Source organism: Mangrovibacterium marinum (assembly GCF_003046625.1).
GTDB classification, from domain to species: Bacteria; Bacteroidota; Bacteroidia; order Bacteroidales; family Prolixibacteraceae; genus Mangrovibacterium; species Mangrovibacterium marinum.
In genome coordinates this window covers 115,344-173,014 of sequence record NZ_QAAD01000009.1, presented here as the reverse complement: position 1 = coordinate 173,014, position 57,671 = coordinate 115,344, and the positions used below count along the sequence as shown (strand labels likewise).

The window sequence follows — 57,671 nt, the reverse complement described above, 5'->3', positions numbered from 1 at the left end:
TCGGCCACCGCCACCGCCAGGTAATCGACCTGCTGAAACTCCAGGGCGCGGGCAATCTCCACGGTTCCGCTACCATACGAAAAGGCCTTCACCATGATGGTAATTTTCGTTTCCGGATTTAACTGTGCCCTATAGCGGTTCAGGTTTTCCACCAGATTATTCAGGTCAACCTCCAGTTGTGTTTGATGGTATTTCTTTTGAAGCAAGGCTGCAATACGCTCGAAACGAAAGTCGCGCGCCCCTTTCAGCAGGATATGTTCATTCTTAAAATCGGCTGGTTGAAAGGCCGCCAGAAACGCCTCGGTGGTCTGATAAAAGTGAGCATTCGGCCCGAAAAGATGCCGACATTTGTAAAAACCGCTGCCAATAGCAATTAGCCGACCAACACCGTAGGCCACTATCAAACGATTAACCGCCTCGGCCAGCTGCTCGTCCGAAAATCCCGATTGCTCGATGTCGGAAAGGATCAGCACCCGGGGGCGGCGTTCGTTTAGTGCCTGACTTCTCAAAAACTGCAAAGCAATGGTGAGCGAGTTAATATCGGAATTGTAATAGTCGTTAATGAGCAAACAGTTGTTAATTCCCTGCTTCAGCTCGAGCCGCATAGCCACCGCCTGCAAGCGCGCAAATGCTCGTCTTACCGCATCGCAGTCATAGTCCGACGCCAGGATAAAGGCCAGGCAATGGCCGATATTTTCCAGCGAGGCCGAATCGGTAAAAGGTACCTGCACCGCAAACGCTTGCTCTTTCCATCGGTATTCAATCCGGGTCGATGCGGCGCCAACCGTCATCTGTAGCTCAAAATCCGCGGGGAGTTCCGACGCCGACCAGGCCAGCAATTTCTTGTCTGAATTTCCGTAAAGTGCATGCATCAGCCGATCAACTTCAAGCTGATCCTTTCGGTAGATGATCGTGTTGCAGTGCTCGAAAAGCTTCAGTTTTTCTTCCAGCTTTTGGGCCAGAGTCGAAAAATTTTCCTGATGTGCTTCGCCAATATTGGTAAAAATCCCGATGGTGGGTTGAATAACGGCCGCCAGCTTTTCCATCTCTCCCGGCAGCGAGATGCCCGCCTCGAAGATGGCCAAATCGAACTGATCGCTCATATTCCACACCGAAAGGGGAACACCAACCTGCGAGTTATAACTTTTGGGACTCCGGACAATCTTCACCGACTGATGCAGCAAATCGTACAGCCATTCCTTAACTATAGTTTTCCCATTGCTGCCGGTAATAGCCAACACCGGATAATGGTACTGCGCGCGAACCGCTGCCGACAATTGTTGCAATGCGTGCAACGAATCATCCACCTGAATAAAAACGGCATCCTGAAAAATCGCCGTATCCACCGGTTCACAGACCACAAAACTGCGCACTCCCCGCAGGTAAAGCTCCTCGACATAGGCGTGCCCGTCGTGGCGTACACCACGCAAGGCAAAAAATAAACACGAATGCACGTCGGCAATCGTACGACTGTCGATGGCTATTGTTTGAATTGTTGGATTGAGCAAAGAAGTCGCTCCCGATCGGATGGTTCCGCCAACAATTCCGGCAATTTCCTGTAAGCCAAAACCGGACATATATTCTATTTTTTAGTGTAGCATGACCGACAAAGTGGTTCATACTCGTTTTTTTCGCCCAACATGACTTGTTTGTCGTTGGCCGACAAACGATGCGAAAACTGGGCAATATTGCCACAGCGCACGCAAATCGCGTGTACCTTAGTGACATATTCGGCAACCGCCATCAGCTGGGGCATGGGACCAAAGGGTTTTCCCTGAAAATCCATATCCAGCCCTGCCACAATAACCCGCACACCCTGCTCGGCCAGTTTGATGCACACCTCCACCAAACCTTTGTCGAAAAACTGAGCCTCGTCGATGCCCACCACTTCGTAACCGCCCGAGAGCAGCAAGATGGCTGCCGAATTATCGACCGGTGTGCTGGGAATGGAGTTATCGTCGTGCGAAACCACTTCCAACTCCGAGTAGCGAACATCAATCTTCGGTTTAAAAATTTCGACTTTCTGACGGGCAAACTGCGCCCGACGCATTCGTCGAATCAACTCTTCAGTCTTGCCCGAAAACATGGAACCGGCAATCACCTCGATCGTTCCGCCCGGTTTACGATGACTCAAATCTCTTTCCAAAAACATAACACGCGTTTCAATGGAGTTTTTCGTACTTTTACACAAATGTAATATTTTAGATCTTAGACTTTAGACAGCACACAACAGATAATAAATTTTCGATTTTAAGTTCGGGCCTATGGTCTAATTTCCAACATCTTTTTGAAACTATGGATCAACACAAATTACTTCGGATCATCCAGAAAAACCTGGCTGAACTGAGCGATATTAACTCAGAAATGAGCAGCGGCGCCGCACTTTCGAGGCACGAGGTTGACTTGGCACTGAGCAAAGCCAAACTTATTTTGCAGGAATACGAAATCCTGCACGAGATCAACGAGCAGCAAGGACAACTTATCGAAGAAGCCGTGCAGCAGGAACCGACTGCTACAAAAGCTCCCGAGCTTGAAGCAAGCGAAACCACAACGCCACTATCCGAAGTCGCGAACACCGGAGACATTAAAAAATCGCCGCCGGAAAAGCCGGTCATTTCGCATGAAGACACGCTGTCGGAGGTTTATGAAGAAGAGGAAGACGAGCCCGTGACTGTCTCAATTCCTCATCCGGAACCGGTAAATGAAGATGAAGCACACAACACAGCCCCGGAGCCGGAACGAACAAAAGCTGCCGGAAAAACGCTGACCGATCAGTTTCAGTCCCGGTCGCTGAACGATTTATTGACGGCCACCAAAAAGCTCGATCAGCATTTTGCGAGTAGTCCCATTTCGAAACTGGAAAATGCAATCGGCATAAACGACCGCTTTCAGTATATTCGCGAGCTTTTTAGCAACGATGCCGAACTTTTTCGCGACACCATCGGAAAACTCGACCGGATGCACAGCCTCGACGAAGCAGCACAGCATTTAGACACCCATTTTAAATGGGAGAAAGACGATACCAGCCTGCAGTTTTTGCACTTGGTGAAACGCCGTTTTTCCAACTAATACCGATTAACCGTTAAATTGAGGCTTACGCTGAAAAACATTGGTATAATTGTTCAATTTTTCGACACTGTATATTCTATTTTATGGCCAAACTTTATTTAGTTCCTACGCCCATCGGCAACCTGGACGACATGACCTTCCGTGCAATTAAAGTATTAAAAGAAGTAGACTTAATTCTGGCGGAAGACACCCGGACGTCCTCGAAACTGTTGCATCATTTCGAAATTCAGAATAAGCTGAGTTCGCATCATAAATTTAACGAACACAAAACTGCCGAGGGAATAGCCAAACGCATTGAAGCCGGCGAGAGCATTGCGCTGATCTCCGACGCCGGCACACCGGGCATCAGCGACCCCGGATTTTTGCTGGTTCGCCAGTGCGTAGAACTGGGCGTTGAAGTGGAATGCCTCCCCGGAGCAACGGCCCTGATTCCGGCACTGGTAAACTCGGGCTTACCCTCCGACCGCTTTTGCTTCGAAGGCTTCCTGCCGCAGAAAAAAGGACGCCAAAAGAAAATGCAGTCGTTGGTTGACGAAGAACGCACCATGATTTTCTACGAGTCGCCCTACCGCCTGGTAAAAGCGCTGGAACAGTTCGCAGAGCACTTTGGCGAAGAACGCCGGGTTTGTGTATCGCGCGAACTCTCGAAACTGTACGAAGAAAATTTCCGGGGAAGCCTGCAAGAAGCCGTGGAGCACTTTAAAGCCAAAACCGTAAAAGGCGAAATCGTCATCGTTCTGGAAGGGAAGACCAACGCGTAAGCACCCTGGCGTAAACCGAGATACTGCGACAGCGTACTGAACCTACCCGTGCCACACGATGCTCTCAATCCGACAAAACACGATAACGAAGCCCAAGAACGCATTGCACTTAAAACAACACGTATGTACTACAAGCAAAAATACACCCATCTGTTCTTCGACTTGGACAACACGCTGTGGGATTTCGACCGCAACGCCAAACTCGCCATGCGCGATACCGTCGACCAACTTAAACTGAACGGACAGGTGCCGGACTTCAACTTATTCTACGACTTTTACGAGGCTGTCAACAAGCAACTGTGGGATGCCTACCGTAAACAAGAAGTGCACAAAAAAGAACTAATTACCCGTCGTTTTGCAGAGACGCTGAATCATTTCGAAATAAAAAATGTTGACCCGGTGGCCATGAACGAGCTTTATCTCGACTTCATGGCTCAACAAACAAGCCTGGTGGAAGGCGCAATGGATGTACTAAACGATCTGAAAAGCAACAACTACAAACTTCAGATCATCACCAACGGGTTTCGCCAGGTACAACTCCGCAAGTTAGAGAACAGCGGCATTGCCCATTTTTTCGATCATGTTTTCATCTCGGAAGACCTGAAATACCCCAAACCCGACATACGTGTTTTCCAACATGCCATCCGCAGCTGCAATGCCAAAAAAGCAAAATCGGTGATGATTGGCGACAATTGGGAGACCGATATTCTGGGTGCACGCAACTTCGGAATCGACCAGATCTTTTTCTCAAAAGACAGCAAAATGCCCGATAACCACCCAAACAACACGCCTACGCCCCCAAAAAACGACACTTTTCCAGCCTACACCCCCCATCCGAACACATACCGCATCGAAAACTTAACAAATATTTTACGCCTTTTATAGCGCCTTCCGTAATTCTGACACACTCGATAATCATTTAAATATTAATACAATATAAACTACAAAACCCCAAGCTCTTCGCTTTCAGAACCTATTTCATGACATTTATCATGTTAGTAGTTGATAAAAACAGCCCAAGCATTAAGCAACGTATCAGTAAAATTATATTTTTGTATTTGTTGGTTTGTTTTAACACTTTTTAAGTTTGTGCTGAAAATACAAACCAAAATGCAACTTTAACTATTTGGGGGAATAGATGGAGTATCGCTTTCAAAAACGGGGAAAAACAATTCTATATATACTGATCTTTTTAGAAGAATTGATGCTGTTTAATTATTAAAATTATTTCTATGAAAAAAATCGCACTATTGCTTGCAATTTTTGCAATTGGTTTGCAGTCGTTATGGGCTCAAACCCGCGAAATTACAGGTACAGTTACTTCCGCGGATGATGGAAGTACGATACCTGGTGTTTCAGTATCCGTAAAGGGGACTACCCTTGGAACGATTACCGATTTAGACGGTAAATATGTTATTAAAGTATCTCAAGATGCCAAAACACTGGTTTTCTCGTTTGTTGGTATGCAAACAACCGAGAAAGCAATCTCAGGCAATGTGATCGACGCACAACTAGAGTCTGATGTTGTCGGCATCAACGAAGTGGTGGTTACCGCCATGGGGATTAAACGCTCTGAAAAAACCCTGGGATATGCCGCGACATCAGTTGGAGGTGAGGAGTTAGCAGAGAAACGTACGGCTGATATTATGAGTAGTCTCGCAGGTAAAGTCGCAGGGGTTCAAATCGCATCGACTTCTTCTGACCCAGGCTCTTCTAAATCTGTAATCATCCGTGGTATTAGTTCATTAGGCGGCAGTAACCAACCATTGTATGTAATCGATGGGGTGCCAATGAATAACAGTTCTGTTTCTTCCAGTGATGGTTTAAATAGTGGTTATGACTTCGGTAACGGAGCAAGTGCTGTAAACCCTGATGATGTTGAAAATATGACAATATTAAAAGGAGCTGCTGCAACTGCATTATATGGTAGCCGTGCTGCCAATGGTGTTGTAATGATCACCACGAAGCAAGGAAAGAAAGGCAAAGGCATTGGAATTGAATACAATGGTGGCTTGCAATGGAGTTCTGTATTACGATTACCTCAAATGCAGAACGAATTCGGAATGGGTTGGTATGGCGAACATACTCAACTTGAAAACGGTTCTTGGGGACCTAAGTTTGATGGATCAACAGAACTCTGGGGTAACGTATACAACAACTCACAGAAACTCAAGCCTTATGTAGCTTTAGAGGACAATATTAAGGACTTTTTTGATGTTGGCTTCCGCCAGAACCATAGTCTCTCTTTCAATGGAGCATCAGATAACAGTACTTATTTTGTGAGTGGCTCCTATATCGACGATAACGGAATTATCCCAACGGACGCTGACTCATACAAAAAATATACGTTCTCTGTGAACGGCAGCCATACTTCAGGTGCCTTAACCTTCACAACTGCATTAAACTATGCATACCAGGAAAACAGTTTCGCGACGACAGGCCAGGGATTGTCTGTTTATAATAGTATCATGCAAACTCCTCGTGATATTAGTATAATTGGGCTGGCTAATTTAGATGATCCGTTTAACATGCCAGGTTACTATTATACTCCTTATGGCGTTACCAACCCATATTACATCTTGGAAAACTATGAGAATGTTTACAACTCAGAACGTTTATATGGTAAGTTCCAGTTAGACTATGACTTCCTGAAATATTTCAAATTCACCTACCGTTTTGGTCTTGACACCTCTACCGGACAACGTAATACCGGAGAGCCAAACCTCTATGCACTGTACTACGAAGGAACGGCAAATGGTTCGCCACTTGGAACCAATAGCCCTTTTACCGGTGAAACAGGAAGTGTTTCGGAGCAAACTATTCGTCGTCGTGAGATCAACCAAGACATCATGGTAACTTTCAACAAGCAGCTTGAAGACTTCAGTCTGAATGCGATCGTTGGTTTTAACGGTAACGAACGTAAATATAGCTCGTTGTACAGCGCCATTACAGACTTGACTATCCCTACATGGTACAATTTGAGCAATACTTCGAAAAGTCCGACAACATCAACTGACGAATCGCTTCGCCGCTTGATGGGTGCTTACGGTCAATTTGAAGGCGGATGGAAAGATCTTTTATTCGTGACCTTGACTGCCCGTAACGACTGGTCATCAACCTTACCCGAAGGCAACAGATCATTCTTCTATTATGGAGCAACTGGTAGCTTCATCTTTTCCGAGCTATTAGGCGACAACTCTAAAAACACTATTGATTTCGGAAAAATTCGATTAGCATGGGGTAAAACAGGTAACGACGCAGATCCTTACATGGTTAATCCAGTATACGCGCAATCTGGCGCTTATGGCTATTGGGGTACAGGAACTTTTTCGTTCCCATTCAACAGTGCCGGATACAATGCTTATACTGTCGGAAACGTTTTAGGAAGTAGTAGCCTTAGCCCGGAAATGACAACCGAATTTGAGGTTGGCTTGAATCTGGCTTTCTTAAAAAATCGCATCAATATCGATGCTGCTTTTTACAACCGTCTTACCGATAAACAAATCTATTCTCTGGATATGGACTATGCTTCCGGGTTCACCGCGCAAAACACAAACTTGGGTGAAGTTCGCAACAGAGGTATTGAGTTAAACGTTAATGTAACTCCAGTGAAAACAAGAGATTTTAGCTGGGATTTAAGTTGGAGATATAGCAAAAACTGGAACAAAGTACTTAGCTTACCTGAAGGACTAGGCGGCGAAGCGTTGATTTACGGTTTCACCGGAGGTACCGGAATGTATGCTATCGTTGGAGAACCAATCGGTGTATACAAAGCAGAAGTTCCTCAATACACCGCCGATGGTCAGGTTGTTGTGAATGCTGCTACTGGATTACCCGTTGCCGAGTCTGACATGCAGATTGTTGGTAGTATGAACTACAAGTATCAAACAGGATTTACAACCACATTCCGCTACAAAGGCGTTAGCCTGTCAGCAGACCTGGACATTCGTCAAGGCGGCTTAATGTATTCCAGAACGAAGTCCATCTCCTATTTTACAGGAAATGCAATTCAAACAGCCTATAACGATCGGAACCCTTTCATTGTCCCCAATTCGGTTAATGCTGTAACTGATGCTTCTGGAAGCGTTTCCTATGTGGAGAATACCACTCCCCTGGATGCAACCAACATCTATAATTACTTTGACGGAGGCCCAGAACTCGGAAGCAGTTTCCTGATCGATAAATCCTACGTGAAACTACGTTCGGTTGTATTATCATGGAGCCTTCCTAAAAAATGGCTTGCCAAAACTCCAGTCCAAGGAATCGACTTGTCAGCCTACGGAAACAACCTGTTCCTATGGACTCCAGCGAGTAACACATTCGTTGATCCGGAAACATCTTCGTTCGGTAACGATTTACAAGGAAACTTTGGAGAATATTCAGCAAACCCAAGTTCTCGCAATTTTGGTTTCAATGCTAAGTTTAAATTTTAATTGAAAAAGACATGAAGAGAAGTTTAATATATATATGGCTTGTTGGCTTAATGTTTGCGTCATGTGACCTGAACATTAACGATGATCCCAACTACCCCGGTAACAGTTCTATTACGACAGACCTGGAGTTTCCGGCAGTTCAAAATTACATTGCCGCAACATCCTGTGATATCATGTTCAACTATGCGGGCTTCTTTGCTCAATACTTTGAGCAAATGCCTGAAGCAAACCAGTTCAACGTGCTGGCCGAACTCTCGATTTCTGAGTCTAACCAAACCATCGACCGCGCATATCGCAACTTATATGCCGGTGCGTTGCAGGATATTGAGGATATCAAGAGCAAAACTGATAATACAGCTGATTTATTTGCGGCAACAGTAATGCGCGCATTCTGTTTCCAACTCTTGGTTGATAACATGAGTGACGCCCCATATACCGATGCGTTAAACGGAAATGCACAACCGACCTGGGACGATGGAGAAACCATTTACAAAGGCGTTCTGGCAGAGTTAGATGCCGCAGAGGAAGCTCTTGCGAACAGTTCTGATCAGATGACGATGACTGATATGATTTTCAGCCAAGACATCGAACAATGGAAAGGTTATGCCAATGCACTGCGCCTTCGCATGTACTTGAGAATGTATGACGCGGACAACTCCGTTCAATCCAAGATTACAGAACTGGTAGCTGACAATAACTTTTTTACCGGTGATGTCAAACTTGATATCTATGCCGATGAATCAGGAAACAGAAGTCCTTTCTATGCAAGCTACTACGAGCTCGGAACCGGAAACCATGTTGCAGCACACCCCTTAGTATCATATATGAACGAAACAGCTGACCCGCGTATTGAGTATGCGATTAGCAAAGCAGCTGCAACCAATTCGTATGTCGGCCAATTCTGTGGCGCTAAAGTTGATCTGGCAAGTTGGAGAAAAAGTGCAGGCAGCGACTGGAAAAATGTTGACGTAAGTGCAATTAATTACAGCCTGTTCGACGACAGTGGCGTTTCAAGACCCGGATTCTTATTTACTCAAGCTGAACTTCAATTTTTCATTGCAGAGGTTGAGTCTCGATTTAATAATGATAATGTAGCCGCGAAAGCAGCTTACGAAGCAGCAATCGCCGCAGACTTCTCGGCTAGAGGAATTAGCGGTGCCGACGATTTCCTTGCGCAAGACATTGTCAATTGGGATAAAAACACCGACAAGCAAAAGCTTATCGGAATGCAAAAATGGGTTGCTTTATTTTATATGGACAATATGGAAGCTTGGTCTGAAATCAGAAGAACCGGATACCCTGAATTAAGCAGCTATACGGCCAAACAAATCTACGATGACCCAACCCTCTACACTCCTGGTGATTTAGTTTTAAATTACAGAAGTAGTCTTGACAACCAGAACAGCTTGATGAAGCGTATGTATTATCCGCTGAAAGCACGTCAACTAAATCAGAACACCCCCGATGCTTCAGGTTACTATGGTGGTACTCCTGTATGGTGGGATGTTAATTAAGTTTTACTTTTAAGAAGGATACAATTATGAAAAAGATAATTTATAGTTTAATTGTGTGTCTTAGCGTGATTGGACTCTACTCTTGCGAGGATGAGACTTCACAAGACACCTCTAGCATCACCTATTATGCGACATTGGAACTGAATGGTGAGAGCACTGTATTTTGGGATTTAGGTGAAACCTACGAAGAAGCTGGGTATGCTGCTGAAATGAATGGCGAAGACGTTACCGACCAAGTCGTAATTGAAGGTAGTGTTGATGTCAACACACCTGGTATTTATACCTTGAATTACATCATTACAAATGTAGATGGCTATTCTGTAACAAAATCCCGCACGGTATATGTTGCAGATGGAACGGAGTCAGCGATTGCTTCAGGCGAATGGGTGGCTACATCAGCAACTTACCGCGATTACGACGGAACAATCACCCGGTTTTCGGGCTTTCCTATCGCAATACTTCAAACAGCACCAGGCGAGTTCTACATCTCCGACTTCTTTGCCGGCTTCTACGACCAGCGTGCCGGTTACGGTGAAGACTATGCCATGGTTGGTAGCTTTAGCTTAGCTGCTGATAATACAATCGACGCAACAAGTGCATCGCTCGAAGGCTGGGGTGACTCCATCGATGAGTTCACAAGTGGCAGCTACAATCCGGCAACCGGAGAAATCTACTACGAAGTATCGTATGCTGGAATAATGACATTTTATATCACATTAACCAAAAATTAAGATGATTATGAAAAAATATATTTTAATCTTATTCTCGGCACTCCTGATGTCGGCAACATTTGTTGCTTGTGATGTTGAAACCGACGAGGAACCGGGTGCCACTAATGTTGTGAAAATGGCAGGCCAGTGGACTGTTACTTTCGAACAAAGCATCGATGAGTACTATTATCTGTTTGGCTATAGCGATACAGACCCAGATCTATCATCCATGACTGTTGACCAACTGGAGGCTTTGGAGTGGGAAGATCTTTTTGAGAATGGCAAATTATCGGTATTCACATACAATACGGCTGCCAATACTGCTGATGAAATGTGGTTTAGCGACTATGCAGCAAGTGCGGATGATTATACATTCTGGCAGTATAAATTAAAGGTGGATGTGGATTACGAAGCAGGCACTTTTAGCTGTGAAACTACACCCAATACCTCTTACGAAGGATGCGACATTACGATCCTTGGTGGTAAAATTATGGAAGGTGCAGCAACAACTCCTCGCGGAGCCGCAGCTGACAGCATTGTAGCCTATGTAAAATTCAGTGATTACTCTTATGGCTTTACCTACATGAAAATGGCAGGTTACCGCTATACAGGCTTTGATGCTGACAAATAATTGACGCGAATAAAACAGCAATACAAAAGGTTGTCCCAAGCGGGCAACCTTTTTTTATTGCCTTGACGAAAGCGATACGTATCCCCTTCCCCCACGCCCTATCCCCCTCTACCTGCAAGTCACCCGCCCAACTCCCCCGACCGTTTTCTCAAACGATACGTATGGTTTACCCAAAAGGCCCGTATCTTTTGGGAAAAAGATACGGGCCTTTTAAAATTTCGTCTATAGTCTTTTTTAAAAAGCTCAGTGTCTTTTTAAAATTGCTCTATAGTCTTTTCGAGCTCAAGCATCGGTTCATGGTTTTACCAACCGAAAAGAGTCTGTGACGCGAGAAAACCATCACATCGGGCTAAGGCAATTTCTCGTATTTCAGGTTATTCAACATTTCTCTCAGATCGATACCGGGACGGAAAGTGACTTTAGCGCTCTTAATGAGTGAGCTGTGGAATTTTTGCTCGCTCTCGGCTCCTTCACTCTTGACGCTTACCTGAAACGATCCAAAATCGCCAAAACGAACAATCTCGCCGTTCTCTAAATGTCGCCTCAATATTTTGGTCAAATCATTTAAAACAGCCAATACATCGGTATCGCTGACCGTTGTTGAGCCTTCAGCAATTTCCTTGCTCAAATTTCGAAATGTTAACTCGCCCCTACTCTTCGATGTTGCATAAAATTTAGGAGCTGCTTCCCGATCCTGCGGATTCAATTTGGGGATGACTACATAAGTTACTGCCATAATTTATTGGTTTATTTTACAATTAGATTCAGCAATATACTTATTTTTCTCAACAATATTTTGACTGAACCCACGACCATTACTATCACATGAACATCTTTTTATCAGTATTTTAAAACAAAGAAATGTTCATAACTAGATACAACAACAAGGAAACAATTCACCGCATGTTTACTATTATAACCGATATAGTAAACGCTATAATTGTTAAAAGTAACGGAAAAGCATGAACAAGTTAAAGTTAAAAAACACCGCCAACCGCGGGCTTCAGACGGCTGCCCGCCAGGTGCTCCAAATGAACTCTCCGTTGTTGTTAACAGGCGACACCGACTGGTAAATGATCGTATGCCACGAACCGGCATGCAGTCAAAGATGCTGAAAAACAGCCTTAAATTGGAGATATGACTGCCCTGGCCGCCGAGGACAACCGAAACCCTCCCATTCTGTTTTTCGTATTTTTTACTATTGTTTACATTTTTTAACAATTCAATCACACCATTAAAAAGAAAGAAAAACGCAAGACCAAACAAACAACGTGTTTCCGATATCTGATTGTCGTAAAGATTCTTACACCTAACTCCGGTCAACCTTCGGATCATCTTCTTGCTGTTCCATTTTCTGTGATACAATAGTTCTTTTCTTCGAAACAATCACAAAGAAGGTTCAACTCGTAAAACGTATTATCTTTCTGCTAACGAAACGACATCAGGTCTTCTGTTTTTTCTTTTTGGCGGCCGGGAACAGCACATTATTCAGGATCAGGCGGTAGCCGGGCGAGTTGGGGTAAAGATTCAGGTCGGTTGGGGGGTCGCCCACCAGGTGGCGGTAGTCTTCGGGGTCGTGGCCGCCGTAGAAGGTCCAGAAGCCTTTGCCTTGTTCGCCGTGAATATAGCGGGCTTCGCCGGCGGCTTTATTTTCGCCCATCACCAACACATTGGCTTTAACCAGTTTGCTGTTAAAGGCGGTGGTCTGGCCCATAAAGCCGCGGATAACCCGCTGGTGGTTTTGAGTCAGCATGGTTGGTATAGGATCCCACTTGGCTGAGAAGTCGAACAGGGTAAAGAAATCCTGCGTTTGAGGCACTTTTCGGTCCGTTGTAACGTCGATATCCGAAAAGCGATAGACGTAGGGATTCATCTCGAGGGTAAAGTCTTTGAAGGCGAAAGTTTGCGAATAATCCAGTTTTTGGTTGGCCTCGGGATCGGCCGGATCGCCGTCGAACATGGCGGCACAAATATCGACATCGTGAGCAGCCATTGCAATGTCATAGGTGTCGGTCGCGGCACACATGGCAAACAGAAAGCCGCCGCGCTCCACATAGCTTCGTATTTGTTCGGAGACATAGTGTTTCATCTCCGACACTTTGGCAAAGCCATTGCGCTCGGCTGCGGCTTTGTTCGAGCGTACTTCCTCCTGGTACCAGGGCATGTTGCGGTAATTGGCATAAAACTTTCCGAACTGGCCGGTAAAGTCTTCGTGGTGCAGGTGCAGCCAATCGTAATCCTTCAGCTTACCTGCAATAATTTCGTCGTCGTAAATTAAGTCGTATTTTATTTCGGCATAAGTCAGCACCAGGGTCACAGCATCGTCCCAGGGCTGTTTATTTTTTGGGGAGTAGACTGCAATTTTGGGAGCTTTTTGCATGCTCACGGCATCCTGGTTCATCGATGGGCTGGCTATTTCGGAAAGGATGAGCTTGGCCTTAGTATCGGCAATTTTCTCGACGCTCACACCGCGAATCACACATTCGGACTCTACATCGGGGATGTACTGAATCAGAAAACTGCCGCCCCGGTAGTTGAGCAACCATTTCACCTCGACTGCTTTTTCGAGGGTCCAGTAAGCAATACCGTAAGCTTTCAGGTGATTGCGCTGCTGGCTGTCCATGGGGATGAGCAGGTACATGGCCTGTGCCTGCCGACCGGCAAGCATCGCCAAAAGGATGACGATAAAAACGAGTTTTGTGTGCTTAAAAAGGTGCTTCGTTCGGATCGGGTTTTCCATAGTCCAGGTTGTTTTCGGTTTCAAAGCTGGTATTCACGGGCATTCCAACATTGGCCGAATCGGCGTTCATTTTCGAGCTGAAGGTTTGCCCGAAATTACCGCCGCCAATTTCCTCGGGAATGGCGCTTTCCAGATCACAGAATTTAACCTGTTGTTTCTTGAAGGCCAGCTGCACATCGCCTACCGAACCGTTACGGTGTTTGGCGATAATGATTTCGGCAATGCCCAACAGCGAGTTTCCGCTTTCGTCCTCGGTGATGCCGTAATATTCGGGGCGGTGAATAAAGCACACCAGGTCGGCATCCTGCTCAATGGCTCCCGATTCACGCAGGTCGGAAAGCTGCGGCCGGCGTCCTTCGCGGTTTTCAACAGCACGGCTCAACTGCGAGAGAGCCAGGATTGGAATATCCAACTCCTTCGCGATGGCCTTCAGCGAGCGCGAGATCATACTCACCTCCTGTTCACGGCTGCCACGTCCGGCATCGCCGGCGGTCATCAGCTGCAGGTAGTCGACAATGACCACGCCAATATTGTGTTGCATCTTCAAGCGGCGGCATTTGGCGCGAAACTCGAAGATAGATAAGGCTGGTGTATCATCAATAAAGATCGGAGCATCTTCGAGCACTTTCAGCTTGCGGTTAAAATTCTCCCACTCCCACTGTGCCAGGCGTCCGTTTTTAATCTTCTCAGATCCCAGTTCGGTCTCGGCAGCCAGCAAACGATTCACCAACTGCACCGACGACATCTCGAGCGAGAACACCGCTACCGGTGCCCGGTGGTCAACGGCCATATTCCGGGCCATCGACAATACAAAGGCTGTTTTACCCATCGCCGGACGGGCAGCAATAATCACCAGGTCGGTTTTTTGCCAGCCCGAGGTCATGCGGTCCAGAGCAGTAAAACCGGTTGGCGTACCACTCAATCCATCTTCGCGCTTGGAAGCCTGTTCGATCAAGGCGGCAGCTTCTTTCAAAACCGGCTTAATAGGCAGTGTTTCCTTCTTGATGTTCCCTTCGGCCACTTTAAACAAGGCCGTTTCCGAGAAGTCAATCAGGTCATCCACGTCCATATTGGCATCGTAGGCTTTGGTCTGAATCTCGGACGACACGCGGATCAGTTCGCGCTGGATAAACTTCTGCGCAATAATGCGGGCATGAAATTCGATATGCGCTGCCGATGCCACCCGGCTGGTTAACTGGGTGATGTACAGTGGTCCGCCCACCACATCGAGCTCATTGCGGTTCTTCAGCTCCTGGGTGACCATCAACAGATCGACCGGTTTTTCGTGCGTCGACAGGTATTTGATGGCTTCAAAGATCTTTTTATGTTCGTCCTTGTAAAAACTATCCGTATCAATAATATCGGCCACGCTAACATAAGCGTCGCGCTCCAGCATTAAAGCTCCCAACACGGCTTCTTCAACATCAACTGCCTGGGGTGGTAGCTTTCCGTATTGCGCATTAATCTGCTCAATAGTCGCGCTTGCTTGGTTTGTTCCTCTATTATTTTTACGCTGTACTGCCATCGAAATTTTGTGTAAACGAATTGATAATCAAGTTCTGTTGCGCCCTTCAAAAAACGAGCGAAAAAGAGCTTCAAAGGTATAAAAAAGGAGCCGCATCAGCCCCTATTTAGGCTAATTCTACTGTTTTCAGCTTCATTTTTTTTTACAAACAGCAAATATTAGTTTGAAGTACTGCAAGTTAGTTGATGAGTCTTTTAATGCCATCTTTTAACATTGCAACCTGAAAGTTCAAAAGCAGTCCAAGTTTGTAGTTTCCCAATTTTAAATACGTTAGCACTTGCGCTGTATGAATTTCGTTTAGCGCATCAACGGTTTTCAGTTCAACAACCACCTTATCCTCAACCAACAGGTCTATCCGGTATCCATGGTCGAGCTTTACTTCCTTATAAACAATTGGCATCGGCTTCTCTTTCTGCACTTCTAATCCGGCCTGTCTCAGCTCATAAAATAAACATTCCTGATAGGCTGATTCTAATAATCCGGGGCCCAATCGCTTGTGTACCTCAATTGCACACCCAATAATAGTTTTTGAAATGTCGTCTACATTCATGACCAAAATTTTCTTCGTGTAACTTTGTGCTTCTTCGAGCTTCTTTGCGGAATAGCTATTACACAAAGTTACACAATGAATCACAGAGTTACTCAAAGATATTGAGATCTGTTACACGCTCGCCTCCTCGAAAAAGTCGCTACCCGATACGATCTAAGATTAGGCTGATTCTAATAATCCGGAGCCCAACCGCTTGTGTACCTCAATTGCACACCCAATAATAATTTTTGAAATGTCGTCTACATTCATGACCAAAATTTTCTTCGTGTAACTTTGTGCTTCTTCGAGCTTCTTTGCGGAATAGCTATCACACAAAGTTACACAATGAATCACAGAGTTACTCAAAGATATTGAGATCTGTTACACGCTCGCCTCCTCGGAAAAGTCGCTACCCGATACGATCTAAGATTAGGCTGATTCTAATAATCCGGGGCCCAACCGCTTGTGTACCTCAATTGCACACCCAATAATAATTCTTGAAATGTCGTCTACATTCATGACCAAAATTTTCTTCGTGTAACTTTGTGCTTCTTCGAGCTTCTTTGCGGAATAGCTATCACACAAAGTTACACAATGAATCACAGAGTTACTCAAAGATATTGAGATCTGTTACACGCTCGCCTCCTCGAAAAAGTCGCTACCCGATCTGGTCTAAGATAATGAGTGTCAGCATTTCTTTCAGCTCGCGCCCCATGGCTGCAATTTGCTGAGGGATAAAACTTGTCGCTGTCATCCCGGGAGTGGTGTTCACTTCCAGAAAGTAGAAGATTCCGTCCTTCAGGATAAAATCGACACGAACAATTCCGCGGCAGTTGCACAGGTCGTAAACCTTGGAGGCCAGCTGCTGAATGTCGGCAGTTAACGTCTCCGATATGCGCGCCGGCGTAATCTCATCGGTCATCCCGGCGGTGTATTTGGCTTCAAAGTCGAAGAACTCATTTTTAGGAACCACCTCGGTCACCGGGAAAATGATGGTTTCATTTTTCAACTTCACCAGGCCGCAGGTGAACTCCTTGCCTTCGATGAACTCTTCCACCAGTGCTTCGTCGCTTTCAATCCAGGCTTTCTCAATTGCCGGAGCCAGCTCGTCGGCTTTTTTCACTTTGGTTACACCGAAGCTCGATCCTCCGGCGTTGGGTTTTACAAAAACCGGCAGGTTCAATTCGGCCAACAGCTGCTCTGCGTCAATCGAGTTTCCTTTCAGCATACGCCGCGATTTGGCCATCGGAATCCCGAAGTTGCGCAGGTAGTTGCTGCAAAAAAACTTATTGAATGTTAAGGCTGAAGAATGCACGCCACAGGTTGAATAGGGCACGTTCAGCAGGTCGAAGTAGCCCTGCAGGATACCATCTTCGCCGGGCGTTCCGTGGATGATGATGTAGGCAAAATCGAATTTTACGGTTTGTCCGCCGAAGGTGAAGCCAAAATTCGACTTATCGACATCGGCAATTTTTTGCCCGTCGACTTTCACAGCCCACTCCTGCCCTTTCATTTCCACCATCCAGGGCTTAAACAAATTGGTATCGATCGACTGGTACACATTTTTACCACTTTGAACCGACACCACGTATTCCGACGAATCGCCGCCATAAACAACTGCTATATTTTTTTTCATTTCAGTTCAATTTTGAAAAGTCAAATATCAGCAATAATTGGCATTGTCAGCCCGTCAATATTGAAAAATTTGACTATTTACCTTAATAATTTTGACCACGCAAAGACGCAAAGGCGCATGGTCAAACTGTAAATAGTAAATCGTGAAATCGTAAATCAAACAGCTATTCGCCAATCTCGCGATTCGCAATATAGTCGCGCCACTTTTGGATGGCGTCCTGCATATCCTGTGCTATCTCCGAGTCGAAAAGCATCTCCTCGCCGGTAGTAGGATGCGTGAATCCCAACGTTTTGGCATGTAAAGCCTGCCGCGGCAACAGCTTGAAACAATTATTGACAAACTGCCGGTATTTATTGAATGTTGTTCCCCAAAGCACCTTATCGCCGCCATAGGTATCGTCGTTAAACAGCGGATGACCTATATATTTCATGTGCACCCGAATCTGATGGGTACGCCCGGTTTCCAGCTGACACTGCACCAGACTCACATAACCAATTTCCTCGATCAATTTATAGTGCGTTACCGCATGTTTGCCGTAGTCACCATCTTGAAACACGGTAAAAACCTGCCGATCCTTCAGGCTACGGCCAATATTACCCTCTATTGTTCCTTCCGGTTCTTTCAGGCGGCCCCACACCAGTGCTACATACTGCCGCTTGGTTGTTTTATCGAAAAATTGTTTGGCCAGCTTGGTTTTGGCCAATTCAGTTTTGGCAACAACCATCAGCCCCGATGTATTTTTGTCGATACGATGCACAAGCCCGGGACGGGGATCGTTCACCGAACTAAACAACGGCAAATCTTTGTAACGCCAGGCCAGCGCATTAACCAGGGTTCCGGAGTAGTTGCCATGCCCCGGATGTACCACCAGACCGGCCGGCTTGTTGATCACGATCAGTTGATCGTCTTCGTAGACAATGTCCAGCGGAATGTCTTCGGCAATAATTTTCAGCTCCCGGCGCGGAAAATCCATCACCACGCTGATTTCATCACCCGGTTTCACCTTGTAATTCGACTTCACCGGCTTTCCGTTAGCCAAAATATTCCCGGCATCGGCGGCAGCCTGAATTTTGCTGCGCGAAGCATTGTCGATCCGGTTAGCTATAAATTTATCGACGCGAACCTGCTTTTGTCCGGCATCGATCTGAAAATTATAATGTTCGTAAAGAGCTGACTCCTGCTCTTCCTCTTGCTGATCGTCAAACAATTCGTCGAAATCTTCCTGCATGCTTATTCTTCTATGGTATCGTTTTGCATTTGCAAATCCGTATCGGATACGAATTTCGCTTCATCGGTAGTCAACCACAAATCGATTGAAGCGCCTTGTTCAATCTCATCGTAGCTGTTGGTGGTAGGCCGCTGCTGCCACACTTTGGCTGCCAGGCTATCGTCCGGTGTTTCGATCGCCTCGTCGTAAATAACCGCACCAACATTTAAAAAGAGGCTGGCTATTTCGCCTTTGGCCTGCACCAGGGTCGAACCAATCAGGTTGGGAACAACCGTTTTCTCGCCGTTGCTGGTTTTGCCGATGGTCAAATCGACCCGCGAGCCTTTATTAACCAACACATTGGGCTCAATGACCTGTTCGTTGATTTTTTGCTCCAACACCAGGTTCGAAAACTCGGAGGGTACGTATTCAATCCGCCCCACATTCAACCCGACCGACTGCATGATATTGACGGCCTGCCGAAAGGAAATGTCCGTCAGCTTGGGCATCGCTATTTGCTCGGGCGACAAAGCACAGATAGTCAAAAAGATGGTCCGTCCTTCCTTGACCTGATGGCCGGCTGCGGGCATCTGACCAATTACGGCTCCCGGTTCTGCGGTATCCAGGTAGGTGGAGTCGGCAATCTCGAAAGCCAGCTTATGAGCACTCAGGAGCGCTTCAGCCTGATCAATGGGCATTCCGGTCAAATCGGGCACCGGCGCCGACTCGCCATGATTCGTGTACAGGCGTATTCCAAGCATTGTCACTAAAAGAAGCCCTATGATTAAGGCAACAGCCAGAAGCAGTTGCATAAAAAAGGTTTTGCTGACCAGGAAAGATCTCAAACTCATAACAAAATCGGGTTGAATTATTAGTACCTGACAAAAATAGCTTAAAAAACAGAGATCAAAAGCCCCAAGGGCTATGCTTCTCCCACCGGAATGCTCAAAAACCAATCGCTACAACACACAAAAAGGTAAAGAATCATGATTCTTTACCTTTCTATGCAGTAATACGTATCGGATTTCTTAACGCTTGTGTCTTGGTTCGTCCGAAACGGTTAATTTCTTTCTACCTTTGGCACGACGACTTTTCAATACTAAGCGGCCGCCCGGAGTAGACATTCTTTCGCGAAAACCATGTTTGTTTTTACGCTTTCTGTTAGATGGTTGAAATGTCCTTTTCATGGGTATATTTTATTTATTTATTCTTACTCCGTTCAATTTCGGACTGCAAAAATAGATCTTTTTTGATTTCCTCCAAAATATCCGGCATTATTTTCGACTATTTTTCAGCACCAAATGAATGACCTTCTTGGTTTCGAAGAATTCTTCTTCAAAAAAATCTTTCAATTCAAAAGTACGAACCTGTTTTTTAAAGGGTTCCAGTTCATCGGCAAAATCTCCGCCCTTCAAATATAAAATTCCGTTGGCAAATTCGTTCCGCTGAACAGGGCTCACTTTGGAGCGCACCAGCGACACAAATCGGGGGAAAGCCGTTACAGCACGGCTAACCACAAAGTCGAATTGCCCTTTCACTTTCTCGGCGCGATGTTGTTCGGCCCGCACATTGGTCAATCCCAGTTCTTTCGCGATGGCATCGACAACAGTGATCTTTTTCGCGATAGAATCAACCAGCAGAAATTCGGTTTCGGGAAACATGATGGCCAGCGGAATTCCCGGGAAGCCTCCTCCGGTGCCCACATCCATGATGCGTGTTCCGGGCACAAAACCTGTCACCTTGGCAATTCCCAGCGAATGCAGGATATGCCGTTCGTACAACTGCTCGATATCCTTCCGGGAAACCACATTGATTTTTTCGTTCCATTCGGGATAAAGTTCGCCCAATAGTTTAAAACGCCGTTTTTGGCTTTCGTCCAAATCGGGAAAGTATTTCGTAATAATGTCCATGGTCATTTTTTAAGCTCCTTAAGGCGGAACGACAGCAACGAGCTCAGTCGTGTTTATCCTTGATGATCGTCCATTTCGGTGGACTCGATCATCTTGAACAACATTTCGCGCGCTCTGAACAACTGTGCTTTCACCGTTCCGAGCGGCAAATTTAGTTCATTTGCAATTTCTTCGTACGAATATTCGCGGAAATATCGTAATTCGACCAGGGTGCGGTAGCGAGGCTTCAGCCGGTGAACAATACGGCGTAACAAAACCGCTTTTTGAATACGAATCAGCTTTTGCTCCGGATCCGGGTCGACAGACTTCAGTTTTATGGGACTGTCGCTATCACTGTTATCCTGGCTATTTTCAATCGATACGGTTACGCCCCTCTTTTTTCGCAGAAAATCGATACAATTATTGGAGGCAATTTTAAACAACCAAGTGCTGAAAGCATAATTCGGAGAGTACTGATGCAGGTTTTTAAACGCTTTGCCAAAAGCTTCAATGGTCAAATCCTCAGCATCGCTTTTATTATTCACCATTTTCAGAAGCATATAATAAATTGCGTCCTTGTATTTACTAAGCAATCGGGCAAACGCTTTTTCCTCGCCACGCAGTGCTGCTTCAACCAGCGCGTAATCCTGCTGTGCTTTGTCTGATAAATTCGGGTTTAGTTCCATTTATTGCGTTGAACTTGTAAATAGATTGTTGCTCGATGAAAAAGATACAAAAAAGGCCGAACAAATACGTACAGTAACGAAGATAAAAAGATTTTCTTTTCGTCCAAGCGCTTCAACATACTTTTAATCAACACAACATGCACGCCGAACAGAATCATGGGTACAGGTAAAAAGACAAACCAATAAGCCGGATCGGTAAGCAACAAGGCTGCAACACTTGCCCACAGCACAAGATGAGCAAAGAGCCCCAGCCGCACAGGCCAGGTTTGGGAAAGGCGCAAACTACTAAATAAGCGAATATGCTTTTGTATTAACTCGCTAAATTCGGCTTTGTCGGTCAGCCGGTTTTCACGAAGAATGGTCTGCGGATGGATCGAAAACTGAACCGGAAGTTTTGGAACCGCGTTAAACACCAGCTCCAGACCGGCATAGTGCGCGTTCATACGCCCCTTAAAACCGCTGTTTTCGAAGTAAATTTGTTTGTTAAACAGCACATTCATCTGCTGAAACACAAATGGAGCCGAGCCTATTTCGCTCAACGAGGCGCGCCAGAATGCCTCCAGCCGCTCTACCCGACACAAGCGGTTAAAACGAAGTTCCACGGCTTGGTAATTCAAATAGCTCACCAACATTTGCGAGTCGGAATTGAGCTCCTGATTCAGTTTTTTCAAATAATTGGGGTCCTCCACCTGCACTTCGGGCGAGAGAAAAAGCACCCAGTCGTATTTAGCCGCCTTCAGGGCCAGGTTCATGGCCATTTTCTCCGAATAGCGGTTCTCCTGACTTAGCGTACTGAATTTGATTTGCGGGTATTTTTTAGCCAGCACTCCCAGTATTATTAAGGTCGAGTCGGCCGAGAAGTCGTCAACCACAACAACCTCGAAATTGGAATAGTTTTGCGCCAGTAATTTCATCAGGAAAGTCTCAATCCGCTCCGCTTCATTTCGTACATTCAGCAGAATACTGATTGGCCGCTCCTGCTGATCGGCTTTTTCTGCACTCATCTTTACCAGGATCCGGCGGTAGAACCGGAGTTGAACAATCAGACATAAAATGAAGCCAAACAACAAAATCGCGTATCCGCTCCATTCGTAATAAGGCCGACTGACAAAGGCGTGTATCATGATCCAATTTTAACGACAAATTTAATCATCAGCTTGAATCCGCCTCTTCAATTTTTTAAATTTAATTAACAAATTTCCGGCAAATCGTGCTCCTTCGGCATTAAACTTATTATGCTATCTTTGCTGGCTCAAAAAGCATTGCATGGATTTTACGCTCAAACATACTGCAACTGGCTCCAAAGCGCGGGCCGGAACTCTTAACACGGATCACGGACGCATTGAAACACCCATTTTCATGCCTGTTGGCACGGCCGGATCAGTCAAAGGAATCCACAAAAAAGACTTAAAAGAAGATATTGGAGCCCAGATTATCCTGGGCAACACCTATCATTTATATCTGCGCCCGGGAATGGATATCATTGAGCGTGCCGGCGGCCTGCACAAATTCAACGGCTGGGACGGCCCCATTCTGACCGACAGTGGCGGCTACCAGGTTTTTTCGCTGGGAGCCATGCGCAAGTTAAGCGAGGAAGGAGCCAAATTTCAGTCACACATCGACGGATCGCGGCATTTATTCACCCCGGAAAGCGTGATTGACATTCAACGGATAATCGGTGCCGACATCATGATGGCCTTCGACGAATGTACTCCGGGCGATGCAGACTTCGACTATGCCAAAAAATCGCTGCAACTCACGCAGCGTTGGCTGGAGCGCTGCGTCAACCAGATGCAAAAAACAAAGCCGCTGTACGGCCATTCACAATCGCTCTTCCCCATTGTTCAGGGAGCTGTATATCCCGAATTAAGGGAACAGGCAGCACGCCACGTAACAACCATCCCCGCCGATGGCTATGCTATTGGCGGTCTGTCGGTTGGTGAGTCGGAGGCGGACATGTATGCCATGATTGAGGTTGTAAACCCCATCTTGCCTATCGACAAACCGCGCTACCTGATGGGTGTTGGCACGCCGGTCAACATTCTGGAGGCAATTGACCGCGGGGTGGATATGTTCGATTGTGTAATGCCCACCCGCAACGGCCGCAACGGGATGCTTTTCACCCGCAACGGAGTCATCAACATTAGAAATAAAAAGTGGGCGGATGATTTCTCGCCGGTCGATCCGGATGGAACATCCTTCGTAGATCAAAATTACACCAAAGCCTTTCTGCGACACCTGATCGTTGCCAACGAAATGCTGGGTGCACAAATTGCCAGCCACCACAATTTAGCGTTCTACTTATGGCTGGTCAAAGAAGCGCGCCGACAAATTTTGGCCGACAACTTTAAAAGCTGGAAAGAAGAAATGGTTGTTAAACTGGCTCAACGTTTATGAAACTGAAAACACCCGCTATCGGCATATTGGACAGATACATACTGGGAAAGTTCATGGCAACTTTCTTTGTATCGATCGCTTTAATTATCAGCATTGCTACGGTTTTCGACATTTCGGAAAACCTGGACGATTTTCTATCGAAAGACGTTCCTGTACGCGAAATTGTGGTCAGCTACTACCTGAACTTCATTCCCTATTTTGCCAACCTGTTCAGTGCACTGTTCAACTTTATTGCGGTAATCTTCTTTACCTCGAAGATGGCCTACAACTCCGAAATTATTGCCATTCTGAGCAGCGGTGTGTCGTTCCACAGGCTGGTGCGCCCCTATATGGTAGGTGCGGCTATCATCGCCCTATTTACCTATATTCTGGGCAATTATATAATCCCGCCGGCCAATAAGGAAATGGTCAATTTTAAGACCACCTATATTAAAAAGAAACGGAACAGTCTGGAAACAAACATCCACCGACAAATTACCCCGGGCACCTACATCTATATGCGCAGCTACAACACATCGAACGATGTGGGCTATAAATTTACGATCGAGAAATTCGACGAGGGCAAACTGACCTCCAAGCTATCGGCCGATTTCATTAAATGGGATCGCGAACGGAAAGTTTGGGAAATCAACAACTATTTCATCCGCGATATCGACGGAAACAGGGAAAAAATAACCACCGGAACCAAGAAGGATACAACGCTCAACATGGTTCCCGAAGACTATGTGGCCCTGAAAAATATGGCCGAGACCCTGTCGTTGCCTGAGTTAAACAAAGAAATAGAATCGTTGAAGTTGCGCGGCATCAATGCCATCGACTTTCTGGTTGAAAAACACAAACGCCGGGCTAACCCTTTTTCAGCCTTCATTTTAACACTCATCGGCGTGTCGCTGGCCTCACGCAAGGTAAAAGGCGGACTGGGACTGCACTTGGGGCTGGGCATCCTGATTGCATTCAGTTATATCATGTTTATGCAGATTGCCACGGTCTTCGCAATCTCCGGATCGGTGCCCCCTTCTATCGCAGTCTGGATTCCAAACCTGATATTCGGTGCCCTGGCAGCCTACCTTTACAAACGGGCAATGCGCTAGCAAAAATTTCAAACTCAGCATAAAATTGTTCAAAACCAAGAAGACACGGAAAAGTTCACGGAAAGTTTAGAATGTTTTTAAAAACAGTTTGCTCAGTGAAAAAATTTTAATTTTGAACCGTAAAACTTTCAGACGAAAGGCCATTATGAAGTAAAAGCCTCCGCATTCTACGGAGCTAATTTTAATTAAAAATAACAAATTATGTCGTTGAAACGGAATATCCTGGACCTCAGAAAACGCAAAAGCGAGGTTCTCAAGGGTGGTGGTGAGAAAGCCATTGAAAAACAAGTGGCTATGGGTAAACTTACTGCCCGCGAAAGGATCCTTTACATCTTGGATGAGGGCTCATTCCACGAATATGATATGTTCGTTGAACATGTAGCCCGCGACTTCGATATGGACAAAATGAAGTTACATGGTGACGGGGTAATTATCGGTACCGGAACAATCAACGGTTCACCGGTTTGTATCTTCGCACAAGACTTCACCGTTGCTGGTGGTTCGCTGGGCTTAATGCACGCCCGCAAGATCACCAAAATTATGGACCACTCATTAAAAATGCGCGTTCCTCTGATCGGAATTAACGACTCAGGTGGTGCCCGTATACAGGAAGGTGTAAACTCGCTGGCCGGTTATGGTGAAATTTTCTTCCGTAACACGCTGGCATCTGGTGTTATTCCTCAAATCTCGGTGATTTTGGGACCTTGCGCCGGTGGAGCTGTTTACTCTCCTGCTCTTACTGACTTTGTATTTGTTGTAAACAACATCTCCAAAATGTTTATCACCGGCCCCGGTGTTATTAAAACCGTTTTGGGTGAAGAGATTTCGATGGAAGATCTGGGTGGTGCAAAAGTACACGCCGAAGTTACCGGAAACGCCCACTTCTATGCCGAAAGCGAGCAGGAATGTTTCGACCAAATCAAAAAACTGGTTTCATACATTCCCTGGAACAACGAACAAAAAGCAGAACGCATCGCTCCTGCCGAGCCAAAATCGAAAAAGAAAATCGAAAACATCGTTCCTGCCGATCCGAAAATGCCTTACGACATCCGCGACATTATCAAGTCAATTACGGATAACTCAGACTTCTTCGAGATCATGGAGATGTTCGCCCCTAACGTGGTGATTGGTTTCGGTCGTATGGAAGGAGAAACTGTTGGTTTTGTTGCCAACCAACCCAAAGTACTGGCTGGTGTGCTGGATTGCGACAGCTCGGATAAAGCAGCTCGCTTCATCCGCTACTGCGATGCTTTCAACATCCCGATCATCACCCTGGAAGACCTTCCGGGCTACTTGCCGGGAGCCGACCAGGAACACGCCGGGGTTATCCGCCACGGAGCAAAAATTCTGTATGCATACAGTGAAGCTACCGTTGCTAAAATCACCGTTATTATCCGTAAAGCTTACGGTGGTGGTTACATTGCGATGAACTCCCGTCACCTGCGTGCCGATTTCGTATTTGCATGGCCAACTGCCGAGATTGCCGTTATGGGACCTGAAGGTGCTGCAAACATCGTATTCCGCAAAGAAATCGCTGAAGCTGAAGATCCGGAAGCTATGCGTCAACTGAAAATCCAGGAATACAAAGACAAGTTTGCCAACCCTTATGTTGCTGCATCAAAAGGCTATATCGACGAGGTTATTGAACCCGAAGATACCCGCAAAATGTTGCTGCACGCCTTAAAAGTTTCAGCCAACAAGTCGATCTCCGGACCAAGAAAAAAACACGGTATTCCTCCGTTTTAATCAACAAACTGCAGAGTTATGCAAGAAGAAGAAAAATACGAAACGATTATTGTGCACAGCGCCGTGTACAAGACCGAGTATACAACCAAATACCGTAATCGTGTTAAATGGGAAAAACCGGATGAAAACCAACTATTTTCATTCATCCCGGGAACGATTATCGATGTATTTGTGAAACCGGGCGATGTTTTAAAAGAAGGAGACCCCTTGTTAATTCTGGAAGCAATGAAAATGCACAATGTTGTGCAAATGCCTTTCGATGGTAAAATTGCTACCGTGAATGTAAAAACAGGAGATAAAATTCCGAAAGGATCTCTGATGATTGAAATCGCAGCGAAAAAATAAGTATAAAAAAGGGGCTTTCATCGAGCCCCTTTTTCTTTTATTGAATTTGTGTTTTTTACAAGCGTTGCCTGAACACCTGGTAATCTTCAGGAAACAATTTTTCAATTCCCCGCTTCTCGGAGCGGAATAATCCGTAAACAGCCGATCCGCTTCCCGACATCAAGGCAAATGTGGCCCCTTGCTCGTAAAGCGTTTGCTTAATCTGTTCAACCTCGGGATAAGCCTGAAAAACGTATTTCTCGAAATGGTTCAACACATTGCCCTTCCATTTATTAACCGGGAACCCAACCAATCCCCTCAGCGATAAACGAGGCTTTTGCGGCACAATATTCTGGTAAGCCAAGGCCGTTGAAACGTGCACCGGAGGTTTAACCAAGATCAAATAATACTCCTTCAGGGTAAGTGGTATTTCCACCATCTTTTCACCTCGCCCGGTCGCAAAAACAGGCTTGTCCTGCAAAAAGAACGGGCAGTCGCTACCAAGCTGCAAGGCATATTCCATGAGCTTTTCGCCTTCTATTTCCAGCTTGAAGAGCTCGTTTAAGCTACGCAACGTATAGGCTGCATCCGACGAACCACCGCCTAGTCCGGCTCCCGAGGGAATTGTTTTATGAAGATGAATTTTCACATCCGGAATCCCGTAATCATCCTTGATCAGGCGGAAAGCCTTCACAACCAGATTATCGTCCGGTTTTCCGTCGATGGCAATGCCGGAACTACTAAACTGAAACTGATCGGATTCCACCACTTCCAGCGTATCCTGCATCTGAATCGGATAAAAAATTGTTTCCAGATTATGAAAACCATCGGGCCGCTTTTCAGTTACCAGCAAGCCCAAATTAACTTTTGCAATTGGATAAGTAATCATGTCTTTCTAATTTCCTTACCTCAATTTACGAAATACAATTGATTTAGTTGACATTTTATTGATATGTTTCAATTGGTGCACAGGTACACACCAGGTTACGATCACCGTAAGCGTCGTCAATACGTCCTACCGGTGGCCAATATTTATTTTCTTTTAGCCAGGCCAAGGGAAAAGCTGCCGTCTGCCGGCTGTAAGGATGTGCCCACTCATCGGAAGTAACCGAATCGGCTGTATGCGGAGCATTTTTCAGCGGATTATTCAACTGATCCGATTCGCCGTCAACAATTGCCTGAATCTCCTGGTAAATGGCCAACAGCGCCTCGATAAAGCGATCCAGCTCTTGCTTCGATTCGCTTTCGGTTGGTTCCACCATCAAGGTACCGTGCACAGGAAATGATAATGTTGGCGCATGGAACCCGTAATCCATTAGGCGCTTGGCAATATCAGCCTCCGTAATTCCGCTTGTCCCTTTAAAATGACGACACTCGAGAATCATCTCGTGTGCCACACGACCATTTTCGCCGGTATATAAAATTCCATAAGTGTCGGCCAGAGCCGAAGCAATATAATTGGCATTCAGAATTGCCATTTCGGTGGCTTTGGTCAGGCCATCGGCACCCAACATTTTGATGTAGCCATAGGTAATAGGCAACACTGAGGCACTTCCCCAGGGGGCTGCCGAAACCGCCGATATACCAACATGGCCGTTGTTCATAACCGGATGCGAAGGCAAAAAGTCGACCAGGTGCTCGGCAACGGCAATGGGCCCAACACCGGGGCCACCGCCACCATGCGGAATAGCAAAGGTCTTGTGCAGGTTCAGGTGGCAAACGTCAGCACCAATCCGCTTGGGATTGGTCAGTCCAACCTGCGCATTCATATTGGCACCATCCATATAAACCTGTCCTCCATATTGATGAATAATGGCACACATCTCTACAATAGAGGCCTCAAACACACCGTGCGTCGAAGGGTAGGTAACCATGAAAGCCGACAAACTATCCTGATATTCTTCAGCCTTTTGACGCAGAGCCTCAACATCCACGTTACCAAGCTCGTCGCAAGGCACAACCACCACCTGCATACCCGCCATTACAGCACTTGCCGGGTTGGTACCGTGTGCCGACGCCGGGATTAGCACTACATTACGCTGCTGATCACCACGGCTCAGATGATATTCACGAATCACCATCAAGCCCGCGTATTCACCTGCGGCCCCCGAATTGGGCTGCAAGCTTACATCGGCGAAACCGGTAATTTCCGATAAATCACGACGCAGCTCCTCCATCATCTCCTGGTAACCACGGGCCTGATTTTTCGGTACGAAAGGGTGAATACCTCCAAATTCTATCCAGCTTAAAGGCAGCATTTCAGTTGCAGCATTCAGTTTCATGGTACAGGAACCCAGCGGAATCATGGAATGAGTCAGCGAGATATCGCGATGTTCCAGCTTCTTAATATAGCGCACCATTTCGGTCTCGGAGCGATACTTTTCAAAAACCTCCTGGGTCAAGAAGGCCGAACTACGGGTCAACGACTCAACCAGCTTATCCTCTTGCGGATACTCCCGAATTGTGGGATAGCGCTTATTGGCCGCTTTCGCAAACACTTCAATAATCCAGTTGATATCATCGAGGTTGGTTGTTTCATCGATACTCAGTCCCACTTCACCATTATCGAAATAGCGGAAGTTCATCTCCAACTCCAGCGACAACCATTCAATATCCTCTACTTTAACATGCTTTGGAAGCGCAAAACGGATGGTGTCGAAGTAATATTCATTCTTTTGAGTATAGCCCAGTGCTGTTATTTCCTTATCGAGCAACACCGCAATACGATGGATACGCTCTGCAATCTGGCGTATCCCGGTCGATCCGTGATACACCGCATAAAAGCCGGCCATGGTAGCCAACAATGCCTGGGCAGTACAAATATTGGACGTTGCGCGTTCGCGCTTGATATGCTGTTCGCGGGTTTGCAGGGCCATGCGCAGCGCACGATTGCCATGGACATCCTTGGATACACCGATAATACGACCCGGCAAGCTCCGTTTAAATGCATCGCGAGCGGCAAAAAATGCAGCATGCGGGCCACCATAGCCCATTGGCACGCCAAAACGCTGGGAGTTTCCAAAGACGATGTCGGCGCCCCACTCTCCCGGAGCTGTCAATAAAGCCAGGCTCATCAGGTCGGTCGCAACAGCCACCTTGGCACCCTGTTGATGGGCCTGCTCGGTAATTTCGGCATACGAAACCACCTCGCCGTTTGCATTCGGGTACTGCACCATCAAACCAATCACCTGTTCGTTGAAGCTAAAATCCTGAAGTTCGCCAATTGTAAGTTCGATGCCCAGCGGCACAGCGCGGGTATGCAAAACATCGAGGGTCTGCGGCCACATATTCCGGTCGACCAAAACAACATTGGCACCTGCTTTAACCTGTGCACGGCTTCGCGAATTCAGAATCATAATCATGGCTTCGGCGGCAGCAGTGGCCTCATCCAACAACGAAGCATTGGCTAAGTCCATGGCTGTCATCTCGCAGATCATGGTTTGGAAGTTCAGCAAAGCCTCTAAACGCCCTTGGGAAATTTCGGCCTGATAGGGCGTGTAGGAAGTGTACCAAACCGGGTTCTCCAACACATTCCGGAGGATTACCGCCGGGGTAATCGTGTCGTAGTATCCCATTCCGATATAGGTATTAAAAACCTTATTCTTCTTGGCTAAAGCCAGAACTTTACGGTAATACTGCCGCTCGGTCAAGCCGTCTTCCAGTCGAAGGGGCTTTTCGAGCCGTATATTGGCCGGAACTGTTTGATCGATCAGTTCCTGTACCGACGAGACACCAAGTTGTGTCAACATTGCGGTTATATCTGATTCACGAGGCCCAATATGCCGGGCCACAAATTTGTCGTTTGCCATGCTTGCTAATTTTTTAATCGATAATAAGAGTGCTCCAATATTAGCTCGAAGAAACAGCGGAAAAAATGATTTTTTACCGTACTTAATCCCTTCCAGCCCCTCATACCGGGAAGACCCGGGGGAATCGAAACTTCATCGTTGCCGTTTTAACTTAAAAACGGGTTCGACTTTTTCTCGAAACCAATGCTGGTTTCCGGCCCATGTCCGCTGTACACCACCGTTTCGTCGGGCAACACCAGGAGCTTCTGCTGAATATTGGAAATCAGCTGCTCATAGTTTCCTTTGGGCAAATCAGTCCGTCCTATGCTTCCGTAAAACAGCACATCGCCAGCCAACAAAAAATTTTGCTCGGGACTGTGCAACACCAGATGTCCGGGAGCATGCCCGGGAACATGAATTACTTTTAGGCTTGAATTGCCGAACTGAATTTCATCCTGCTCATCGATAAAGCCATCGGGACCGTCCACCGGCTCTGTTGGAATGCCAAAACGTTCGCCGTGGGCCACAATCTCGTCCACCAAAAAGGCATCGTCCTGATGAGCCAAAAATGGAATATTGTACTTACTGCGGCAAAAGCTAACCCCGAAAATATGGTCCAGGTGGCAATGCGTATTCACCAGCTTAACCGGCGTTAATTGATTTTGCTCCACAAAGTCGGTCAATTCCTTTTGTTCGTAGTCGAAATAACAACCTGCATCCACAATGATGCACTCACCCGTTTCGTCGTACAACAGGTATGTATTTTCCTGAATCGGGTTGAATGTAAACTTCTTAACTTGTATCATGCTTAAATATTAATCAAAAAATCGGCATACAGAAACCTGCATCGCCCCAAAAAACAAAGCCCCGCTTACGAGCAACAAACTGCCGGCTTCCCAATGACCAGGTTCTGCTTGAAAAAACACCAGCAAACAGCCGTTAGCCTCGACCTCTACATGTCATAGCATCAGACTTTCTCAGGTATCTTCCAGCCCTACTGTTCTGTCCCTTTCAACAGCGGAACAAACACAAATGTTCCATGGGTTTCCTTTTTATACTCGATCTCCGAAACACGGGTAACCACCGTCATTATTTGCTGGTCGGTTGGGCCCAGCGGAATGACCAAACGCCCGCCGATGACCAATTGCTGCAACAAATCTTCGGGGATAAACGGTGCTCCTGCTGTCACAATAATCTTGTCAAAGGGGCCATAGGTTGGCAGCCCTTTGTAGCCATCGCCGTAAAAAAATTTTGGGAAATAGCCCAGCTGTGGCAGCAACTGCTGCACCTTCAGGTACAACTCGCGCTGCCGTTCGATGGTAAACACATTTACGCCCATTTCGAGCAGCACAGCAGCCTGGTAGCCCGAGCCGGTGCCCACCTCGAGCACCTTATCGTGCGGCTTAAGCTGCAACAAGCAGGTTTGAAAAGCGACGGTATAAGGCTGCGAAATGGTTTGTCCGGCACCGATCGGAAATGCCTGATCTTTATAGGCAAACTGAATAAAACCGCTATCCATGAACAAGTGCCGGGGCACTCTCGAGATAGCATTCAAAACCTTTTCATCCTTTATCCCTTTGATTTTTAATCCTTCAACAAGTCTTTTTCTCAATCCCTGATGTCTCAGCGTATCCAGCGGGTTCATTTCGTCAATTTTTTGGGTATAAAAATAAATAAATTGTGTAGTAGCCCCTCCTAAAAGGCGAACATTATCAACGGCGCCCGGTTGAAAAGTTGCCCCTTCTCCAGCGCTTTAAAGTAGCTTTTTATTTCTAATTTGGAGCATGATCAAAACCGCGATTATATCGGCCGATGCCTTCAACCCCGAGCTGAGCAATCGACTCGGACAACTTAAAGAACTGCAAGTAAAAGACTTTCTGTCGGGTTACAACCAGCTGTCGGAACACATGCTGCACGCACAGGCCGAGTCAATCATCCGGGCCTCCGAGCTGACTTACTTCGACCAGCTAAGTCCCTCCTTCGATTTGATCAAATTAGCATTACGCAACCGCAACAATTTGTATTTCAGCCAACTTCCGAAACTCAACGAACAGCAATTCAACGAATTAATCCGTTTATCGCAGGAGGCGGATACAAGCATCCAACTGGCAGTACCCTTGCTTTTCAACAAGCAAATTTTGAAAGCAATCCCTTTGGTAAAGGCTCCGTTTTTAGCAAACATCCGGCTTTCGGCAGCAGATGATCAGCTAACTGCCGACGCCTTCTTCCAGCTTCTGTTGATGCTTGTTTGGCTGGATCAAGGCGATTGTCGAAAAACCGATTCAATGACCTTCGCTGACGCCGAAGGGCTGAGCATTCTGGAAGCAAGGCTCGCCTTTCATTCCGGGTCGATTGCCCGAATCTTACTCTCGAAGCACTTCAGGGAGAAGGATACCGGCATTGAACTCTTTAGTCCGGACATGAAGCCCCTCCGGGTCAAAACAGATTCCAACTACTTCAACGCTTGCAGGGAAACTGAGTACAATGCCATCAGCAACTTGATCAACAACATTCGCAAGAAACCGGCAGTCGTCCTCAACCTGACACAGCTGCAACAGGCGCAACAAATTTTCCGCAGCTTTCAGCAAAAGACCAACTTCGCTGGCAAACAGTTCTCGTAATTCCGATTTATAGTTGAAATTATACCCCTTGTTTCTGTGAAAGTCCCTTCTGCATTTACCTTCTATCTAATGTACCCACCCTGGCCCTCCCTCACGAAGGGAAATTCACGTTATTTTTATCGGACGGCAATCCCGCTGAAGCGGAACGACATTTTACCGGCATATTTCAGCGTACAAATTCAGCTCTAAAAAGAGATAAAACGATTTACCGAATACTTTATGCTGTAGATCATCGTTCTTAATTTGATCTGAAAAGTTACCTATCTTCACCTCCGGAATGAACAAGACGAAAACCGTATTAAGCTACCTGACCTTTGATGCCTTAGCCGCCTGCTCCAGCTGGATTCTTTTTTATTTGTATAACAATCGTGCGGGCGAAACACCGCTACCCACTGCTGAACTAACAAGCCAGCCGGATTGCTACCTTCCGATGGTTATTCTTCCTTTCTGCTGGATCTTGGTTTACTTTATCACCGGCTACTACGACAACATTTTCCGAAAATCGCGGCTGATCGAGCTTTCGCAAACCTTCTTCACCACACTTTGGGGTTCGGTTATTTTATTTTTCCTGCTGGTTTTGAACGACAAATTTCCCGGCCACCTGAATTTTCTGAAACTTTTCCTGGTGCTGTTTTCCCTGCAATTTGGCATCACTTATTTTTTCAGGATCATGCAAACCAGCCGGATCACGCGCAAAATCCATCAGCGACAATTCGGGTTCAACACATTGATCGTCGGGGGCGACGAAAAGGCTGTCGAGCTTTTCCATCATCTGAACAATCAGGAGAACCCCTCGGGCAACCTACTGGTGGGCTATGTTGAACTCGATCCGCAGCAGCAATCGCCCTTGAAACAACACCTGCCCTATTTAGGAGGAATGGCCGAAATACCTTCCGTCATTGAGAAATACAAGATTGAAGAGGTGATTGTCACCATCGCCTCCTCGGAGCATAATTTACTCAGCAGACTACTTATTCTTCTGCAGCGCTTCAAGCTAACGGTTTGGGGAATCCCCGACCTGTACGACCTGCTCTCGGGGGCACAAAAAACCAACAACCTTTACGGGCTGCCACTTTTTAAGATATCCAATGGCATTATGCCTGCCTGGGCCATGAATGTAAAGCGATTATGCGATGTGATTTTCTCTGCGTTCGGCCTCCTGCTGTTCGCTCCCTTGTCGCTGGCAATTGCCATCGCTATAAAAATAGATTCGCACGGTCCGGTTATTTATGCACAGAACCGGGTGGGACGCTTCGGAAAAGAGTTCCGGATTTTCAAATTTCGGACGATGGTATGCGATGCTGAAGTCAAAGGGCCTCAGCTATCGTCGACCAACGACCCCCGAATAACGACCGTTGGTCGGTTTTTACGCAAAACCCATCTGGATGAAATTCCTCAGTTCATCAACGTGATCATGGGGCAGATGTCGCTTGTTGGCCCGCGCCCCGAACGCCGGTATTTTATTGAGCAACTGGTAGCCAAAGCGCCCCAATACGGACTCCTGCACAAGGTGCGCCCGGGCATCACCAGCTGGGGACAAATTAAGTACGGTTATGCTTCAAATATCGATCAGATGCTTGAACGCCTCCCCTACGACCTGGTATACCTGAAAAACGCATCGTTGTATCTCGATTTCAAAATAATGATTTACAGCACCCTTGAATTGTTCAGTGCCAAAGGGAAATAAAAGCCTGCCGGGCAGGCTCAGGATAGCGGAAAAGATTGAATGGCCCGGTATTCGGCTCCTTGGGCTGTCTGGATACTCTCGTACAACACCATCCGGTCGACGTGCAGCTGTTGGCGGGGCAAATCGCCCATTTCGCTCACGGCACTTAAAAGCTGCGCCATGTTTTCAATCTTCTTCATGCGGGCAATGGTCAAATGCGGCCGAAAAGATTTCGGAGCCTCGATGAACCCCGCCTCCACCAAGCGATGCTGCATGTCGGCCACCAGTGCTTTTAGCTCACCGACCTGTTCCACATCCACAAAAAGCACCTGCGGTTGCTTCGCTTTTTTGAAGAACGATAAATGCCCCAGCTCCACCGTCAAGGCATGCCTGGTAGCCGCAAAATCGCCGAGCAGCCCAACAAGCCTGGCTTCATCATCGGGCGCCATCATTCCGAAAAAATGAAGCGTCAGGTGATAATTCCGGGGCTTCACCCAACGGATCCGTTCATCACGCAGTTCGGTCTTCAATTGCTGAATGCGACACTGACAAGCCTCGGACAAGGCGGCATCGATGGCCAGGAAAATGCGTTTCATCAGATCACCCCCGCTTCAATAAACAAAATGATCTCCTCAATCATCCGGTCTTCTTCAACCGGATCGTACTCGGCTTTCAGGTCGTTACCAAACAGCCGGGCAATGCCTTGCCAAAAGAAAGCCGACACGCCTCCTTTCAAATCCTTGATCAGTTCGTAGGAAGTATGTCGGGTCTCGCGGTCAATCAGCTTTATCAGGATTCGCCCTTCCGATATCGACAATTTTTTCAGCTGATCGCCATATTGATCAAACAGCTCTTTTTCGGCTGCCTTAAGGTATTCTTTGCGGGTTTTCCGGCTGTCGGACGCGCGATAGCGGGCATCGTACTCGGCCATCAGCTCGGCCGCTTTCAGCGCGTAGGGGTACACCTTTTTCACCTTCATGGCCAGCCGCCAGTATTTTCGTTCCAGTCGTTTGGTTTTGAAATGCCGCCTGGGGAAAACCGGAATGGGCTCCAGACTGACATGAGGTATTGTATCGCCACCTTCCTTTACACCGCTCAGGTAGTGAACCGTGTCGGCCTGCTGCGCGAACCCGCCCGCAACAAAGGCCATCAACAGAATGATCATACAACTTAAACTCTTCATGACATTGAACGAAGATAATGCCTTATTTGCCGAAAACGAACAGCGGACCAAAGATTCTGCTTTGGAACGAGTTATTATCTTTGTATGAAAAATTAGAAAGGGTTATTTATGAATCAAAAAATGAAGGTGAACGTTACCTCCGAGTTTGGGGAACTCGAGGGCGTAATTGTTCATACACCGGGGCTCGAAGTTGAGGAGATGACCCCCGAAACAGCCAAGCGAGCGCTGTACAGCGACATCTTAAACCTATCGGTGGCCAGCCAGGAATACCAACAGCTGAAAGGCGTTTTGTCGAAGGTGAGCCGTTGCTTTGAGGTGACCGATCTGCTGGCCGAGATCCTGAAAGATGAGCCGGTGAAGCGAAGCCTGATCAACGAGATTTGCCTGCGCGAAAATGCAGTCGACATTCAACCCGACTTACTGGGGTTAACAAGTCCGGAGCTGGCTCGTCAGCTCATACAGGGAGTTCCCATTAAGCGGAACAACCTGACGCGCTACCTGAGCCAGGAGCGCTTCAGCCTGTGGCCGTTGCACAACTTTTTATTCACCCGCGATGCGTCCATGGCTTTTCGCGACGAGGTGGTGATCGGCAAAATGGCCAATGCTGTGCGCGACCGCGAGTCGCTCATCATGGAAGCCATTTTCAACCATCATCCCTTGATTGAAAGTAAAACAATCAATGCCGAGCGTTCGGAGATGATGAAGGCCGACACGAAAATAAAAATTGAAGGCGGCGACTTTCAGGTTGCCCGCCAGGATGTTCTGGTGATCGGGACGGGCGTGCGCACATCTACGCAGGGCATCGACTTCATCCTCGAAAGCATCAAAGCACGTCAGGAGCCCATTCGCCATATCATCGTTCAGGAGCTGCCCGACTTACCCGAGTCCTTCATTCATCTGGACATGGTTTTCACCTTTCTGGATCGCGATGCCTGCATGATTTACGAACCACTGATTATGGGCACAAACCGCTTCCACACCATCCACATTCAGGTTGAAAATGGGGAAGTGACCCGAATTTCGGAACGCAAGAACCTGGTGGAGGCCCTGCAACTACTTGGCATGGACATGAAACCAATTCGCTGTGGCGGCAAAAACGATATTTGGACCATGGAACGCGAACAGTGGCACAGCGGCGCTAACTTTTTTGCCATTGCCCCGGGACAGGTCATCGGCTACGAGCGCAATGTAAACACGGTGAACGAGCTGCACAAAAACGGCTTTGAAGTGCTTAAAGCACAGGATCTGATTGACGGCAAGGCCATCATTCCGCCAAACAAAAAATGCGTGGTAACCATTGCCGGATCCGAATTGGCGCGCGGTGGTGGCGGTGCCCGATGCATGACCATGCCCTTCCGCCGAAAAAACATCGACTGGTAAACACTCAATAAACATTCTTCAGTATAAATATAAAACGATGCGAAAACTCCGAACACACGAACTAAACCGATTGAACGCGGAAGAATACGAACAAACCGGGAAGATGCCGCTTGTTGTCGTTCTGGACAATGTGCGAAGCTGTAACAACATCGGCTCGTTTTTCCGAACATCGGATGCCCTGCTGGTTGATTCGATTTATTTGTGCGGCATTACCGCCACCCCACCCAATAAAGAAATTCACAAAACAGCGCTGGATGCCGAGAAAACGGTGAACTGGCAGTACTTCGAACATACCGAAGAAGCCATTGCAAAGCTCAAAGAAGCGGGTTTTACCGTTTACGCCATCGAGCAAATCGATCGGAGCGTCCTGTTACCCGACTTTACGCCCGCCACCGACGAAAAAGTTGCCCTGGTGTTTGGCAACGAGGTGAAAGGTGTACAGCAAAAAATAGTGGATATTTGCGATGGAGCGATCGAAATTCCGCAATTTGGCACCAAGCACTCGTTCAATGTGTCGGTGAGCGCCGGTATTGTTCTTTGGGATATCTTTAAAAAGATGAAGTGGGCTAAGTCCTAAGTCTCTCTTTTTTATCCGGAGTCGGGGTAAGTTCCTTCCCGAACAGGTCAGACTGCTCTGTGGATGGCTCACCTGCCCGGTTGGAGCCGGAAACTGGCCAATGGGAGGCTTTCCCCTGCCAATTAAGTCAGAAATCCAGCCAATGGGAGGCTTCCCCCTGCCAATTAAGTCAAAAATCCGGCCGATGGACTGGGTTCCCTATCCAATGGGATCAGAAATCTGGCCGATGGGCTGGTGCCGGCCCCCCGGGGAGGGTTCACCATGCCTCGGGGACGCGTCAACCGGGCGTTTCAGGATTATCGAGAAGGAACAAAAAATAAAGGCTGTCCGAAACTAAATCGGACAGCCTTCGCTTTATTGTTTATTTCCGCTAAGGGAATTACTTCACGATTTCCTGGAAGCGCGCTTCGTTGAAATACTTGGCAAATTCCAGGTCAGTAGCGATTTTCGCTTTCAGTTCAGCGTTCATCGCAACCGCTTTTTCAAGGCTTTCGTACATCAGGTTTTCTTTTGCTGTACGGGCACCTACTACGGCTTTAAAATATTCAGTCATGTAGCAACCTTCCCAAGGGCAAGCTTCCAATGCTTTCAAAGCACCGGCATTGTCGCCATCCATGATTTTAGCCAGACCTTCGTTCGGTGTGTTTGTTCCGTTCAACAGTTTAACGGCTTTTTCGTACTCGCCTTTTTTGATGGCTACAATACCCAGGTTGTTGTTTACTTCAGCACCGGCACCCGAAGCAGCACCGAACAATTCTTCAGCTTTGGCCACATCGCCTTCAACCAAAACGCAAGCGCCTAAGTTGTTTTTGATGATGGGTTCAGCAGGAGCCAAAGTCTCTGCTTTTTCGAACAAAGGTTTTGCATCGGCAAAACGACCTTGTTGTGCCAACACCATTCCCTGGTTGTTGTAACCTCTCCAGTCGTTCGGATATACATCCGACATGGCGCCGTAAATCATCAGTTGTTTGTCTTTGTCTTCTGTCAAAGTTCCGGCATACAGCAATTCAGCGGGGTTCAACGCACTTGGGTTGTTCATGGCCAATTCCATGATTTCGGCATCAGTTTTACCAATCAACTCAACATTGGCTGTAATTTTTGCACGACGCAATTGCGGCAAAATTTCATCGGCAACGCTGGTGAACGCTTGCGACAAGTTGCGGATTTCGCGTTCGCGAACTTCAGGATCGGAGTACATTGAAAGTACACGCAGGATCAATTCTTTATCCTGAATGTTTGATTTCTCCATCAACTCTTTGAAACCATCCCAGTCTTCGGGAGTAAATTTCGATTTCAGCTCAGCTTCAATTTTTTGTCTTTTCAGCTGTTTTTCCATGTATTTAGTTGACGAACCTTCCCGTTTTTCAGACAGTTTTGTGTTCCAGTCCAGCTCACCATCAGGCGAAGCATAAGCCGAAACTTCAACCGACTTCAATTCTTTGCGTTCCGCATCGAAAGCATCTTTAGCATATTCTTTCAACTTTTCGATATCTTCTTTTTTCAACTCCGTATTTCTCAACACAGCGCTGTTGATCAAATATTTGATGTCGGTAGTGTAAGCATCGGGAACAATGCGTTGGAACGGATCGATGTTGGGATCGTAAACGCCTGTTGTGTTTTTCTCGCGTTGAACGCCCAGAATTGCTGCCGGGTAGTTCACAACCAATGTTGGCGTTGCCAATACACCATCGGCCACTTTGATGGGCTCAAAGTCAACACTTTTTGCACCTTTAGTAGCCGTGATGCGGATTTCCAATTCCGACTTTCTCATGTCGTCAGCAAACGGAACGGCATCTTTATAGTTAAAGTTTCCACCGTTTGTGTAGCTGATTACTTTGTTGTTAGCCATCACTTTTTCACCCTGTACCGTTACAGGTTCGAAAGCAGTTTCGCCACCTTCATATTTCAATACAGGAGTAGCAACAACAGTCGCTTTTTTCACAAAATATTTCGACGGGAAAACGCCGTCAATGGCAACATCAACATCGCCGCCATGAGTTTCCAATACTTCAGGAGTAACTTTGAAGCTGATCTGATCAGCATTCTTTTTCATTTTTTGCAAACTTGCACAGCTCGATAACACGACCGACGCAACCGCAACAGATGCAAGTGATTTAAAGTTAAAATGTTTCATTTGTAGAACTATTAAATTGATTAGTTTTCCAACCTCGCACGAATATACAAATTTTGCGTGCTATTCGTTTAAAATTACCCGATTAATGCCGGGCGCATGCTTTTTATCAAAGATGATACCACGAATTTTTTTGTAGTCTTGTTCATTGCCCACAAAATCTACCTTGTTGGTATCAATCAACAGGATAGGAAAATCGTGTTGCTGCCGCAGATAGCTGAAGTAGCCATTCTCAATTTGAGAAAGATATTCCAACTTGATCGACTGCTCGTAGTTCCGCCCTCTTTTACGAATATTCTTCAAAAGGTTTTCGGGACTTAAGTGCAGATAAACATATAGATCGGGCTTCGGAAGTTTATCGTAAATGATCTGAAAGAAGCGATGATACAGGTTATACTCGTCATTGTTCAGGGTGGTCTGTGCAAAAATCAGACTCTTTGCAAAGTAGTAGTCCGACACCCAAAAGGAACTGAACAACTCAAAGTCGCGAATATTTCGGCTCAACTGGTTATAGCGATCGGCCAGGAAAGACATTTCCAGCGGAAAGGCATATTTATCCTGCTGCTGATAAAATTTAGGCAGAAAGGGGTTATCCTCGAAGCCTTCGAGCAAAACCCTCGCCCCGTAATCGCTGGCAATCAGCTTTGTCAGGCTCGTTTTTCCGCTCCCGATATTTCCCTCAATGACTAAATAATTAATATCCATAGACACAAAAAATCCCGGGAGTTTGTCGTCCCGGGATTCAAAAATACAATTTAAAAAACGGTTTCCCGAAGGTCGTGGCTTACAAATTCATGCCCAGATGATAAAATGTAAAAGCCCACACATCGGTATATTCTTCAATAATTTTTGTAGTTGGTTTGCCTGCACCGTGGCCGGCCTTGGTATCGATACGTATGAGCGTGGGCAGGTCTCCGACGTTGTATTCCTGCAAACGGGCTGCATATTTAAACGAGTGCGCCGGAACCACGCGGTCGTCGTGATCGGCTGTAGTTACCAGCACCGCCGGATATTTTCCGCCCTTGGCAATGTTGTGATAAGGGGAATAACCGTAGAGGTATTCAAACATCTCCTTGCTGTCGTCGCTGCGTCCGTAGTCGCCGGCCCAGGCCCAGCCAATGGTAAAATATTGATAACGCAGCATATCCATTACGCCCACCGCCGGCAAGGCAACCTGAAACAGATCGGGACGCTGATTGACCACGGCGCCAACCAGTAAACCTCCATTCGACCCGCCCATCAGGGCTAATTTTGCCGGCTTGGTGTAATTCGATTCAATCAAATATTCGGCAGCGGCAATGCAGTCGTCAAACACATTTTGCTTGTTCAATTTAGTTCCGGCCTTGTGCCAGTCTTCGCCGTACTCGCCACCACCACGCAGGTTGGCCACCGCCAGCACACCTCCGTTTTCGAGAAATGCCATACGGGTAGAAGAATATGATGGCGTCAGGCTGATGTTAAAACCACCATAGCCATATAATAAAGTCGGGTTGTTTCCATCGAGTACCAAATCTTTTTTGTGTACCAAAAACATTGGCACCCGTGTACCGTCTTTCGACTCGCAGAATTGCTGTTCCACCACAAAGTCGTCCGGGTTGAAGGCCACTTCGGGGCGGAAATACAAACTCAGCTCCCGGGTTTGAAAGTCGTAGTGATAAATCTCGCCCGGCGTATTGAAAGAGGTGTAACTGAAGAAAGCTTCGGCCTCTTCCTTTTTACCCGAAAAACCCCCAACGGAACCAATTCCGGGCAATGGCAGTTCATAGTCTAACTTCCCGTCAATGGCATATACTTCAACCACATTATGCGCATCCTTCATGTATTGGGCAACAATCTCGCCGCCGTTAAACGACACCGACTCGAGCACATTCTCCCCTTCGGGCAAGATGTCCACCCAGTTTTCCTCCGCCGGCTTGGTAAAGTCCACTTTAATCAGCCGATAGCGGGGAGCTTTATAATTGGTCAGCACATATAGCTGGTTACCCAGATTATCCACCACGTTGAAGTCGTACTCATAGCTGATCATCACGGGTACAAAGTCGCTCTGAGGCCGGAGCAGATCTTTCACAAACAGGGCGTTGCCGCTTGTTCCTTCGCTCGACGAGAGCAGCAAGAAGCGTTTATCGTCGGTAACGCCGGCTCCAAACATCCGCTTCGGATGCTCCTGATCTTCCTTCACCAAAACATCGTCGTGCTGACTTGTTCCTATTTTGTGGTAGTAAACCTTTTGGTATTCGTTTGATTTGGACAACTCACTTCCGGCTTCCGGCTCGTCGTAGCGACTATAAAAAACACCTCCGTCGTACCACGAAAGGCCTGAAAATTTCACCCACATCAGGTGGTCGTCCAACATGGCTCCGGTTTCGATATCCTTCACAAATACCTCATTCCAATCCGACCCGCTGCGGGCAATGGAGTAAACCAGGTATTTGGCATCGTCGGATATTTCGACTCCCGCGAGGGCTACCGTTCCATCGTCGGAGAGCACATTGGGATCCAGCAAGACAACGGCATCGCCCTGTAACGAATCAGCCATGAACAAGACATTCTGATTCTGAAGACCATCATTTTTGAAGAAGAAATACTTGCCACTTTTCTTAAAAGGTGTCCCCAGCCGTTCGTAGTTCAATAAATCGGTCAGTTGGCTGCTAATCTTATCGCGGTTGGGCAGCTTTTTCAGATAATCGAAGGTCACCTTATTCTGGGCTTCCACCCAGGCTTCGGTTTCAGCTGAGGTGTCGTTTTCCAGCCAACGATAAGGATCGTCGACACTTGTTCCGAAGTAATCGTCAGTTACCGCTTCCTTTTTTGTTTCGGGGTAACTCAATTTTTGTGTGCACGAGGCCATAAGCAAGATGGTAGATAAATAGACTAATTTTTTCATTTGCATAAAATTGATCGGTGAAAGTTGTATGCACAATCAGTAACAACCGATCCGCATTTATTACAGGATTTTGTTGGAATCCCTCACTTTCCGGTCTTTTTTACCTCCAATAACCTGCCCGGTAATTACCCCAATGGCAAAAGCCGGTGAATAGAACACGGCCTTTTCAACTTCGGGGAAAAGCACAGTCAGCAGAAATGCCAGGGCCATGAATCCTACCGTCCAGTACACCGACTGCAAATAGGTGTGGTACGATGGCGGGTAGAAGCCGTGCTCCTTCCGCAGATGGTCGCTCAGTCGCGATTGCAGCGAATCGATCCGGCGGCGCTCGGCTCCCGGTTGCTGAACGGCCTTGGCAACCTGATCGGCAGTTTGTTCTATTTCGTTCCGCAAGGCATAACAAGCCCGGCACGAGGAGGCCTGCGCATCGGTTCGCTCGGCATTGCGCAGGTATTCCTCGATGCGAAAGAAGCGCAAATCTTTCACATTTGATCCTTTTAACTGATCGACTATTTTCTTTTCAAATCCCGGATACCAGTTTTCCATATCGCTTGGCTGTTAAATGTTTTCATGCAAAAATAAGGCAAAAAAAATGCCTGCAAAAGCAGGCATTTCCGATCTATGCGATTTGTATTAGTCATCATTTCTCGATGGACGACGCTCACCGCCTTCGCGACGAGGTCCGCGGTTGTCGCGACGGTCACCACGATCACGACGATCGCCGTTATCACGACGCGGAGCACGCTCACGTGGCGGACGTTCTACATAACCTTCCGGTTTGGGAAGCAATGCTTTGCGGGAAAGCTTCAGTTTATTGTCGCGATCGATATCCAACAATTTCACTTCCACTTCGTCGCCAACTTTCAATACATCTTCGGTATTTTGTACGCGTTCCCAAGCAATTTCAGAAACGTGTAACAGACCTTCTTTTCCGGGAAGAATCTCGATGAAAGCACCGAAAGTTGTGATCGATTTCACTTTACCTTTATAGATTTCTCCTTTTTCAGGCAATGCGATAATTTTTTTGATCCGTTCTTTGGCTGCATCCAGAGCATCTTTGTTCAGGCCTGAAACTTCAACATATCCTTTATCATCTTTTTCTTCGATGACGATGGTTGTTTTAGTTTCTTCCTGCAGCTTTTGAATGTTTTTACCGCCAGGGCCAATGATTGGTCCAATCATGTCTTTCGGAATGATTACCGTTTCAACACGAGGTACATTGGGTTTATATTCGCTGCGAGGTTCGCTGATTACTTCAATAATCTTACCCATGATGTGCTCACGACCTTGCTTGGCTTGTTGCAAAGCTTGCGACAATATTTCGTACGACAATCCGTCAACTTTGATGTCCATCTGTGTAGCCGTAATACCTTTATCGGTACCGGTTACTTTGAAGTCCATATCACCCAGGTGGTCTTCGTCGCCCAGGATATCGGAAAGAATGGCAAATTTGGTATTTCCTTTATCGGTGATCAATCCCATGGCGATACCTGAAACCGGACGCTTCATTTGGATACCGGCATCCATCATAGCCATGGTACCGGCACAAACTGTTGCCATTGACGATGAACCGTTTGACTCAAGGATATCGGAAACCACACGAACAACATAAGGGAAATCTTGCGGGATCATGCGTTTCAGGGCGCGGTAAGCCAGGTTACCGTGACCAATTTCACGACGGCTCAAGCCACGTGGTGTTTTGGCTTCACCCACACAGAATGGCGGGAAATTGTAGTGCAACAGGAATTTTTCAGTTCCCTGAACGGTTACACCGTCAATGATTTTCTCATCCATTTTGGTTCCCAAAGTCACTGATGACAATGACTGGGTTTCGCCACGGGTGAAGATTGAAGAGCCGTGTGATCCGGGCAAGTAGTTGGTTTCGCCCCAGATCGGACGAATTTGCGTGGTTGTACGACCATCCAAACGGATACCTTCGTCCAGAATCATGCGACGCATGGCTTCTTTTTCCACATCGTGGTAATATTTTTTAATCAACTTGATATTTTGTACCAGGTCGATTTCTTCGTTTTCAGCATTCGCCTCTTCGTAGGCAACGATGTACTCGTCAACCAATTCTTTGAATGAAGACATCCGCAATTGCTTGTCGGCAATACGCTGCGTTGCAATAGCATAGCATTTTTCGTAAAGGTCGGCGTGTACCTTTTCGCGCAATTCTTCGTCATTCACTTCATGACAATATTCGCGTTTGGCTTTACCTACTTCGGCGGCCAATTCTTCTTGTACTTTACAGTGAACACGGATGGCGTCGTGAGCAACTTTAATTGCTTCCAACATTTCTTCTTCAGTCACTTCATCCATTTCACCTTCAACCATCATAATGTTCTCGTAAGAGGCACCCACCATGATGTCGATGTCTGATTCTTTCAGCTGAGCAGCGCTTGGATTCACCACGAACTCGCCGTTGATGCGACCAACACGTACTTCTGAAATCGGACATTCGAAAGGAATATCGGAAACCTGAATAGCAGCGGAGGCTGCTAAACCAGCCAAGGCATCAGGCATTACATTTTCATCAACAGAAATCAATGAAATCATCACTGCTGTTTCGGCGTGGTAATCAGCCGGGAACAGCGGACGCAGAGCACGGTCAACTAAACGAGCGACCAGAATTTCGTCGTCGGAAGGACGCGCTTCACGTTTCAAGAACCCACCGGGGAAACGACCTGCTGCCGAGAATTTCTCGCGGTAGTCAACCGACACAGGCATAAAATCAACATCTTCTTTGGCTTCTTTGGCCGACACCACTGTTGCTAACAACATGGTATCTCCCATTTTTACAACAACTGCACCATCAGCCTGACGGGCTAATCGTCCGGTTTCGATCGTAATTTGACGACCGTCACCAAGGTCAATTGTTTTAATAATTGCTTGACTCATAAAAATTTGAACTAAATTTTAATTTTCTAACTGTTTCTTGTGGTGGTGGGGTTATCAAAAATAATAAAAGGCAATAAGAATTATTGCCTTTTATTGAAAATTTTTATCGACGTAAGCCAAGCTCTTTGATGATGCTACGATATCTTTCGATATCTTTTTTGGCTAAGTAATCTAACAAGCTACGGCGCTTACCTACCATGCTAACCAAAGCACGCTGTGTACTGTAGTCTTTTTTGTTTTTCTTCAGGTGCTCAGTCAGGTGAGCGATACGGTATGAAAACAAAGCGATTTGTCCTTCAGCTGAACCCGTGTCGGTTGCGCTTTTACCGTGTTTTCCAAAAATCTCTGCTTTCTTTTCAGAAGTCAAATACATAATTTCTTTTTTAAAATTGTGATACAATGTTTAAGCTGCAGCATCGCATTCAATAACAACAGCTTAAAATTAGTTCGCCTTAAAAGCTGCGCAAAAGTAATCATTTAATTTGAAATACCAGCTTCGCCGGCTTTTTATTTGACTGATTCACTTTTAGGTAGGTGCGTCCGGCTATCCCTTTTCGAGTAAATTCCGGAAGCGCCTGATTTGCTCGGGCGACCCCAGCACAAAAAGCTGGTCTCCTCGGCTTAAGGTCAGCTCCGACGACGGATTAAAAATATACTTGGCGCCGCTGATCTTAATCCCAACAATATTGCCCCCCGAGATATCCTGAGCGTTGAGCTCTTCGATGGAGTGATTCACGAAACAATCGGCCATATTGGTGCAACTAATTTCCTCGAGGCTCACATCTTTACTCTGCTGCAGGAGAATATACTCCAGAAACTCCACGACATCGGGCTGTGTGATCAGCTTGGCCATGCGCTGACCGCCAATACGCTCGGGCATGATTACATTGGTTACCCCGGCACGTTTCAACTTCGATACCGACTCCATTTCCGAAGCACGGCTTACAATTTTTAAGCTGGGATTCATGCTGCGGGCTGTGAGTGCCACAAAAACATTATCGGCATCGTTGGGCGTTGTGGCAATTAGTGCCCGGGCATAATCAACACCGGCTTGTTTGAGAACATCTTCGTGGGTGGCATCTCCGCGGATGTAAAGCAGCTCTTCGTCTTCCCGTATTCGAGACACCACATTTTCGCGTTTGTCAATCACCACAAAGTCGAGCCCGTAGTCGCGCAGTTCCATGGCCACCTGTTCACCATTGCGACCATAGCCAATGATGATCACGTGGTCTCTGAGTTTTTGAATTTTCTTATCCACCCGATATGTTTTTAAATAGTTTACCAGTTCTCCGTCGAAGACAAAACGTGCTAAATTGGATCCCACATAAGCCAAACTCCCCAGGCTGGCAATAATTAAGCCCGAGGTAAATATCTTTCCGCTATCATTCAGCGGATGCACTTCGCTAAAACCAACCGTTGAAATGGTAATAATGGTCATAAAGAAGGCATCGATAAACGAATAATCCTCCAGGTACATATAGCCAAGTGTTCCGGCCGACAACATGGAAAACAATAAAAGCACCCCAACCCGAAGTGTTCTGTTTGAAACATCCTGAAATTTATTTATCGACTGGCTCATCATTTTCGGGAATTATCCGCTTGATCAATTTCATTCCTACCGGGCAATTTAAGCATTTTTTGGCATTACAGTAAGAATTCTTTAACTCAATGAGCGCCTGACTATCGTAGGCGGTGGCGGCCGAAATGCCCAGTTGACGCCAATTAGCAACAATTGAGTTAGCCTCGGCAGGGATGCGTTCCAGAAAATCGAAGGCCAGATCTTTCAAATGTTGCTGCTTGTAATAATCGCCGTATACAAACAAAAAAGGAACAATGGTATTGATTACTAAATTATGAAACGATGACGTTCCAAAATTCTTGGACAGCTCCCGACTCTGCTTGTTGAATTTATAATGCGTATTCCAATAATCGGAAGGTTCGATCTGAAACAGCTTTTTTACTTCATTTAAGCTTTCCATCTCAATCAATTGCGAGAACAGGGCATTTGACTGATGGATTAATTGGGCAAACTGAGCAATTCGAACGGTCGGAAAATTGAAAGGACGCAGACGTAGAAACTTCCACAAATGCCCTTCCACCGGCTTCAACGCATATTTCTTATATAAGAACGAAAACTCGCGGCGCAAAGCCAGGAAATAGTCGTCGCCCACCAATTCTTGATTCAGCAAGCCGGCCGAGCCAAAAAGCAGTGCTTCCAGCTGAAACAAATCATTTTTGTGTTTGCCCAACACCGCCAGCGGAACCGCTTTTGCCAGCATTTCAAACGGAAGAGCATTCACCTTAAAACCAAAATTGCGAGCCAAAAACTGATAAAAAGTTTCGTTCCAATCGTTCTTATTTTGTTCCAGGCGGAAGACAATTTCGCTGGTTTTATGCTGAAGCCGCTCAACCACCAGGGCATGATACCACAACTGCAAGGTTATTTGAGGAACCTGATGAATGGCGTCGGCACAGGGAATCCAGCTGGTTGCTTGTTGCAACTTCCGGTAATTATCCTCCAACACCGACGAATATGGCAGACACACATTCTCGATGAACACGCCTTTTGAATTTTGCACGGCTCCGGTATCTTCTTTAACCAGATGCAGGATCACATTGTCGTAAGCGGAATCCTGATGATGCCGATGTTTGTTCCAGTCGCCCGACCGCCAATGGACCTCAACATTGCCGGCCCAAATTGTGTCGCCTATTTTTAACCGGGCATTAAAAAAGTCGGGACCAGCATCGGTATTCTGAAAACCCGGCGAGATAACTTCCACCGGAATGCCAGCTGTAGTTTTCAGCTCTGTAGCATCAAACAAGCGATGCCGCCATAAAAATTGCAGAAAAAACTCATCCATAATCAGCAAACAACTAATGCTATGCAAATTATGAATATTAAGAATAAAAGTCAAGCCCTGATTCCAGTCTGCCTGCCTCACCCAAATTGCAGGAGCTGCGTATAAAAAAATAGTCTGTTCCGAATGATCGATTGAATGAAACCGACTAACTTTAATACAAAGCAAATGTTTTCCCGTGAATATCAGCAGGCAACATATCACCCGAGCGGCTGTTGTTGTATTTTTTGCAGCGGTAGCCATCGCCATTGCCTCGGCAACGATAGGCCGGGAAATTTATGGCGCGACCAAGGAGAGCCTGCTATCTTTTGGCATCGTCAACTTCTCGGGCTATTTGTTTTTCCTGATCATGCCGGTGGAGCTGGCATTTATTTATTATCTGCACTCCGATTTAAGTTTTATTCTGCTCAACGTGGTTGCTGTAACAACCGCCCTTGGATCCCAAATGGTCGACTATTACATCGGCCACTCGCTGAGTGCTCGTATTATTAATAAACTAATTGGTCGCCACCGCTACCAGAAAGCCGAAGAGGAAATACAGAAATACGGCAACATCGCCATCTTCCTGTTCAACCTATTGCCACTGTCGTCACCGCTTATGCTGTGTGCCGCCGGCATGTTGCGCCATCCGCTACGCCAGGCACTTATCTACAGTGCCCTAGGCCTAACCATAAAATACCTGTTTATTACGATTTTCTTCCTTTAAAAGCGGATCATCTTTCCCTGAACAATAAAAAAACCCGGAACTCTGACGAGCCCCGGGCTAATATTTTATTGTAAGGGAGTTTACTCCTTTTGGCCACTCATTTTAAAGCAAGTCGGCTTCCAGCAGCAACTCTTCCATGTCAACTTGTACATCCATAGCTGCTTCGCGAGCTTTTGCAGCAAAGTTTTCTTCAGCCGAAGCATAAATAATCGCGCGCGATGAATTTACCAACAAACCACAATGCTCGTTCATACCGTACTTGGCGACCTCCTGCAAACTACCGCCCTGAGCACCAACTCCCGGAACCAGCAAGAAGTGATCCGGCGCAATTTCGCGGATGCCTTCCAGGTTTTCAGCCTTGGTAGCACCAACCACGTACATCAGATTATCGGTTGTTCCCCAGTTCTGCGAGGTTTTCAACACAGACTCAAACAACTGATCGCCGCTTTTTTCATCTTTCAGGAATTGAAAGTCGAAAGCACCTTTGTTTGAGGTTAAAGCCAACAAAATCACCCAACGATCCAGGTAAGTCATGAAAGGCTTCACTGAGTCTTCACCCATATACGGAGCAACAGTGACCGCATCAAAGTCCATGTGATCGAAAAATGCACGGGCATACAAATTTGAAGTATTGCCAATATCGCCACGCTTGGCATCGGCAATGATGAACTGCTCGGGATATTTTTCGCGGATGTAGTTCACCGTTTTTTCCAAAGCCACCCAGCCGGCAACTCCCTGGCTTTCGTAAAAAGCCAGGTTTGGTTTATAAGCCACACACAAATCGTGTGTTGCATCGACAATCTCTTTATTGAAGGCGAAAATCGGGTCTGAAGTGTCTTTCAGGTGAGCCGGGATTTTCAGAATATCGGTGTCCAGACCAATACACAGGAAACTGCGTTTGGCTTTAATTTGCTCGAATAATTGTTCTTTGTTCATTGTAATATGGTCGTTACAAAGTGAGGGTCTGACTTGTGGAGTCAGGCCCTCACCCGATAAATTTAAATTTCAGCTTCTTTCAAACGTTCTGCATTTTCTTCCAACTGCAGCTTTTCGATAATTTCGTCAATATCGCCGTTGATAATTGCCTGCAAATTGTATAAGGTCAGGTTGATGCGGTGATCCGTTACACGCCCCTGCGGCCAGTTGTAGGTACGGATTTTTGCTGAACGGTCGCCGGTTGAAACCATGGTTTTCCGTTTCGAAGCAATTTCATCCAAATACTTTTGGTGCTCCATATTATAAATACGGGTACGCAGCTCGATCATTGCCTTATCCAGGTTTTTCAGCTTCGACTTTTGATCCTGGCATTGCACCACAATACCTGTAGGAATGTGCGTCAAACGAATTGCCGAATAGGTGGTGTTCACCGACTGTCCACCGGGGCCTGACGAACAGAACTCGTCGCGACGAATATCCTCGTTGCGCAATTCAATATCGAATTCTTCGGCTTCGGGCAACACGGCAACCGAAGCTGCTGATGTATGCACACGTCCCTGCGTCTCGGTTTGCGGCACACGCTGTACCCGGTGCACGCCCGATTCGTATTTCAGGATTCCGTAAACATTCTCGCCCGTAACAGTTGCCACAATCTCCTTGTAACCACCCGATGTTCCTTCGTTCATGGTTGTTACTTCCATGCGCCAGCCCTTCTTTTCGCAGTATTTGGAATACATGCGGAACAGGTCTCCGGCAAAAATTGAAGCTTCGTCGCCACCAGTACCGGCACGGATTTCAAGGATCGCATTCTTCGAGTCTTCCGGATCGGCAGGAACCAGCAAGAGTTTAATTTCCTGTTCCTTTGCGGGAATGGCTTCTTCGCTTTGTTCAATTTCTTCTTTGGCCATTTCGCGAATATCCGGATCGCTCTCCTCGGCCAACATTTGTTTACCCGACTCAATATTTTCGATCAGGTTTTTATATTCTTTGAAAGCCTGCACCAGCGACTCCAGGCGACGATACTCCTGGTTCAGCTTCACATAGCGCTTCATATCGCTCATCGTAGCCGGGTCGGTAATCTGCTGACCCACCTCGTCGAAGCGATGCTGAATGCTTTCGAATTTTTCTAATAATGAATAATCTGCCATATAATCAGTTCCAAATTTTCAGTTTTAATGTTCCAAGTTTCATGTCTCGTTACTCAAGACTCAAGACTCACGTCTCAATACTCAAATGTTCCGAATTCGGATTTGATGGTGAGTTTTTTGCCTTCGTGCGCCTCAACCCGACCAACCACTTGTGCATCGATATTGAATGACTTTGAAATTTCGATAATTGCATCCGCCAATTCAGGCTTCACATAAATCTCCATACGGTGTCCCATATTGAAGACTTTATACATTTCGGCCCATTCGGTTTTCGACTCTTCCTGAATCAATTTAAATAACGGAGGAACCGGGAACAGGTTATCTTTAATAACGTGTACCCCATCAACAAAGTGCAACACTTTGGTTTGAGCACCACCCGAGCAGTGTACCATACCATGAATTTCGGAACGATGAGCGTCCAAGATCTTTTTAATAACCGGCGCATAGGTCCGTGTTGGCGAAAGCACCAGTTTACCGGCATCAATGCCTAAACCTTCGATGGCTTCGGTCAGCTTTTTGGTTCCCGAGTAAACCAGCTCGGCCGGCACTTCGGCATCGTAGCTTTCGGGATATTTTGCAGACAGGTAATTGGCAAATACATCGTGACGGGCCGAGGTCAGTCCGTTGCTACCCATGCCGCCGTTGTATTCTTTCTCGTACGAAGCTTGTCCGTAAGAAGCCAAACCAACAATGACATCGCCGGCCTGAATATTGTCGGCCGAAATAACATCGGAGCGCTTCATGCGGCAAGTAACGGTTGAATCGACAATGATGGTGCGCACCAGGTCGCCCACATCGGCGGTTTCGCCTCCGGTGGGGAAAACGCCAACGCCCATTTCCTGCAGCTCGCGGCACAGCTCGTCGGTTCCGTTGATGATTGCAGCAATCACCTCACCCGGAATTTTATTTTTGTTACGACCAATGGTTGACGACAACAGAATGTTATCCACCGCACCAACGCACAACAGGTCGTCGATATTCATGATCAGTGCATCCTGAGCGATGCCTTTCCACACCGACACATCGCCGGTTTCCTTCCAGTACATGTAGGCCAACGACGATTTTGTACCGGCACCATCGGCGTGCATAATGTTACACCACTCGGCATCGCCCCCCAACACATCGGGGATAATTTTGCAGAATGCTTTCGGGAACAATCCTTTATCAATATTTTTGATGGCGTTGTGCACATCCTCTTTCGAGGCCGATACGCCCCGTGCCATATACCTGCTGTCGCTCATAAAATTAGATTCTGAATTCGGGGCACAAAGTTAATATTTTTAAGGAAATATACAGACCATAACCATCGGGACGCTGATTTTGATGAGCACTTCTGATTGCACTGATTCCTTGCCCGGCCAACCAGTCCTTCCGCCTCAAGCTCTTTCATCCCGATTGGTACCAGGGGCAACCACGGAGAGCATCCGCGTAGCGCTGGTGAAAAGAAAAACCGGGAAACTTTAGGCAGCGTGTAATGTTTACTAACTTTGCGCCACTTGCCAATAAACACAAACCGCAATGTGTTTAAACGAAAAACATGAGCAAAGCAACCCAATATTTAGACAACATTATTTCCGTTACGCTTGGCATGCGTCTTTTTTCAATGTTAATCATCATCCCCTTTCTGTCGGTTTATGCCTTAAATCTGGAAGGAGGAGCTCCCTGGCTAATCGGTTATGCGCTGGGTATTTTCGGGCTCACACAAGCCGTTTTACAAATTCCGTTCGGTATGCTGAGCGACCGCATTGGTTACAAAAAGATGATGCTGGCCGGCCTATTGATGCTGATTGCGGGCTTGCTCACCGCTGCTTATGCCGCCAATATTTACTGGTTGATTTTTGCCCGGGCCCTGCAAGGCAGCGGCGCTATTGTTACGGTAGGCTACTCGTGGATTTCGTCGGCGGCGGGGGATGACGAACGCGACAAACAACTAACCCGGCTGGGGGCGGTGTTGGGAACCTTTACCATGCTGTCGTACCTGATTGGTCCGTTGGTGCACATTGTGTTAAGCGTAAGCCAGATGTTTGTCTTTTCAGCGGGCTTAATTGCCGTATGCTTTGTGTGGGTGCTGCTGTTTACCAAGCAGGTTGACCCGGAAGTGCGCAAATTGAAAAGCGCCGAGAAGGCAAAGCAGAAGTCGGTTTTTAACCGCCGGAACCTAACCATGGGCTTGATGCTGACCACGAACAACCTGATGAGTATGGCTTTTTTCTTTATGCTTCCTCTGCTGCTGATGGATGTGCTCGAAACCCAACAGATGTGGATCATCCTGACACCGGCCATTCTTTGCTCGGTGCTTCTGTTACCGGTTTTCTCGAAACTGAGCCAAAAGGGCAAAGCACGGGCAACCATCAGCCTGCTGTTCCTGACCGAAGGAGTCGGCTTTGGGCTGCTGTGGTTCGAAAATTTGCCAACCATTATTGCCGGAACAATTTTAATTACCGTTGGCACCTTTGCCATCTCAACCATTGTTCCGATGCTGGCCAACCGCGGCATCGACAACCGCCAACGCGGAAAAGGAAACGGCATTCTGGTTAGCCTGCAATATATGGGCTCGTTTTTAGGCGCTGCGGTCACCGGTATGTTGTGGAATTTCTCAGCAACAACAGCCTTCATCTTTACCGGCCTTGTTGCTGTGTTCGGAATTGTTCTGGTGCTGAGTTTTCCGGGACCGGCAGCTGAAAAATGACGTTTTCACCATTTTTTTTTAACACGAAATCGCCTCTCCCGACTCCGGCGTCTGTTAAACAAAGCCAAGCAGTCGATACGAACCGGATGCCAAGCTAAACCTCCGCCACCTCAAAAGCGTTAATATGCAATAACAAAACAACCCATAAAATGAGCTTACGAACGCTTTCTAAACTCGCAGGCACAAGCTATATTGTGATTTTTGCAGCAGCTGTCTTTGCTAACTTTTTTGCACTCGAATCCATCATTCAGAATCCCTTAAATGCGGTTCAACACGAACAGCTCATTATCCGATTAGGAATAATGGCTTTTCTGCTGACCGTTGCTTTCGACGTTGTAGTTGCCTGGGCCCTCTATAAACTTTACGAAACACACCCATTAGGTGCACTGAGTTCCTTGTTCCGAATGATGCATGCTGTAATTATGGGAGTTGCTACATTTGCGCTTCCAATGGTATTAAACCTGACAACCACCGAAGCGATTCTCAAGCAAATCAACATCTTCAACACCATCTGGCTAATTGGCCTTTTCTTTTTTGGAATCCACTTGATCCTCCTGGCAAAGATATTAAGCAAACCCAGGTTTATCACAGTCTTCCTGGCAATTGCAGGCGCAATGTATATGATTGATACAACCGCACATTTCACCATGGACGACTACGACAAGTTCCGGATTGCATTTTTAACATTCGTTGCCGTCCCCAGTATTTTAGGCGAAATGAGCCTGAGCGTATGGCTACTCGCCAAAGGCGGCAAAGCAAAACCAAACCCTTAGACCATGTTAAAATTCTTCAAAAAAATCAGGCTACAACTACTTGCCGACAAAAAACTTAGTAGATATCTGACCTACGCATTAGGCGAAATTATTCTTGTCGTGGTAGGAATCCTAATTGCCCTTGCCATTAATAATCTGAATCAAAAACGGATTCAAAAGAACAACGAACAAATTTACTTGCTTGGCTTGAAAGAAGAATTTCAGACCAGTAAGGAAAAACTCGGCGAGCTGATTGCTGTGAACAAAATGAGTTACGACGGCGCCATTGAGCTATTGGAACACATTTCCAATACGAATCAAACGCTCACGGAGCGGCGCTTCTCGGAGCTACTGTACAATAGCTTTTCGTTCGACATTGCTTTCAACCCAAACAATTCGCTGCTAACCGAAATGATCAGTTCCGGAAGTTTGAAAGGCATCTCGAACACCAGCCTCAGAATTCAATTGACAAACTGGATATCGACGCTCGAAGATGTTTCGCGACAGGAAAGCGAACTTAGCACCCAGCGGGAGAAAATTCTGGATCTGTTCAGAACGGACCAATACAGTTTAAGAACCATCCTGGACCAAACAGGAGCCAACTGCGAATTTGGGCTTTCCAAATCGACAAACCAGCGTAGCAACCTAAGCCTGTTAAACGCAGTGGAATTTGAAAACAACCTGCTGATGTTTATCATCACCAGTTCGGCAACCGAAAATGCACACTACCGCCCACTCATGGATGATATTAATTCAATTTTACAGTTGATCGAAAACGAAATTTCGCTCAATTAACCCCCGCTCATCAGCATCCGTAATCCTGACACCTTTAACCGCCGATTCAGAATCTGCATAAACGACCTACGAAACGGAAGTCCAAATCCGTTCTGGCAAAATTGCCCCACAATTGTTCAGCAAAAGCGCCTCACGACACGAGGCTATTTCCAACGAAAAGAAGTGTAAAGCTTAGCCAATCTCGTCCAACTCGGCCAGGGTATTTTTAAGCTGCTTAATGTAGCGACCGTAGAGGCGGCGGAAGCCCCAGTGAAAAACCAGGAAAATAAGCGCAACAATGGCCACCAACAGGGCCAAACCCGTGAACAGGACGGCATGATTTCTTTCGGCCCAGATGGTTTCAAGCTGCACATCGGGATTGCCAAAGAAGCCGGCAAGGGCCGAAATCACAATGACAAGCAGAAACACGCTTAAAGCCCCATAAAACAGCCGGCGGAACTTCATTAACGCCTGAATTGAATCGCTCAGCACCTGGCGCATGTCGTTGCTTTGCGAGTAGTGCTTTTTGGCTTCCTTGTATTGGTTCCAGAAAAAGCCAAAGGTGCCCACCAAAATGATGGTATTTATGCTATCGATCAGGTAAATCCAGGCCGGCACAGTGGCTCCGTCGGCAAAGGTTGGTGTGAGGTAAAAATCATCGATCAGAAAAAACAGCACCAAGGCAACAATCACGGCAAAGCCAATGCGCACGTTTCGGTCAATGCGGTCAATCAGCCCGTTGGTACGACGTTTCAGCATGCGGCGCAGTTCCGTCTCATCAAGCCGGTGGCGACTGGCCTGCTTGTCGGAAAATTTATTCCAGGCATTTTTTAGTTGATCCAGTTCCATGCTTAATCCTCAATATTCATCTGTTTCTTCAACTTGTGCTTGATGCGGTTCATCTTCACACGAACGTAATTCTGCGTAATTCCGGTAATGTCGGCAATTTCCTCGTAACTCTTATTCTCCAAATATAGCAGGATAATCGACTTTTCGATGCCACTCAGGTGGCTTATCGCCTGATGCAGCATGCGCATTTGTTCGTCGGTGGTGGGGTCGTATTCTTCGTGCACCAGCTGCATACCATCAATGGTCAGTCCATTTTGATCGGGCTGGCGCTTGGTCTTTTTAAAACTGGTAATGGCCGTGTTTAAGGCCACCCGGTACATCCAGGTGGTAAACTTCGACTCCTGCCGAAACGAGGGGTACGACTTCCACAATTGAGTCAGAATTTCCTGAAAAAGATCGCGGCGATCTTCCTCCGAATCACAATAAACAGAGCACACCTTGTGTATGATTCCCTGATTTTCGGTGATTATTTTGACAAATTCTTTCTCCAAGGTCTTTTAATTAGGGGCGAAAAACAGCAGTAGGATTACATTAACTCATTTTAAAAAAGTTAATCTCTTTAGGCGTCAGAAATCGCCAGTTGCCACGCGGCAGGTTTTTCTTGGTTAAACCCGCAAAGTAAACGCGATCGAGGCGGGCAACTTTGTAGCCAAAGTGGGCAAAAATACGGCGGACGATGCGGTTGCGGCCCGAGTGAATTTCGATGCCCACCTGCTTTTTATCGGCCGAATCGACAAAGCTGATCGAATCGGCCTTGATGAAACCATCTTCCAGCTCGAATCCTTGTTGAATCTGGCTCAGATGTGCTTCATCGAAATCCACATTCAAAAAAACGTGGTAAATTTTTTTCTTTTCGTAGCTGGGGTGGGTCAGTTTTTTAGCCAGCTCGCCGTCGTTGGTAAACAGTAGCACGCCCGAAGTTTCTTTATCCAAACGGCCA

At 46.6% G+C, this 57,671-nt stretch carries 53 protein-coding genes (2 of these 53 cut by a window edge); 19 read left to right on the top strand and 34 right to left on the bottom strand.

Annotation, left to right across the window (positions count from 1 at the left end; all coding sequences use genetic code 11):
- Both C8N47_RS10745 and C8N47_RS10740 read right to left on the bottom strand, forming a co-directional pair.
- Positions 1-1,577 carry the 5' portion of a bifunctional UDP-N-acetylmuramoyl-tripeptide:D-alanyl-D-alanine ligase/alanine racemase gene (locus C8N47_RS10745; RefSeq protein WP_107822554.1) on the bottom strand. The gene continues 907 nt to the left of window position 1, outside the view, so the window shows 1,577 of its 2,484 coding nt (coding positions 1-1,577); the start codon lies at positions 1,575-1,577; the stop codon falls past the left edge of the window.
- 5 nt (positions 1,578-1,582) lie between these two features.
- Positions 1,583-2,152, bottom strand: coding sequence for a thymidine kinase (locus tag C8N47_RS10740; RefSeq protein WP_107822553.1), 570 nt, complete (start codon positions 2,150-2,152; stop codon positions 1,583-1,585).
- A gap of 143 nt (positions 2,153-2,295) precedes the next feature.
- On the opposite strand from C8N47_RS10740, the gene C8N47_RS10735 reads away from it, so the two are divergent.
- The 7 genes from C8N47_RS10735 (at position 2,296) to C8N47_RS10705 (ending at position 11,118) form a co-directional block, all read left to right on the top strand.
- On the top strand, positions 2,296-3,069 hold the full coding sequence (locus C8N47_RS10735) for a hypothetical protein (RefSeq protein WP_107822552.1): 774 nt from the start codon (positions 2,296-2,298) through the stop codon (positions 3,067-3,069).
- Positions 3,070-3,152: 83 nt separating this feature from the next.
- Positions 3,153-3,830, top strand: a complete 678-nt coding sequence (gene rsmI, locus C8N47_RS10730) for a 16S rRNA (cytidine(1402)-2'-O)-methyltransferase (RefSeq protein WP_107822551.1) — start codon at positions 3,153-3,155, stop codon at positions 3,828-3,830.
- A 123-nt stretch (positions 3,831-3,953) separates the two neighbouring features.
- On the top strand, positions 3,954-4,715 hold the full coding sequence (locus tag C8N47_RS10725; protein ID WP_107822550.1) for a YjjG family noncanonical pyrimidine nucleotidase: 762 nt from the start codon (positions 3,954-3,956) through the stop codon (positions 4,713-4,715).
- A 347-nt stretch (positions 4,716-5,062) separates the two neighbouring features.
- The gene (locus C8N47_RS10720; protein ID WP_107822549.1) at positions 5,063-8,263 is read left to right on the top strand and encodes a SusC/RagA family TonB-linked outer membrane protein; all 3,201 of its coding nucleotides are present in this window, start codon (positions 5,063-5,065) and stop codon (positions 8,261-8,263) included.
- Positions 8,264-8,274: 11 nt separating this feature from the next.
- A complete protein-coding gene (locus C8N47_RS10715) occupies positions 8,275-9,777 on the top strand; it encodes a SusD/RagB family nutrient-binding outer membrane lipoprotein (RefSeq protein ID WP_107822548.1) in 1,503 nt (500 codons plus the stop codon).
- Positions 9,778-9,842: 65 nt separating this feature from the next.
- A complete protein-coding gene (locus C8N47_RS10710; RefSeq protein WP_211316106.1) occupies positions 9,843-10,508 on the top strand; it encodes a BT_2262 family domain-containing protein in 666 nt (221 codons plus the stop codon).
- Positions 10,509-10,515: 7 nt separating this feature from the next.
- A complete protein-coding gene (locus C8N47_RS10705; protein ID WP_107822569.1) occupies positions 10,516-11,118 on the top strand; it encodes a lipid-binding protein in 603 nt (200 codons plus the stop codon).
- A gap of 349 nt (positions 11,119-11,467) precedes the next feature.
- On the opposite strand, the gene C8N47_RS10700 is transcribed toward C8N47_RS10705, so the two are convergent.
- The 12 genes from C8N47_RS10700 to C8N47_RS10640 form a co-directional block, all read right to left on the bottom strand.
- Positions 11,468-11,854 (bottom strand): HU family DNA-binding protein, encoded by a 387-nt coding sequence (locus tag C8N47_RS10700; protein ID WP_107822546.1) that lies wholly within the window; start codon positions 11,852-11,854, stop codon positions 11,468-11,470.
- A 705-nt stretch (positions 11,855-12,559) separates the two neighbouring features.
- Positions 12,560-13,858 (bottom strand): hypothetical protein, encoded by a 1,299-nt coding sequence (locus C8N47_RS10695; RefSeq protein ID WP_211316105.1) that lies wholly within the window; start codon positions 13,856-13,858, stop codon positions 12,560-12,562.
- A complete protein-coding gene (gene dnaB / locus C8N47_RS10690) occupies positions 13,824-15,383 on the bottom strand; it encodes a replicative DNA helicase (RefSeq protein WP_107822545.1) in 1,560 nt (519 codons plus the stop codon). The genes C8N47_RS10695 and dnaB overlap by 35 nt, the downstream gene beginning before the upstream one ends.
- A 178-nt stretch (positions 15,384-15,561) precedes the next feature.
- A complete protein-coding gene (locus C8N47_RS10685) occupies positions 15,562-15,933 on the bottom strand; it encodes a GxxExxY protein (RefSeq protein WP_107822544.1) in 372 nt (123 codons plus the stop codon).
- Between the two features lie 408 nt (positions 15,934-16,341).
- A complete protein-coding gene (locus C8N47_RS18930; RefSeq protein WP_245915704.1) occupies positions 16,342-16,431 on the bottom strand; it encodes a GxxExxY protein in 90 nt (29 codons plus the stop codon).
- A 139-nt stretch (positions 16,432-16,570) separates the two neighbouring features.
- Positions 16,571-17,548, bottom strand: a complete 978-nt coding sequence (locus C8N47_RS10670; protein ID WP_107822543.1) for a D-alanine--D-alanine ligase — start codon at positions 17,546-17,548, stop codon at positions 16,571-16,573.
- 163 nt (positions 17,549-17,711) lie between these two features.
- Entirely contained in the window at positions 17,712-18,776 is a 1,065-nt protein-coding gene (locus C8N47_RS10665) for an RluA family pseudouridine synthase (protein ID WP_107822542.1), read from the bottom strand.
- A gap of 2 nt (positions 18,777-18,778) precedes the next feature.
- Entirely contained in the window at positions 18,779-19,567 is a 789-nt protein-coding gene (locus tag C8N47_RS10660; protein ID WP_170111367.1) for a PASTA domain-containing protein, read from the bottom strand.
- A gap of 216 nt (positions 19,568-19,783) precedes the next feature.
- Complete coding sequence (gene rpmH / locus C8N47_RS10655) at positions 19,784-19,942, bottom strand: 50S ribosomal protein L34 (protein WP_107822540.1); 159 nt, start codon at positions 19,940-19,942, stop codon at positions 19,784-19,786.
- An 87-nt stretch (positions 19,943-20,029) separates the two neighbouring features.
- A complete protein-coding gene (gene rsmG, locus C8N47_RS10650; RefSeq protein WP_107822567.1) occupies positions 20,030-20,665 on the bottom strand; it encodes a 16S rRNA (guanine(527)-N(7))-methyltransferase RsmG in 636 nt (211 codons plus the stop codon).
- Between the two features lie 53 nt (positions 20,666-20,718).
- Positions 20,719-21,330 carry an RNA polymerase sigma factor gene (locus C8N47_RS10645; protein ID WP_107822539.1) on the bottom strand — a complete coding sequence of 204 codons (612 nt, stop codon included), beginning with the start codon at positions 21,328-21,330 and terminating at the stop codon, positions 20,719-20,721.
- Positions 21,321-22,454 carry a glycosyltransferase gene (locus tag C8N47_RS10640; protein ID WP_107822538.1) on the bottom strand — a complete coding sequence of 378 codons (1,134 nt, stop codon included), beginning with the start codon at positions 22,452-22,454 and terminating at the stop codon, positions 21,321-21,323. The genes C8N47_RS10645 and C8N47_RS10640 overlap by 10 nt, the downstream gene beginning before the upstream one ends.
- Before the next feature lie 142 nt (positions 22,455-22,596).
- Between C8N47_RS10640 and tgt the strand changes: the two genes are divergently transcribed.
- The 4 genes from tgt (at position 22,597) to C8N47_RS10620 (ending at position 26,909) form a co-directional block, all read left to right on the top strand.
- Positions 22,597-23,727: a tRNA guanosine(34) transglycosylase Tgt gene (gene tgt, locus C8N47_RS10635; RefSeq protein ID WP_107822537.1), complete on the top strand. Its 1,131-nt coding sequence runs from the start codon at positions 22,597-22,599 to the stop codon at positions 23,725-23,727.
- Positions 23,724-24,818 (top strand): LptF/LptG family permease, encoded by a 1,095-nt coding sequence (locus C8N47_RS10630; protein WP_107822536.1) that lies wholly within the window; start codon positions 23,724-23,726, stop codon positions 24,816-24,818. Before tgt ends, C8N47_RS10630 begins: the two co-directional genes overlap by 4 nt.
- Positions 24,819-25,019: 201 nt before the next feature.
- A complete protein-coding gene (locus tag C8N47_RS10625; RefSeq protein WP_107822535.1) occupies positions 25,020-26,564 on the top strand; it encodes an acyl-CoA carboxylase subunit beta in 1,545 nt (514 codons plus the stop codon).
- An 18-nt stretch (positions 26,565-26,582) separates the two neighbouring features.
- Entirely contained in the window at positions 26,583-26,909 is a 327-nt protein-coding gene (locus tag C8N47_RS10620; protein WP_107822534.1) for a biotin/lipoyl-containing protein, read from the top strand.
- A 55-nt stretch (positions 26,910-26,964) separates the two neighbouring features.
- On the opposite strand, the gene ispE is transcribed toward C8N47_RS10620, so the two are convergent.
- The 4 genes from ispE to C8N47_RS10600 all read right to left on the bottom strand — a co-directional run bounded on the left by ispE (position 26,965) and on the right by C8N47_RS10600 (position 32,321).
- Complete coding sequence (gene ispE / locus C8N47_RS10615; protein WP_107822533.1) at positions 26,965-27,777, bottom strand: 4-(cytidine 5'-diphospho)-2-C-methyl-D-erythritol kinase; 813 nt, start codon at positions 27,775-27,777, stop codon at positions 26,965-26,967.
- 55 nt (positions 27,778-27,832) lie between these two features.
- Positions 27,833-30,697 (bottom strand): aminomethyl-transferring glycine dehydrogenase, encoded by a 2,865-nt coding sequence (gene gcvP, locus C8N47_RS10610; RefSeq protein WP_107822532.1) that lies wholly within the window; start codon positions 30,695-30,697, stop codon positions 27,833-27,835.
- Positions 30,698-30,843: 146 nt separating this feature from the next.
- A complete protein-coding gene (locus C8N47_RS10605) occupies positions 30,844-31,482 on the bottom strand; it encodes an MBL fold metallo-hydrolase (protein ID WP_107822531.1) in 639 nt (212 codons plus the stop codon).
- A 188-nt stretch (positions 31,483-31,670) separates the two neighbouring features.
- The gene (locus C8N47_RS10600) at positions 31,671-32,321 is read right to left on the bottom strand and encodes a protein-L-isoaspartate(D-aspartate) O-methyltransferase (RefSeq protein WP_107822530.1); all 651 of its coding nucleotides are present in this window, start codon (positions 32,319-32,321) and stop codon (positions 31,671-31,673) included.
- Positions 32,322-32,460: 139 nt separating this feature from the next.
- Here C8N47_RS10600 and C8N47_RS10595 point away from each other — a divergent pair, with 139 nt between their 5' ends.
- Positions 32,461-33,297, top strand: coding sequence for a hypothetical protein (locus tag C8N47_RS10595; RefSeq protein WP_107822529.1), 837 nt, complete (start codon positions 32,461-32,463; stop codon positions 33,295-33,297).
- Positions 33,298-33,574: 277 nt separating this feature from the next.
- Positions 33,575-34,984, top strand: a complete 1,410-nt coding sequence (locus C8N47_RS10590) for a sugar transferase (protein ID WP_107822528.1) — start codon at positions 33,575-33,577, stop codon at positions 34,982-34,984.
- 17 nt (positions 34,985-35,001) lie between these two features.
- Here the strand turns inward: C8N47_RS10590 and thpR are convergent, their stop codons facing one another.
- The gene (gene thpR / locus C8N47_RS10585; protein ID WP_107822527.1) at positions 35,002-35,559 is read right to left on the bottom strand and encodes an RNA 2',3'-cyclic phosphodiesterase; all 558 of its coding nucleotides are present in this window, start codon (positions 35,557-35,559) and stop codon (positions 35,002-35,004) included.
- Complete coding sequence (locus C8N47_RS10580; RefSeq protein ID WP_107822526.1) at positions 35,559-36,146, bottom strand: DUF4294 domain-containing protein; 588 nt, start codon at positions 36,144-36,146, stop codon at positions 35,559-35,561. Before C8N47_RS10580 ends, thpR begins: the two co-directional genes overlap by 1 nt.
- Before the next feature lie 108 nt (positions 36,147-36,254).
- Here C8N47_RS10580 and C8N47_RS10575 point away from each other — a divergent pair, with 108 nt between their 5' ends.
- Positions 36,255-37,526, top strand: coding sequence for an arginine deiminase (locus C8N47_RS10575; RefSeq protein WP_107822525.1), 1,272 nt, complete (start codon positions 36,255-36,257; stop codon positions 37,524-37,526).
- Positions 37,527-37,563: 37 nt separating this feature from the next.
- Entirely contained in the window at positions 37,564-38,103 is a 540-nt protein-coding gene (locus C8N47_RS10570; RefSeq protein ID WP_107822524.1) for an RNA methyltransferase, read from the top strand.
- Between the two features lie 379 nt (positions 38,104-38,482).
- On the opposite strand, the gene C8N47_RS10565 is transcribed toward C8N47_RS10570, so the two are convergent.
- The 8 genes from C8N47_RS10565 to C8N47_RS10530 all read right to left on the bottom strand — a co-directional run bounded on the left by C8N47_RS10565 (position 38,483) and on the right by C8N47_RS10530 (position 48,907).
- Positions 38,483-40,156 (bottom strand): tetratricopeptide repeat protein, encoded by a 1,674-nt coding sequence (locus C8N47_RS10565; protein WP_245915703.1) that lies wholly within the window; start codon positions 40,154-40,156, stop codon positions 38,483-38,485.
- Between the two features lie 141 nt (positions 40,157-40,297).
- Positions 40,298-40,939 (bottom strand): deoxynucleoside kinase, encoded by a 642-nt coding sequence (locus C8N47_RS10560; protein WP_107822522.1) that lies wholly within the window; start codon positions 40,937-40,939, stop codon positions 40,298-40,300.
- Between the two features lie 79 nt (positions 40,940-41,018).
- A complete protein-coding gene (locus C8N47_RS10555) occupies positions 41,019-43,118 on the bottom strand; it encodes a prolyl oligopeptidase family serine peptidase (RefSeq protein WP_107822566.1) in 2,100 nt (699 codons plus the stop codon).
- A 60-nt stretch (positions 43,119-43,178) separates the two neighbouring features.
- A complete protein-coding gene (locus C8N47_RS10550) occupies positions 43,179-43,664 on the bottom strand; it encodes a hypothetical protein (RefSeq protein ID WP_107822521.1) in 486 nt (161 codons plus the stop codon).
- Between the two features lie 87 nt (positions 43,665-43,751).
- Positions 43,752-46,019 (bottom strand): polyribonucleotide nucleotidyltransferase, encoded by a 2,268-nt coding sequence (gene pnp, locus C8N47_RS10545; RefSeq protein WP_107822520.1) that lies wholly within the window; start codon positions 46,017-46,019, stop codon positions 43,752-43,754.
- A gap of 103 nt (positions 46,020-46,122) precedes the next feature.
- On the bottom strand, positions 46,123-46,392 hold the full coding sequence (rpsO, locus tag C8N47_RS10540; RefSeq protein ID WP_107822565.1) for a 30S ribosomal protein S15: 270 nt from the start codon (positions 46,390-46,392) through the stop codon (positions 46,123-46,125).
- Between the two features lie 171 nt (positions 46,393-46,563).
- Entirely contained in the window at positions 46,564-47,598 is a 1,035-nt protein-coding gene (locus C8N47_RS10535; RefSeq protein WP_170111366.1) for a potassium channel family protein, read from the bottom strand.
- Positions 47,579-48,907 carry a DUF2851 family protein gene (locus C8N47_RS10530; protein ID WP_170111365.1) on the bottom strand — a complete coding sequence of 443 codons (1,329 nt, stop codon included), beginning with the start codon at positions 48,905-48,907 and terminating at the stop codon, positions 47,579-47,581. The genes C8N47_RS10535 and C8N47_RS10530 overlap by 20 nt, the downstream gene beginning before the upstream one ends.
- A 148-nt stretch (positions 48,908-49,055) precedes the next feature.
- Here C8N47_RS10530 and C8N47_RS10525 point away from each other — a divergent pair, with 148 nt between their 5' ends.
- A complete protein-coding gene (locus C8N47_RS10525) occupies positions 49,056-49,583 on the top strand; it encodes a VTT domain-containing protein (protein ID WP_146161505.1) in 528 nt (175 codons plus the stop codon).
- A gap of 102 nt (positions 49,584-49,685) precedes the next feature.
- Here C8N47_RS10525 and pyrF read toward each other — a convergent pair whose 3' ends face one another.
- From pyrF to C8N47_RS10510, 3 genes are all read right to left on the bottom strand, one after another.
- The gene (gene pyrF / locus C8N47_RS10520; RefSeq protein ID WP_107822516.1) at positions 49,686-50,519 is read right to left on the bottom strand and encodes an orotidine-5'-phosphate decarboxylase; all 834 of its coding nucleotides are present in this window, start codon (positions 50,517-50,519) and stop codon (positions 49,686-49,688) included.
- 62 nt (positions 50,520-50,581) lie between these two features.
- A complete protein-coding gene (gene prfA / locus C8N47_RS10515; protein WP_107822515.1) occupies positions 50,582-51,667 on the bottom strand; it encodes a peptide chain release factor 1 in 1,086 nt (361 codons plus the stop codon).
- Positions 51,668-51,741: 74 nt separating this feature from the next.
- Entirely contained in the window at positions 51,742-52,908 is a 1,167-nt protein-coding gene (locus C8N47_RS10510; protein ID WP_107822514.1) for an AIR synthase related protein, read from the bottom strand.
- Positions 52,909-53,204: 296 nt separating this feature from the next.
- On the opposite strand from C8N47_RS10510, the gene C8N47_RS10505 reads away from it, so the two are divergent.
- The 3 genes from C8N47_RS10505 (at position 53,205) to C8N47_RS10495 (ending at position 55,903) form a co-directional block, all read left to right on the top strand.
- Complete coding sequence (locus C8N47_RS10505; RefSeq protein ID WP_107822513.1) at positions 53,205-54,356, top strand: MFS transporter; 1,152 nt, start codon at positions 53,205-53,207, stop codon at positions 54,354-54,356.
- A gap of 149 nt (positions 54,357-54,505) precedes the next feature.
- A complete protein-coding gene (locus C8N47_RS10500) occupies positions 54,506-55,129 on the top strand; it encodes a DUF4386 domain-containing protein (RefSeq protein WP_107822512.1) in 624 nt (207 codons plus the stop codon).
- 3 nt (positions 55,130-55,132) lie between these two features.
- Complete coding sequence (locus C8N47_RS10495; protein WP_107822511.1) at positions 55,133-55,903, top strand: DUF6090 family protein; 771 nt, start codon at positions 55,133-55,135, stop codon at positions 55,901-55,903.
- A gap of 171 nt (positions 55,904-56,074) precedes the next feature.
- Here the strand turns inward: C8N47_RS10495 and C8N47_RS10490 are convergent, their stop codons facing one another.
- The 3 genes in view from C8N47_RS10490 to C8N47_RS10480 are tightly spaced (at most 40 nt apart) and all read right to left on the bottom strand, a layout consistent with a single transcriptional unit that may run on beyond the window.
- Positions 56,075-56,731 carry a hypothetical protein gene (locus C8N47_RS10490; RefSeq protein WP_107822510.1) on the bottom strand — a complete coding sequence of 219 codons (657 nt, stop codon included), beginning with the start codon at positions 56,729-56,731 and terminating at the stop codon, positions 56,075-56,077.
- A 2-nt stretch (positions 56,732-56,733) separates the two neighbouring features.
- Positions 56,734-57,222, bottom strand: coding sequence for an RNA polymerase sigma factor (locus C8N47_RS10485; protein ID WP_107822509.1), 489 nt, complete (start codon positions 57,220-57,222; stop codon positions 56,734-56,736).
- A gap of 40 nt (positions 57,223-57,262) precedes the next feature.
- On the bottom strand, positions 57,263-57,671 hold the end of the coding sequence (locus tag C8N47_RS10480; protein ID WP_107822508.1) for a pseudouridine synthase. It continues 413 nt past the right edge of the window; 409 of the gene's 822 nt are visible here — the last part of the coding sequence; its start codon lies beyond the right edge, outside the window; its stop codon occupies positions 57,263-57,265.

What these genes read in the sequence shown, in the direction of transcription:
- C8N47_RS10700 (WP_107822546.1), bottom strand. Translation starts at nt 11,854, where the DNA reads ATGGCAGTAACTTATGTAGTCATCCCCAAATTGAATCCGCAGGATCGG.
- C8N47_RS10735 (WP_107822552.1), top strand. Translation starts at nt 2,296, where the DNA reads ATGGATCAACACAAATTACTTCGGATCATCCAGAAAAACCTGGCTGAA.
- rsmG (WP_107822567.1), bottom strand. Translation starts at nt 20,665, where the DNA reads ATGGACATTATTACGAAATACTTTCCCGATTTGGACGAAAGCCAAAAA.
- C8N47_RS10715 (WP_107822548.1), top strand. Translation starts at nt 8,275, where the DNA reads ATGAAGAGAAGTTTAATATATATATGGCTTGTTGGCTTAATGTTTGCG.
- C8N47_RS10550 (WP_107822521.1), bottom strand. Translation starts at nt 43,664, where the DNA reads ATGGAAAACTGGTATCCGGGATTTGAAAAGAAAATAGTCGATCAGTTA.
- rpsO (WP_107822565.1), bottom strand. Translation starts at nt 46,392, where the DNA reads ATGTATTTGACTTCTGAAAAGAAAGCAGAGATTTTTGGAAAACACGGT.
- C8N47_RS10645 (WP_107822539.1), bottom strand. Translation starts at nt 21,330, where the DNA reads ATGGAACTAAACCCGAATTTATCAGACAAAGCACAGCAGGATTACGCG.
- C8N47_RS10620 (WP_107822534.1), top strand. Translation starts at nt 26,583, where the DNA reads ATGCAAGAAGAAGAAAAATACGAAACGATTATTGTGCACAGCGCCGTG.
- C8N47_RS10630 (WP_107822536.1), top strand. Translation starts at nt 23,724, where the DNA reads ATGAAACTGAAAACACCCGCTATCGGCATATTGGACAGATACATACTG.
- C8N47_RS10570 (WP_107822524.1), top strand. Translation starts at nt 37,564, where the DNA reads ATGCGAAAACTCCGAACACACGAACTAAACCGATTGAACGCGGAAGAA.
- C8N47_RS10565 (WP_245915703.1), bottom strand. Translation starts at nt 40,156, where the DNA reads ATGAAAAAGAATGCTGATCAGATCAGCTTCAAAGTTACTCCTGAAGTA.
- ispE (WP_107822533.1), bottom strand. Translation starts at nt 27,777, where the DNA reads ATGATTACTTATCCAATTGCAAAAGTTAATTTGGGCTTGCTGGTAACT.
- C8N47_RS10505 (WP_107822513.1), top strand. Translation starts at nt 53,205, where the DNA reads ATGAGCAAAGCAACCCAATATTTAGACAACATTATTTCCGTTACGCTT.
- C8N47_RS10740 (WP_107822553.1), bottom strand. Translation starts at nt 2,152, where the DNA reads ATGTTTTTGGAAAGAGATTTGAGTCATCGTAAACCGGGCGGAACGATC.
- thpR (WP_107822527.1), bottom strand. Translation starts at nt 35,559, where the DNA reads ATGAAACGCATTTTCCTGGCCATCGATGCCGCCTTGTCCGAGGCTTGT.
- C8N47_RS10510 (WP_107822514.1), bottom strand. Translation starts at nt 52,908, where the DNA reads ATGAGCGACAGCAGGTATATGGCACGGGGCGTATCGGCCTCGAAAGAG.
- C8N47_RS10580 (WP_107822526.1), bottom strand. Translation starts at nt 36,146, where the DNA reads ATGAAGAGTTTAAGTTGTATGATCATTCTGTTGATGGCCTTTGTTGCG.
- C8N47_RS10575 (WP_107822525.1), top strand. Translation starts at nt 36,255, where the DNA reads ATGAATCAAAAAATGAAGGTGAACGTTACCTCCGAGTTTGGGGAACTC.
- C8N47_RS10495 (WP_107822511.1), top strand. Translation starts at nt 55,133, where the DNA reads ATGTTAAAATTCTTCAAAAAAATCAGGCTACAACTACTTGCCGACAAA.
- C8N47_RS10490 (WP_107822510.1), bottom strand. Translation starts at nt 56,731, where the DNA reads ATGGAACTGGATCAACTAAAAAATGCCTGGAATAAATTTTCCGACAAG.
- pyrF (WP_107822516.1), bottom strand. Translation starts at nt 50,519, where the DNA reads ATGAACAAAGAACAATTATTCGAGCAAATTAAAGCCAAACGCAGTTTC.
- C8N47_RS10605 (WP_107822531.1), bottom strand. Translation starts at nt 31,482, where the DNA reads ATGATACAAGTTAAGAAGTTTACATTCAACCCGATTCAGGAAAATACA.
- prfA (WP_107822515.1), bottom strand. Translation starts at nt 51,667, where the DNA reads ATGGCAGATTATTCATTATTAGAAAAATTCGAAAGCATTCAGCATCGC.
- C8N47_RS10705 (WP_107822569.1), top strand. Translation starts at nt 10,516, where the DNA reads ATGAAAAAATATATTTTAATCTTATTCTCGGCACTCCTGATGTCGGCA.
- C8N47_RS10660 (WP_170111367.1), bottom strand. Translation starts at nt 19,567, where the DNA reads ATGCAACTGCTTCTGGCTGTTGCCTTAATCATAGGGCTTCTTTTAGTG.
- C8N47_RS10625 (WP_107822535.1), top strand. Translation starts at nt 25,020, where the DNA reads ATGTCGTTGAAACGGAATATCCTGGACCTCAGAAAACGCAAAAGCGAG.
- pnp (WP_107822520.1), bottom strand. Translation starts at nt 46,019, where the DNA reads ATGAGTCAAGCAATTATTAAAACAATTGACCTTGGTGACGGTCGTCAA.
- C8N47_RS10670 (WP_107822543.1), bottom strand. Translation starts at nt 17,548, where the DNA reads ATGAAAAAAAATATAGCAGTTGTTTATGGCGGCGATTCGTCGGAATAC.
- tgt (WP_107822537.1), top strand. Translation starts at nt 22,597, where the DNA reads ATGGATTTTACGCTCAAACATACTGCAACTGGCTCCAAAGCGCGGGCC.
- gcvP (WP_107822532.1), bottom strand. Translation starts at nt 30,697, where the DNA reads ATGGCAAACGACAAATTTGTGGCCCGGCATATTGGGCCTCGTGAATCA.
- C8N47_RS10500 (WP_107822512.1), top strand. Translation starts at nt 54,506, where the DNA reads ATGAGCTTACGAACGCTTTCTAAACTCGCAGGCACAAGCTATATTGTG.
- C8N47_RS10600 (WP_107822530.1), bottom strand. Translation starts at nt 32,321, where the DNA reads ATGAACCCGCTGGATACGCTGAGACATCAGGGATTGAGAAAAAGACTT.
- dnaB (WP_107822545.1), bottom strand. Translation starts at nt 15,383, where the DNA reads ATGGCAGTACAGCGTAAAAATAATAGAGGAACAAACCAAGCAAGCGCG.
- C8N47_RS10535 (WP_170111366.1), bottom strand. Translation starts at nt 47,598, where the DNA reads ATGAGCCAGTCGATAAATAAATTTCAGGATGTTTCAAACAGAACACTT.
- C8N47_RS10695 (WP_211316105.1), bottom strand. Translation starts at nt 13,858, where the DNA reads ATGGAAAACCCGATCCGAACGAAGCACCTTTTTAAGCACACAAAACTC.
- C8N47_RS10685 (WP_107822544.1), bottom strand. Translation starts at nt 15,933, where the DNA reads ATGAATGTAGACGACATTTCAAAAACTATTATTGGGTGTGCAATTGAG.
- C8N47_RS10595 (WP_107822529.1), top strand. Translation starts at nt 32,461, where the DNA reads ATGATCAAAACCGCGATTATATCGGCCGATGCCTTCAACCCCGAGCTG.
- C8N47_RS10590 (WP_107822528.1), top strand. Translation starts at nt 33,575, where the DNA reads ATGAACAAGACGAAAACCGTATTAAGCTACCTGACCTTTGATGCCTTA.
- rsmI (WP_107822551.1), top strand. Translation starts at nt 3,153, where the DNA reads ATGGCCAAACTTTATTTAGTTCCTACGCCCATCGGCAACCTGGACGAC.
- C8N47_RS10720 (WP_107822549.1), top strand. Translation starts at nt 5,063, where the DNA reads ATGAAAAAAATCGCACTATTGCTTGCAATTTTTGCAATTGGTTTGCAG.
- rpmH (WP_107822540.1), bottom strand. Translation starts at nt 19,942, where the DNA reads ATGAAAAGGACATTTCAACCATCTAACAGAAAGCGTAAAAACAAACAT.
- C8N47_RS10725 (WP_107822550.1), top strand. Translation starts at nt 3,954, where the DNA reads ATGTACTACAAGCAAAAATACACCCATCTGTTCTTCGACTTGGACAAC.
- C8N47_RS18930 (WP_245915704.1), bottom strand. Translation starts at nt 16,431, where the DNA reads ATGAATGTAGACGACATTTCAAGAATTATTATTGGGTGTGCAATTGAG.
- C8N47_RS10665 (WP_107822542.1), bottom strand. Translation starts at nt 18,776, where the DNA reads ATGCAGGAAGATTTCGACGAATTGTTTGACGATCAGCAAGAGGAAGAG.
- C8N47_RS10560 (WP_107822522.1), bottom strand. Translation starts at nt 40,939, where the DNA reads ATGGATATTAATTATTTAGTCATTGAGGGAAATATCGGGAGCGGAAAA.
- C8N47_RS10555 (WP_107822566.1), bottom strand. Translation starts at nt 43,118, where the DNA reads ATGAAAAAATTAGTCTATTTATCTACCATCTTGCTTATGGCCTCGTGC.
- C8N47_RS10640 (WP_107822538.1), bottom strand. Translation starts at nt 22,454, where the DNA reads ATGATACACGCCTTTGTCAGTCGGCCTTATTACGAATGGAGCGGATAC.